This window comes from Streptococcus oralis (genome assembly GCF_016028255.1).
In the GTDB taxonomy this organism is placed as follows: Bacteria; Bacillota; Bacilli; order Lactobacillales; family Streptococcaceae; genus Streptococcus; species Streptococcus oralis_AC.
In genome coordinates this window covers 572918-630588 of record NZ_CP065707.1, presented here as the reverse complement: position 1 = coordinate 630588, position 57671 = coordinate 572918, and the positions used below count along the sequence as shown (strand labels likewise).

General features: G+C 39.9%; 52 protein-coding genes, 1 tRNA gene, 1 rRNA gene and 2 pseudogenes (2 of these 56 running past the window's edge). 10 read left to right on the top strand and 46 right to left on the bottom strand.

Annotated features, from left to right (window positions below; translation table 11 throughout):
• The 15 genes and pseudogenes from I6G42_RS03165 to I6G42_RS03095 form a co-directional block, all read right to left on the bottom strand.
• A 16S ribosomal RNA gene (locus I6G42_RS03165) occupies positions 1-1277 on the bottom strand; it reaches 272 nt to the left of the window's first position.
• Between the two features lie 231 nt (positions 1278-1508).
• A tRNA-Glu gene (locus I6G42_RS03160) sits at positions 1509-1580 on the bottom strand.
• A gap of 117 nt (positions 1581-1697) precedes the next feature.
• Positions 1698-2132 carry a cytidine deaminase family protein gene (locus tag I6G42_RS03155; RefSeq protein ID WP_038804192.1) on the bottom strand — a complete coding sequence of 145 codons (435 nt, stop codon included), beginning with the start codon at positions 2130-2132 and terminating at the stop codon, positions 1698-1700.
• 12 nt (positions 2133-2144) lie between these two features.
• Entirely contained in the window at positions 2145-3605 is a 1461-nt protein-coding gene (gene gltX, locus I6G42_RS03150; protein ID WP_038804193.1) for a glutamate--tRNA ligase, read from the bottom strand.
• Positions 3606-3733: 128 nt separating this feature from the next.
• Positions 3734-4210 (bottom strand): annotated as a pseudogene (pgi, locus tag I6G42_RS03145) (glucose-6-phosphate isomerase); the annotation flags it as partial.
• 196 nt (positions 4211-4406) lie between these two features.
• Complete coding sequence (locus I6G42_RS03140; protein WP_008808177.1) at positions 4407-4778, bottom strand: PTS glucitol/sorbitol transporter subunit IIA; 372 nt, start codon at positions 4776-4778, stop codon at positions 4407-4409.
• A 98-nt stretch (positions 4779-4876) separates the two neighbouring features.
• Positions 4877-5857: a PTS glucitol/sorbitol transporter subunit IIB gene (gene srlE / locus I6G42_RS03135; RefSeq protein ID WP_038804194.1), complete on the bottom strand. Its 981-nt coding sequence runs from the start codon at positions 5855-5857 to the stop codon at positions 4877-4879.
• A 13-nt stretch (positions 5858-5870) separates the two neighbouring features.
• Positions 5871-6416, bottom strand: a complete 546-nt coding sequence (gene srlA / locus I6G42_RS03130; protein WP_001015684.1) for a PTS glucitol/sorbitol transporter subunit IIC — start codon at positions 6414-6416, stop codon at positions 5871-5873.
• Positions 6413-6910, bottom strand: a complete 498-nt coding sequence (locus I6G42_RS03125) for a transcriptional regulator GutM (protein ID WP_033585448.1) — start codon at positions 6908-6910, stop codon at positions 6413-6415. Before I6G42_RS03125 ends, srlA begins: the two co-directional genes overlap by 4 nt.
• A complete protein-coding gene (locus I6G42_RS03120) occupies positions 6910-8736 on the bottom strand; it encodes a BglG family transcription antiterminator (RefSeq protein ID WP_080639548.1) in 1827 nt (608 codons plus the stop codon). Before I6G42_RS03120 ends, I6G42_RS03125 begins: the two co-directional genes overlap by 1 nt.
• 62 nt (positions 8737-8798) lie before the next feature.
• Complete coding sequence (locus I6G42_RS03115; protein ID WP_038804195.1) at positions 8799-9599, bottom strand: SDR family oxidoreductase; 801 nt, start codon at positions 9597-9599, stop codon at positions 8799-8801.
• A gap of 183 nt (positions 9600-9782) precedes the next feature.
• Complete coding sequence (locus I6G42_RS03110; RefSeq protein ID WP_000018239.1) at positions 9783-11132, bottom strand: glucose-6-phosphate isomerase; 1350 nt, start codon at positions 11130-11132, stop codon at positions 9783-9785.
• A gap of 171 nt (positions 11133-11303) precedes the next feature.
• A complete protein-coding gene (locus I6G42_RS03105; RefSeq protein WP_038804196.1) occupies positions 11304-11993 on the bottom strand; it encodes a gamma-glutamyl-gamma-aminobutyrate hydrolase family protein in 690 nt (229 codons plus the stop codon).
• 136 nt (positions 11994-12129) lie between these two features.
• The gene (locus I6G42_RS03100) at positions 12130-13896 is read right to left on the bottom strand and encodes an ABC transporter ATP-binding protein (RefSeq protein WP_038804198.1); all 1767 of its coding nucleotides are present in this window, start codon (positions 13894-13896) and stop codon (positions 12130-12132) included.
• A 1-nt stretch (position 13897) separates the two neighbouring features.
• Complete coding sequence (locus tag I6G42_RS03095) at positions 13898-15604, bottom strand: ABC transporter ATP-binding protein (protein WP_038804199.1); 1707 nt, start codon at positions 15602-15604, stop codon at positions 13898-13900.
• Between the two features lie 206 nt (positions 15605-15810).
• On the opposite strand from I6G42_RS03095, the gene I6G42_RS03090 reads away from it, so the two are divergent.
• Positions 15811-16827: an NAD(P)H-dependent glycerol-3-phosphate dehydrogenase gene (locus tag I6G42_RS03090; protein WP_038804200.1), complete on the top strand. Its 1017-nt coding sequence runs from the start codon at positions 15811-15813 to the stop codon at positions 16825-16827.
• Between the two features lie 21 nt (positions 16828-16848).
• On the top strand, positions 16849-17757 hold the full coding sequence (gene galU, locus I6G42_RS03085) for a UTP--glucose-1-phosphate uridylyltransferase GalU (RefSeq protein WP_038804201.1): 909 nt from the start codon (positions 16849-16851) through the stop codon (positions 17755-17757).
• Positions 17758-17808: 51 nt separating this feature from the next.
• Here galU and I6G42_RS03080 read toward each other — a convergent pair whose 3' ends face one another.
• From I6G42_RS03080 to pbp1b, 6 genes are all read right to left on the bottom strand, one after another.
• The gene (locus I6G42_RS03080; RefSeq protein WP_038804202.1) at positions 17809-18489 is read right to left on the bottom strand and encodes a rhomboid family intramembrane serine protease; all 681 of its coding nucleotides are present in this window, start codon (positions 18487-18489) and stop codon (positions 17809-17811) included.
• A complete protein-coding gene (locus I6G42_RS03075; RefSeq protein WP_038804203.1) occupies positions 18473-19012 on the bottom strand; it encodes a 5-formyltetrahydrofolate cyclo-ligase in 540 nt (179 codons plus the stop codon). The genes I6G42_RS03080 and I6G42_RS03075 overlap by 17 nt, the downstream gene beginning before the upstream one ends.
• A gap of 11 nt (positions 19013-19023) precedes the next feature.
• Entirely contained in the window at positions 19024-20154 is a 1131-nt protein-coding gene (locus tag I6G42_RS03070) for an N-acetyldiaminopimelate deacetylase (RefSeq protein WP_038804204.1), read from the bottom strand.
• A gap of 67 nt (positions 20155-20221) precedes the next feature.
• The gene (gene dapD / locus I6G42_RS03065; RefSeq protein ID WP_038804205.1) at positions 20222-20920 is read right to left on the bottom strand and encodes a 2,3,4,5-tetrahydropyridine-2,6-dicarboxylate N-acetyltransferase; all 699 of its coding nucleotides are present in this window, start codon (positions 20918-20920) and stop codon (positions 20222-20224) included.
• 85 nt (positions 20921-21005) lie between these two features.
• Positions 21006-21914, bottom strand: coding sequence for a DMT family transporter (locus I6G42_RS03060; RefSeq protein WP_038804207.1), 909 nt, complete (start codon positions 21912-21914; stop codon positions 21006-21008).
• 80 nt (positions 21915-21994) lie between these two features.
• The gene (gene pbp1b / locus I6G42_RS03055) at positions 21995-24457 is read right to left on the bottom strand and encodes a penicillin-binding protein PBP1B (protein ID WP_038804208.1); all 2463 of its coding nucleotides are present in this window, start codon (positions 24455-24457) and stop codon (positions 21995-21997) included.
• Positions 24458-24597: 140 nt separating this feature from the next.
• On the opposite strand from pbp1b, the gene tyrS reads away from it, so the two are divergent.
• Positions 24598-25854: a tyrosine--tRNA ligase gene (tyrS, locus tag I6G42_RS03050; protein WP_038804209.1), complete on the top strand. Its 1257-nt coding sequence runs from the start codon at positions 24598-24600 to the stop codon at positions 25852-25854.
• Positions 25855-25931: 77 nt separating this feature from the next.
• On the opposite strand, the gene I6G42_RS03045 is transcribed toward tyrS, so the two are convergent.
• Positions 25932-27992 carry a heavy metal translocating P-type ATPase gene (locus tag I6G42_RS03045; RefSeq protein ID WP_038804210.1) on the bottom strand — a complete coding sequence of 687 codons (2061 nt, stop codon included), beginning with the start codon at positions 27990-27992 and terminating at the stop codon, positions 25932-25934.
• A gap of 1 nt (position 27993) precedes the next feature.
• Positions 27994-28272 carry a DUF6110 family protein gene (locus I6G42_RS03040; protein WP_000910908.1) on the bottom strand — a complete coding sequence of 93 codons (279 nt, stop codon included), beginning with the start codon at positions 28270-28272 and terminating at the stop codon, positions 27994-27996.
• Positions 28273-28423: 151 nt separating this feature from the next.
• On the opposite strand from I6G42_RS03040, the pseudogene I6G42_RS03035 reads away from it, so the two are divergent.
• Positions 28424-29272 (top strand): annotated as a pseudogene (locus tag I6G42_RS03035) (putative RNA methyltransferase).
• Positions 29273-29334: 62 nt separating this feature from the next.
• Here I6G42_RS03035 and glgP read toward each other — a convergent pair.
• A complete protein-coding gene (gene glgP / locus I6G42_RS03030; protein ID WP_038804211.1) occupies positions 29335-31593 on the bottom strand; it encodes a glycogen/starch/alpha-glucan family phosphorylase in 2259 nt (752 codons plus the stop codon).
• A 24-nt stretch (positions 31594-31617) separates the two neighbouring features.
• On the bottom strand, positions 31618-33135 hold the full coding sequence (malQ, locus tag I6G42_RS03025) for a 4-alpha-glucanotransferase (RefSeq protein WP_038804212.1): 1518 nt from the start codon (positions 33133-33135) through the stop codon (positions 31618-31620).
• A gap of 472 nt (positions 33136-33607) precedes the next feature.
• Between malQ and I6G42_RS03020 the strand changes: the two genes are divergently transcribed.
• The 6 genes from I6G42_RS03020 (at position 33608) to I6G42_RS02995 (ending at position 40483) form a co-directional block, all read left to right on the top strand.
• A complete protein-coding gene (locus tag I6G42_RS03020; protein ID WP_000095453.1) occupies positions 33608-34876 on the top strand; it encodes an extracellular solute-binding protein in 1269 nt (422 codons plus the stop codon).
• 124 nt (positions 34877-35000) lie between these two features.
• Positions 35001-36293, top strand: coding sequence for a sugar ABC transporter permease (locus I6G42_RS03015; RefSeq protein ID WP_000414941.1), 1293 nt, complete (start codon positions 35001-35003; stop codon positions 36291-36293).
• Position 36294: 1 nt separating this feature from the next.
• Positions 36295-37137: a sugar ABC transporter permease gene (locus I6G42_RS03010; RefSeq protein ID WP_001065653.1), complete on the top strand. Its 843-nt coding sequence runs from the start codon at positions 36295-36297 to the stop codon at positions 37135-37137.
• A gap of 256 nt (positions 37138-37393) precedes the next feature.
• Positions 37394-38194, top strand: a complete 801-nt coding sequence (locus I6G42_RS03005; RefSeq protein WP_038804213.1) for a DUF1189 domain-containing protein — start codon at positions 37394-37396, stop codon at positions 38192-38194.
• Between the two features lie 9 nt (positions 38195-38203).
• On the top strand, positions 38204-39190 hold the full coding sequence (locus I6G42_RS03000; protein WP_038804214.1) for a LacI family DNA-binding transcriptional regulator: 987 nt from the start codon (positions 38204-38206) through the stop codon (positions 39188-39190).
• Between the two features lie 69 nt (positions 39191-39259).
• Positions 39260-40483 (top strand): IS3 family transposase, encoded by a 1224-nt coding sequence (locus I6G42_RS02995; protein WP_080641268.1) that lies wholly within the window; start codon positions 39260-39262, stop codon positions 40481-40483.
• 52 nt (positions 40484-40535) lie between these two features.
• Here the strand turns inward: I6G42_RS02995 and esaA are convergent, their stop codons facing one another.
• The 21 genes from esaA to essC form a co-directional block, all read right to left on the bottom strand.
• Positions 40536-43223 carry a type VII secretion protein EsaA gene (esaA, locus tag I6G42_RS02990; protein WP_038804215.1) on the bottom strand — a complete coding sequence of 896 codons (2688 nt, stop codon included), beginning with the start codon at positions 43221-43223 and terminating at the stop codon, positions 40536-40538.
• A 273-nt stretch (positions 43224-43496) separates the two neighbouring features.
• Complete coding sequence (locus I6G42_RS02985) at positions 43497-43973, bottom strand: DUF5085 family protein (RefSeq protein ID WP_038804216.1); 477 nt, start codon at positions 43971-43973, stop codon at positions 43497-43499.
• Position 43974: 1 nt separating this feature from the next.
• The gene (locus tag I6G42_RS02980; protein WP_038804217.1) at positions 43975-44403 is read right to left on the bottom strand and encodes a hypothetical protein; all 429 of its coding nucleotides are present in this window, start codon (positions 44401-44403) and stop codon (positions 43975-43977) included.
• The gene (locus I6G42_RS02975; RefSeq protein WP_038804218.1) at positions 44396-45124 is read right to left on the bottom strand and encodes a hypothetical protein; all 729 of its coding nucleotides are present in this window, start codon (positions 45122-45124) and stop codon (positions 44396-44398) included. Before I6G42_RS02975 ends, I6G42_RS02980 begins: the two co-directional genes overlap by 8 nt.
• The gene (locus I6G42_RS02970) at positions 45121-46515 is read right to left on the bottom strand and encodes an LXG domain-containing protein (RefSeq protein WP_232234406.1); all 1395 of its coding nucleotides are present in this window, start codon (positions 46513-46515) and stop codon (positions 45121-45123) included. The genes I6G42_RS02975 and I6G42_RS02970 overlap by 4 nt, the downstream gene beginning before the upstream one ends.
• Positions 46516-46667: 152 nt before the next feature.
• Positions 46668-47123, bottom strand: a complete 456-nt coding sequence (locus I6G42_RS02965) for a DUF5085 family protein (RefSeq protein ID WP_038804219.1) — start codon at positions 47121-47123, stop codon at positions 46668-46670.
• Entirely contained in the window at positions 47123-47572 is a 450-nt protein-coding gene (locus I6G42_RS02960; protein WP_038804220.1) for a hypothetical protein, read from the bottom strand. The genes I6G42_RS02965 and I6G42_RS02960 overlap by 1 nt, the downstream gene beginning before the upstream one ends.
• A complete protein-coding gene (locus I6G42_RS02955; RefSeq protein ID WP_038804221.1) occupies positions 47569-48561 on the bottom strand; it encodes a hypothetical protein in 993 nt (330 codons plus the stop codon). Before I6G42_RS02955 ends, I6G42_RS02960 begins: the two co-directional genes overlap by 4 nt.
• 1 nt (position 48562) lies before the next feature.
• Positions 48563-50077, bottom strand: coding sequence for a T7SS effector LXG polymorphic toxin (locus tag I6G42_RS10035; RefSeq protein WP_050562287.1), 1515 nt, complete (start codon positions 50075-50077; stop codon positions 48563-48565).
• A 72-nt stretch (positions 50078-50149) separates the two neighbouring features.
• The gene (locus I6G42_RS02945; protein ID WP_152417903.1) at positions 50150-50389 is read right to left on the bottom strand and encodes a DUF4176 domain-containing protein; all 240 of its coding nucleotides are present in this window, start codon (positions 50387-50389) and stop codon (positions 50150-50152) included.
• 66 nt (positions 50390-50455) lie between these two features.
• Positions 50456-50725, bottom strand: a complete 270-nt coding sequence (locus tag I6G42_RS02940) for a DUF4176 domain-containing protein (protein ID WP_001039458.1) — start codon at positions 50723-50725, stop codon at positions 50456-50458.
• Positions 50718-51479 carry a hypothetical protein gene (locus I6G42_RS02935; RefSeq protein WP_038804222.1) on the bottom strand — a complete coding sequence of 254 codons (762 nt, stop codon included), beginning with the start codon at positions 51477-51479 and terminating at the stop codon, positions 50718-50720. The genes I6G42_RS02940 and I6G42_RS02935 overlap by 8 nt, the downstream gene beginning before the upstream one ends.
• 3 nt (positions 51480-51482) lie before the next feature.
• Positions 51483-52826, bottom strand: coding sequence for a T7SS effector LXG polymorphic toxin (locus I6G42_RS10030; protein WP_227698166.1), 1344 nt, complete (start codon positions 52824-52826; stop codon positions 51483-51485).
• Positions 52816-53379 carry a DUF4176 domain-containing protein gene (locus I6G42_RS02920; protein ID WP_223329199.1) on the bottom strand — a complete coding sequence of 188 codons (564 nt, stop codon included), beginning with the start codon at positions 53377-53379 and terminating at the stop codon, positions 52816-52818. The genes I6G42_RS10030 and I6G42_RS02920 overlap by 11 nt, the downstream gene beginning before the upstream one ends.
• A 128-nt stretch (positions 53380-53507) precedes the next feature.
• Positions 53508-53819, bottom strand: a complete 312-nt coding sequence (locus tag I6G42_RS02915; RefSeq protein WP_038804224.1) for a DUF4176 domain-containing protein — start codon at positions 53817-53819, stop codon at positions 53508-53510.
• Positions 53819-54661 carry a hypothetical protein gene (locus tag I6G42_RS02910; RefSeq protein WP_038804225.1) on the bottom strand — a complete coding sequence of 281 codons (843 nt, stop codon included), beginning with the start codon at positions 54659-54661 and terminating at the stop codon, positions 53819-53821. Before I6G42_RS02910 ends, I6G42_RS02915 begins: the two co-directional genes overlap by 1 nt.
• The gene (locus I6G42_RS02905; protein WP_050562288.1) at positions 54639-56123 is read right to left on the bottom strand and encodes a hypothetical protein; all 1485 of its coding nucleotides are present in this window, start codon (positions 56121-56123) and stop codon (positions 54639-54641) included. The genes I6G42_RS02910 and I6G42_RS02905 overlap by 23 nt, the downstream gene beginning before the upstream one ends.
• Positions 56120-56770 (bottom strand): DUF4176 domain-containing protein, encoded by a 651-nt coding sequence (locus tag I6G42_RS02900; RefSeq protein WP_038804226.1) that lies wholly within the window; start codon positions 56768-56770, stop codon positions 56120-56122. The genes I6G42_RS02905 and I6G42_RS02900 overlap by 4 nt, the downstream gene beginning before the upstream one ends.
• A 1-nt stretch (position 56771) precedes the next feature.
• Entirely contained in the window at positions 56772-57044 is a 273-nt protein-coding gene (locus tag I6G42_RS02895; protein WP_038804227.1) for a hypothetical protein, read from the bottom strand.
• Positions 57045-57055: 11 nt separating this feature from the next.
• On the bottom strand, positions 57056-57463 hold the full coding sequence (locus I6G42_RS02890) for a YwqH-like family protein (protein WP_038804228.1): 408 nt from the start codon (positions 57461-57463) through the stop codon (positions 57056-57058).
• A 42-nt stretch (positions 57464-57505) separates the two neighbouring features.
• Positions 57506-57671 carry the 3' portion of a type VII secretion protein EssC gene (gene essC, locus I6G42_RS02885; RefSeq protein WP_038804229.1) on the bottom strand. 4280 nt of this gene lie beyond the right edge of the window, so 166 of the gene's 4446 nt are visible here — the last part of the coding sequence; the start codon falls outside the window, past its right edge — the gene reads right to left on this strand; its stop codon occupies positions 57506-57508.

Sequence of the window (57671 nt, the reverse complement as noted above, 5' to 3'; positions counted from 1 at the left end):
CGTCACCGGCTTGCGACTCGTTGTACCAGCCATTGTAGCACGTGTGTAGCCCAGGTCATAAGGGGCATGATGATTTGACGTCATCCCCACCTTCCTCCGGTTTATTACCGGCAGTCTCGCTAGAGTGCCCAACTAAATGATGGCAACTAACAATAGGGGTTGCGCTCGTTGCGGGACTTAACCCAACATCTCACGACACGAGCTGACGACAACCATGCACCACCTGTCACCTCTGTCCCGAAGGAAAACTCTATCTCTAGAGCGATCAGAGGGATGTCAAGACCTGGTAAGGTTCTTCGCGTTGCTTCGAATTAAACCACATGCTCCACCGCTTGTGCGGGCCCCCGTCAATTCCTTTGAGTTTCAACCTTGCGGTCGTACTCCCCAGGCGGAGTGCTTAATGCGTTAGCTGCGGCACTAAACCCCGGAAAGGGTCTAACACCTAGCACTCATCGTTTACGGCGTGGACTACCAGGGTATCTAATCCTGTTTGCTCCCCACGCTTTCGAGCCTCAGCGTCAGTTACAAGCCAGAGAGCCGCTTTCGCCACCGGTGTTCCTCCATATATCTACGCATTTCACCGCTACACATGGAATTCCACTCTCCCCTCTTGCACTCAAGTTAAACAGTTTCCAAAGCGTACTATGGTTAAGCCACAGCCTTTAACTTCAGACTTATCTAACCGCCTGCGCTCGCTTTACGCCCAATAAATCCGGACAACGCTCGGGACCTACGTATTACCGCGGCTGCTGGCACGTAGTTAGCCGTCCCTTTCTGGTAAGATACCGTCACAGTGTGAACTTTCCACTCTCACACTCGTTCTTCTCTTACAACAGAGCTTTACGATCCGAAAACCTTCTTCACTCACGCGGCGTTGCTCGGTCAGACTTCCGTCCATTGCCGAAGATTCCCTACTGCTGCCTCCCGTAGGAGTCTGGGCCGTGTCTCAGTCCCAGTGTGGCCGATCACCCTCTCAGGTCGGCTATGTATCGTCGCCTTGGTGAGCCGTTACCCCACCAACTAGCTAATACAACGCAGGTCCATCTGGTAGTGATGCATTTGCACCTTTCAATGCATTATCATGCGATAATCCATTTTATGCGGTATTAGCTATCGTTTCCAATAGTTATCCCCCGCTACCAGGCAGGTTACCTACGCGTTACTCACCCGTTCGCAACTCATCCAAGAAGAGCAAGCTCCTCTCTTCAGCGTTCTACTTGCATGTATTAGGCACGCCGCCAGCGTTCGTCCTGAGCCAGGATCAAACTCTCATTAAAAGTTTGAGTTCTCACTCATTTCTGTCACTGACAGATTTATTGTTTTTTCATTGTTCAGTACTATAACCTTAGTTATAGTGCCCTGCACATTGGTTCGTCTTGTTCAGTTTTCAAAGGTCTTTGTCACTCAATCTCTCTCAAGCGACAACTATATTAGTATATCACAGCTGCTAACCTATGTCAACACTTTTTTGAAACTTTTTTCCAAGTTTTTTTAACCGCAATACACCATAGTCCGTACGGGATTCGAACCCGTGTTACCGCCGTGAAAAGGCGGTGTCTTAACCCCTTGACCAACGGACCTTGAGCTTTTCAACTCTTTCTATTATACCTACTTTTCCTACTTTGTCAAGAACTTTTTTACCTCTTTACCAAAATTCTGAAAAGATAAGGGAAAAGAGCCAGTTAAACTGACTCCTTCTATTTATCTTGCCAATTAGTCGCACGTTCCTCTCCCCACCAGTATGGGATCAACTCGGCAACTTTAATTGTTTTTCTTGTTTCGTAGTCCATCATGAACTCTGCTTCTTTATTTTCAGCATTCAATTCTAAGAGAAATTCTCTGCAAGCGCCACAGGGCATACCTGATCCTTCGCCGTAGGGAGGTTTGTCTCGAAGGGCGAGGATTTTCTTAACTTTAGTTTGTCCTGAAAATTGATACATATTGAAGAGAGCTGCTCGTTCTGCACAGAGATGAAAAACGCCACAAGTGCCCTCCATACAAAATCCTGTGAAGATCTGACCATCTTCTGCTTCTACTGCAGCAACAACATGGTTAGCATAAACAAAGTCAGAAACTTCATGGGGATTGAATAAGGTTCGTGCTTCTTCATACATTTTTTCCCATGTATCCATCGGAAGTCCTTTTTATTTAGAAATCTCTTTGAGCATATTATCAATATGCTGGATAGATTTCTCACGACCTAATAGGTAAATCGTATCTGGAAGTTCTGGTCCATGCATTTCACCTGATACTGCAATACGAATCGGCATGAAGAGGTTTTTCCCTTTAATACCTGTTTCTTTTTGAACTGCTTTGATTTGTGGGAAGATGTTTTCTGTTACAAATTCTTCATCTGTCATTGCTTCTAGCTTCGCTTTGAAGGCTTCTAGAACAACAGGAACGGTTTCTCCTGCCATGACCTCGCGCTCAGCGTCTGTCAACTCTGGGAAATCTGAGAAGAAAAGATCTGTCAATGGAACGATTTCATCCACTGACTTCATTTGTGGTTTGTAGAGTTCTACCATTTTTTCAGACTTGTCAGTCAAACGCCCTGCTTCTTCTAAGTATGGTTTAGCCATTTCAAAGATTGTCGCAAGATCAGCTCTCTTGATGTAGTCGTTGCTCATCCAGTCTAGTTTCTTCTGATCAAAGGCAGCTGGTGACTTGCTGAGACGGTTTTCATCAAAGAGTTTAATCAATTCCTCACGAGAGAAAATTTCATCTTCGCCACCTGGATTCCAACCAAGAAGGGCGATAAAGTTAAAGATAGCTTCTGGAAGGTACCCTTTCTTACGATAGTCTTCGATAAACTGAAGGGTGTTGGTGTCGCGTTTAGACAATTTTTTACCCGTTTCAGAGTTGATAATCAAAGTCATGTGACCGAATTCTGGGGCTTCCCAACCAAGAGCCTCATAAACCATAAGCTGTTTGGGTGTGTTAGCAATATGGTCATCACCGCGGATAACGTGAGAGATTTGCATATCGTGATCATCGATAACAACGGCAAAGTTGTAAGTTGGGTAGCCATCTTTCTTTTGGATAACCCAGTCACCACCGATGTTGCCACCTTCAAACTCGATATCACCTTTGACTATATCGTGCCATTTGTAGATACCAGACTCATTGACAGCCAAACGGACAGTTGGGATGATACCAGCTGCTTCACGTTCTGCAATGTAAGCTGCTTTTTCCTCTTCACTCATACCAAGATATTCATTGATGTAGCGTGGTGTTTCGCCAGCTGCTTCTTGGCGTTCTCGCTCAGCTGCCAACTCTTCTTCTGTAACGTAAGATTTGTAGGCTTTTCCTTCGGCTAGCAATTGGTCGATGTATTTTTGATAGAGTTCCAAACGCTCTGATTGGCGATAGTTTTCATGAGTTTCTGGACTTTCATCCCAATCCATGCCTAACCAGCGAAGATTTTCAAGCTGTGAGCGTTCTCCATCCTCAACATGGCGTTTACGGTCTGTATCTTCGATACGAATGATAAAAGTTCCACCATGATGGCGTGCGTAAAGGTAGTTAAACAATGCTGTACGGGCATTTCCGATGTGTAGTAGTCCTGTTGGACTTGGTGCGTAGCGTACGCGGATATCTTTTGACATAGTTTCTCCTATAAAGTCTCTAGGCGTCTGCCTTTTTACTTTCTATATTATATCACAAGTCTCGCCTGAGTCCAATGTCTACGAATAAAGAGAGTAAAAAAGAGTGGACAAGCCACTCTTTTCTTCTATTATAGACGTGCGTTAAGCTCTTTGCTCAATTCTTCAAATCCTGGTTTTCCAAGAAGGGCAAACATGTTGCGTTTGTAGGCTTCAACACCTGGTTGGTCAAACGGGTTGATGGCATTCAAGTAACCTGAAAGGGCAATTGCTAATTCGAAGAAGTAGATAGTGTAACCAAGAGTGAAGGCATCTTGCTCTGGAAGGGTGACGTACATGTTTGGTACATCACCGTCTGTGTGGGCAAGAAGAACACCGTCAGTTGCTTTTTTGTTTACAAAGTCAACGTCTTTTCCTTGAAGGTAACCAAGTCCGTCAAGGTCTTCTTCCAAAGTAGGAATGATCACGTTCTTACGTGGTTTATCCACACGGACAACTGTTTCAAACATGATACGAGTTCCTTCTTGGATAAATTGACCCAATGAGTGCAAGTCTGTTGAGAAGTTAGCTGAAGTTGGGTAAATACCTTTTTGGTCTTTTCCTTCTGTTCAGGCACCCCTTGTGGATCCATCTGCTGGGAATTCCCTTGCACTGACTGGCTAGTTTGATTGACTTGCCAATCAACCACTGCGTCATCTATTTTTTCTAATTTAGACCCAGAAGCCTGGACTTTTTGTCCAAGCTCTGAATCAATTTTTTAGACTTTTATTTTTCTAAATTGCTTGATTTTAAATTTTGTTATGGTCAAGCAGTTTCGAAAATCTGAATGGTAGAGTCCTTTTCAATTACTACTGCTTGGTCTGCTGCAACATGGAGAGTGCCCGGCAGGCTGCCCTCTTTTGAACCATCAAAAGAAATCGTGATATGGCCCAGTCCAGTTAAATTTTTTTCTACTACATTTCCTACGGCAGTAATCGAATATTCCTGACTATCTACCACCAGCTTTCCACCTTCTAGTATTGCACCTAGAAGATTTTTGTTATCGATTTTAAAACAATACTCTGCTAAGTCTTCCGGAGCTTCTTCTCCAAACAAAATGAGCATATTGGCATCTTGAATCATATTCTGAGCTTCAGGCCCCACTTGAATTACTTTAGCTTCAAAAATTTTCTTCATCTAATTCCTATTCATCCTTTCTCAAATCTGTCATAAACTTATGCTTATAGATAAGTTTAACATAATAGTTGCTATGTTTACGTGCATCTATCAAAAGTTTACTGATAAAGGCCAATACTAGCTATCCAAGCTACTAGCACCCGCGGAACACCATTGAGAAAGCGTGAATAAAGCACAGAAGGGACACCAACCTCAACTGTTTCAGCCTTGGCTTCAGATAGACCGAGTGCTACAGGAATGAAATCACAACCGTTTTGAGTGTTGATAGCAAATATAGCTGGCAGAGCCATTTGGGGCGGAATAGTCCCTTTGCCGATTTCAACTCCAATTAAGGTTCCAATAATCTGACTGATAACAGCTCCGGGGCCTAACAAAGGAGATAGGAATGGCAAGGAACAGATAAAGCCAATCAAAATGAGTCCCCAGATGTTCCCAGCTAGGGGAACCATTAATTTTGCCAGCCAATTTCCAACACCTGAACCTTGAATAACCCCAATCAGCAAGGAAACAAAGGCCATGAAAGGAATGATCGTGTTGAGCATTGTTTGGATGGCTTCACGAGCAGCCTGGTTGAAAGTCGCAACGACCTTCCCAGCGCCCATCCCAATTCTTGCTACAATACTTGTTTCAGCTTTTTGCTCTGTAATTTTTTTACTAGTATCGTAAGTTGGCTTTTCTGTTACCACAGTTGTCGCTTTTTCGTCTTCATTAGCAGCAGAAATTTGATTAAGGCCAACTGCTGACACATAGATTTCCTCGGTTATATATTGAGCTAGAGGCCCACTTTTCCCTGTAGCGACAATATTTATTGTAGGGATCCCCTTTTTAGGATAAATACCACAGCGAAGAGTACCGCCACAATCCACGATTGCTAAAGCAATTTCCTCATCTGGGATAGAAGTTTTAAACCCATTAACAGCTTCCATACCGGTCAAATCAGCAATTTTATCTACAATATCTGGCTTTTCTCCTCCGCCAGTGATATAGATGAATTTATGCTTAGCTTCACTAGGTGTAATGACCAAAGGTCCTCCGAAACCGCCATTTCCTTTAACAACTTTTATACTCTTATATGACATAATTTCACTCTTTCTATAAATCAAATGTTTTACTCAAGGTAACACCTTGCTGTTTTGCTACATAAGCAGTTGTAAAATCGGTCACCCAACCGCCTACAAAGTTCATGACAAGCCCAACAAGCATGTAACGAATGGCTAAGTCCATTTGACTTAAACCTAAAGTTTGAATTCCTGTTGCAATTCCCATCCATACAAACAATTCCCCAGGATTGATATGCGGAAATACACCATTTGAAGTGTGGCAGAACTGCATCTGAGCTGCTACAAAACTAGGTTTATAATATTCTGGTAAGAAACGTCCCATACTGATTGCCATCGGATTCCCCAGCATAAAGGCAGAAATGAAAGGTAAAATCATATACCGGCTAACAGGATTTTTGGCAGAAATCTTAGCCAGGGAATTGACCTTCTCTTCTCCCAAGAAAGCGATAAGGGTATTCATTGCAATCAATAGCATTAAGACAAGCGGTACAATATTTGTCATCCAGCTAATAAAGGTTTCTCCACCTAATTGGAAGAGTTTCATAAAACTCTCTGCAAAATTTGTAATGTGATTCATAAGGAACTCCCTTTCTTATTTTTTTTAAATAACTGTTTAATAGATAATTGTAAGTAATTCGCATAAAAGCCGAATCCCAGAAAAGAATCAGATGAACTTGTCTCTTTCTCAATACCTGCCTCATTCCAAAGATAGACTTTTCTAGCATCTTCTATGGCTGATTGCATCAACTTATTTTCTTTTCTCACAAGAGGATTATACTTGTCAAAATAATGGATGTCTTCTCCAACATAATCGTCCATATTTTGAAAACGTGCTAAGATTGTGACTCCTTGCATTTTGCTAGCTTTAAGAACCCGACCGTTTTCATCAACCGCGAACATGACAATCGTACCGGATTTGATTCTTCCGGACTTCCTGCCAATCGCTACGCGCCCCAGTTTTCGGAGCATCGTATAGGTCTTATTGAAGTCTTTGAGTTGCTGCCAGCCGAGGAACATTTGAAATATATAAGCTGCCATGACAAATACAGCGAAAATTATTAGCGAATTCATTAAAATACTCCTTTGCTCTTAGAAAATGATAGAAACTCTGTCTCTGTTTCTACAGCCCTCAATGCTTCTTTTAGAGAAGGCTCTCCTGCAATTCGAAAAATGTCGTCATACAATTCCAGCAATTCACTCTCCATTTTGCTTTCAATTTCTGAGGGAATGGCGACTAGAAAGATAAATTCAATCCAATCATCTCCTTTTTGATAAGGCTCTTCTAGCTTTCCAAACATTAAAATAGTCTTTGCATAACCCTGGTTAATTGTATGGGGGAAGGCAATTCCTCCACCAAAAATGGTTGATTGTTTTTTATCCCTATCAATTATCCGATTTCTAAAACCTTCATCAATCATCTGAAGTTTCTCTAACTCTGCAACCATATTTAGCAAGTATTGCTGATAGGTTTTTTGGGGAGTCAAACGAAGAAAACGTAAGCTGACTGTTTCTAGATTTTTTTGATGAAAAGCATTGGCCCTCTGCCATTCTTCCTGCAGCCATTGATCATCAAAAAGATGATTAACTTGAATGACTGGAGATTTAGAATCTTTATATTTTAGAGGAACTGTCGTAAAAATCGCGAAATAGTCCTGATTCAAATCCAGATTAAAATCCTCTTCAGAATACTGAGTAATGTCTACATCATTTCCAAGAATTCGTCTGAGTTGCTGAATAATCATCGCAGCAGTTCCTCTTCCTGTTGTGCAAACTACAGCTATCTGCTTGCGAGAACCATTTACAACAGAGTTTTGCTTTCTTAAAATCATTTCAAAATACAAAGCCAGATATCCGATTTCAGATAATTCCAATTCAGAACCAAAAATTGCAGATAGTTCTTCTCCAGCAATTTTCGCCATTTCAAAAGCAAAAGGATATTGAGTTTGAACCTCGCCATGGAATATATCATTAGCTTGCACATGGAAAATCAGTCGATTGATTAAGGAGCCTAGATGAGACTTGATTTCTTCAAATAATTCTTCATCATCAAAGTTAACCAACATTGTTTCTTTGACTTTCTTGACAATCCCTTGAAAAATGTTTGCAAGCTGTTCAGATTGATAAGACGGCTTGCTTAAAGTGTCAATAAAACGGATATTAAACGGAAAACACAAAAAGTCTATCTCAAACTGACTGAGGGAAATCTTATAAGTCATCTCAATATGATAGATTAATTTTTCAACCAAAGGTGTCTCTGTTAAATCATTCCTATAGTAAGGAATAGGGCAACTCAACACCCTAGATGCATGAATACGCTCCACCATAATTGAAATTGTCTTTCGAAGGAGTTCCTTTGTTTCTTTCGGGATTTTATACTCCTGGAGTAGCGTCTCCAGAAAAGAAGATGTTGCCTCGGTGAGTGTCTTTCCTTCAAAGTAAGGGGCCACTTGGTGAATATAGAGCAAGCGCAAATTCAGCTCGGACCCCAAGACCTCCAGCCCACGGTTGGGCTTTCCTGAAATAGTGATAGAGTAACTCTCTGCCAAAGATTTTACTTGTTTTAAATCCTTATTAAGGGTACTTCTACTAACACCTGCTTCCTCAGCCAAGTCGTCAATAAGAAGAGGGGAGGTTGACTCAATTAAACGTTTTAGTAAATAGGCAATTCTTTTACTGGAAGAATTGAAGTCACTCTCCCGTTTTAAACTACCAGATAAAATCCTTTCCAACTCAGTATAGTCATACACCTCTAACATTAACTGATCATCTTGTGAGATAATCTGGATACTCGGAGCCAAAACATCATTTAATTGTTGGATACTCTTTTGCAAGGTTTGCATACTAATATCCAGCTCTGAGCGCATATCTACCAAGGAATAAGTTGGCTGTGAGACCATTTTTTCTAAAATATTATACCATCGATTTACTATGGTCAACTCTCTTCCTCACCTTCATTTTTTTAACCGCGAGTTTTCCCTCCGGCAATATTTGTAGTGACTCCAGTTATATAGCTAGAACGGTCTGAAATATAGAATGCTACAAGGTCAGCTACTTCCCGTAGTTTACCACTTCGTCCCAAAGGAGTTGTTGAAGTTGAAGCATAACCAGCTCGAATATCTTCTACCGTCTTTCCACGGGTATAAGCAAGAGCTTCCTCATAAGAAAGAGTTCGAAGTCCCGTAGCTTCCATAATTCCTGGAGCAATTCCAACCACACGTACACCATGCTTACCCAGCTCTTTTGCCCATGAACGAGTGTAACTATAGACTGCTGCTTTTGTGGCAGCATAGGCACTTTGTCCTTCAGAACCTTCCAAGCCTGCTTCTGAAGCCATGTTCACAATTACACCTTTTCCATTTTTCACTAAAATACGTCCCACTGCCTGACTAACCAGATACAAACCTTTTTGATTAATCATCGTTACTTTTTCAAACGTTTCATCGTCTAACTCGTAAGGACCTTTAGGATTTTCTGCATCAATTAATAATCTGGGAACATTAATCCCTGCATTATTGACTACCGCATCAATATTGCCAAATCTTTCAACTATTTTGGCAACACCCTCTTCTACTTCAGAGCGAGAAGTTACATCAACTTTTACAAATAATAGATTCGGGTGACGCAAATCGTTGTCGCTAAGATCAAAATTCGCTACATTGACTCCTAATTCCAGCAATTCTTCAACGATTGCCTTACCGATCCCAGATGACGCGCCAGTCACAAGAACTGTTTTGCCTTTTATGTTTAACCAATCATTCATTTTGATACCTCTCAAATTTTATTTACAAGGCAATTATACAGCGCTTTCATAAAAGAATTAAGACACTCTTTTTTACACTTTTAAAAAAAATAATAAACTAATTAAGAGGCTTGTACTAAAAATCCACAAGAAATGAACTTGTGGATCTTTTTATATTCTAAATGAACTCAAAGCATATGAGAATCAAAGGCGTGCATTCAACTCAGCACCCAGCTCTTCAAAGCCTGGTTTCCCAAGAAGAGCAAACATGTTTTTCTTATAAGCTTCAACTCCAGGCTGGTCAAATGGATTGATACCATTCAGGTAGCCAGAAAGAGCAATAGCCAACTCAAAGAAGTAAATAGTGTAGCCCAAAGTGAACTCATCTTGCTCAGGCAGTGTCACAAACATATTTGGAACTCCACCATCAGTGTGTGCTAACAGCACTCCATCTGTAGCTTTTTTATTGACAAAGTCAACATCTTTTCCTTGCAAGTAGCCAAGACCGTCCAAGTCTTCTGCCAATTCAGGAATCAGCACATTTTTGCGAGGTTTATCTACACGGATAACTGTTTCAAAGAGGATACGGGTACCTTCCTGGATAAATTGTCCCAGAGAGTGCAAGTCTGTTGAGAAGTTAGCTGAAGTTGGATAAATCCCTTTTTGGTCTTTCCCTTCTGACTCACCAGCCAGTTGCTTCCACCACTCAGAGAAGTATTGCAGAGATGGTTCATAGTTAGCTAGAACTTCTGTCAGATAACCTTTACGGTACAAGATATTGCGTACAACTGCATATTGATATGCTTCATTTTCAGCCAACTTATCAGAAGCATAAGCCTTGCGAGCAGCATTTGCTCCTTCCATTAACTTGCTGATATCAGCTCCTGCAGCTGCGATTGGCAAGAGCCCCACTGCTGTCAATACTGTAAAACGACCACCTACACTATCAGGCACTACAAAAGTATCCCAGCCATTAGCATCTGCTTCAACTTTAACTGCACCTTTAGCGCGGTCTGTAGTTGCGTAGATACGTTGGTTAGCTTCTTCTTGACCGTACTTCTTAACCAAGAGTTCTTTGAAGACACGGAAAGCAATAGCCGGTTCAGTTGTTGTACCTGATTTAGAAATCACGTTTACTGAGAAATCTTTGTCTGATACATAGTCTACCAAATCAGCCAAATAGCTTGAAGAGATAGAGTTTCCAGCATAGAGGATCTGAGGTGCCTTGCGTTCTTCCTTTCTTTGCAAGTTTACAAATGAATTATTCAAGAAATCAATAGCTGCACGAGCTCCTAAATAGGAACCACCAATACCGATTACGATCAATACCTCACTATCAGATTGGATTTTAGCAGCAGCCTTTTGAATACGAGCAAATTCATCTTTGTCATATTCTTCAGGTAAGTTCAACCAGCCAGTCATTTCTGCCCCAGGACCTGTACCATTTCTCAGAGCAGAATCTGCTGCAGTCACTTGAGGCTGCATATAATCTAGTTCATGTGGTGCAACAAATTTATCTAATACTTTTGAATAATCAAATTTAATATGTGACATAATATTCCTCCAAAATTTCTTCTCTTCTATCATAACCCTTACCTTAGATTTTTTCAAGTTTTTATACTGAATTTTTCCAAATTTTATCATAATTTAAACATTTGCGTAAAAAATGTTACAATATTAAAATTTGAACGAAATAAGACAAAAAAACGACTAGGTTTCCAGTCGTTACAATTCATTCAATAAATACTCAAATAATTCTAAGTTGCCATCCTCTTTATTGACCAAAAATTCTGGATGCCACTGCAAACCAATAATACGGTGTTCATCGATAGATTCGATTGCTTCAATCGTTTGGTCACGTGGATCTACTGCAGTTACGCGGAAATTAGGTGCCAAGTCTTTAATACTTTGACGATGAACTGAGTTTACTTGACTTTCTTTACCAAATAACTTAGCCACCACGCTTCCTTCTACTGTCTCAATAGTATGAGATGTTCCAAAAGGCAAGCCTTGCCAGTGACCCTCAATTTCTTGGTGGAGGGTGCCGCCAAAAGCAACGTTTACCAACTGAACGCCACGACAGATTGCCATAATTGGTTTATTCTGACGAAGCGCTTCTTTCAAGAGGGCTAGTTCAAACTCATCGCGTACAAGGTTGTAATCATCGCTCTCAATAGTCTTTTTCTCTCCATAAAACTGAGGATGGACATTTTGCCCACCTGTCAAGATGAGTTTGTCAATCATTTCCACATAATCGCGCACAATGGACTCATCTCCTACAGGAATTACTAAAGGGAGACCACCGACTTGACGAATGCTCTCTGCAAATTTACAGGATACAGATGAGTGAATGTTTTTCCCTTCTGCATCTACAGGACATAGATTTGCAGCAACTCCTACAACCGTTCTAGCCATGATGTGTCTCCTTTCGATTTTCTTGCGACAGTCTTATCTTATCACTCCAACCCTTTCCTGTCTAATATGTTTTTTTAAAGACCGTGATAAGTATTTTTTATGGATAAGAAAAAGCTGCCCAATAAGGACAACTTTTCTATTCGAAGACAAATTGATTGTGATACAGTTCTGAGTAGAAACCGCCGAGCTTGAGCAACTCGTGATGATTTCCACGTTCAATAACCTCTCCATCTTTGAGGACAATAATCTGATCGGCATTGAGGATGGTCTTGAGACGATGGGCAATGACAAAACTGGTTCGACCTGCTACAACTGCCTCCATGGCATGTTGAATTTTGCTTTCTGTTACGGTGTCCACATTGGAAGTCGCTTCATCTAAAATTAGGACTTGGGGATCTGTCATCAAGGTTCGAGCGATGGAAATCAATTGTTTCTGCCCAGTCGAAAAGATATTTTGCTCATCATCAATAAGGGTATCATACTTGTCAGGCAAGCTTTCGATGTAGTCATGAATATGAGTTGCCTTGGCAGCTGCTTCGACCATTTCCTGACTGGCATCTGGCACACCAAAGCGGATATTGTCTCGGATTGTTCCGCTAAACAAGACCGAATCCTGCAAGACAATACCGACCTTACTCCGCAGGCTGTCCAAGTCGTAGTCACGGATATCTTTGCCATCAAAGGAAATGCTACCTGCATCCACATCGTAGAAGCGATTGATAAGGTTCATGATGGTCGTCTTCCCTGAACCAGTCGGACCGACAACTGCTACCATCTGCCCCTTAGGAGCTGAAATGCTAACATCTTTTAAAATCGGCTTATCTGGCACATAAGAGAAATCAATGTGACTGATTTCAACACCTTCTCGTAATTCCGTAAAGGCCGGTGCATTTTGCGGGCGAATCTCTTCTTCTGCATCGAACATTTCTTGGATACGATCCGCTCCAGTAAAGGCCAACTGGAGGCTCCCCCAACTCGCAGCCACCTGGATAATCGGCTGGTAGTACTGCTGAGAAAATTGAGTAAACATGACAATCAAACCTAGGGCCGTCGTTGTTTCGATACTTGGATCGTTCAGCAAGACCGCAGAACCTGCAAAAATGACGATGGCTGTGTTGACCAAACTCATCCCATTCATAACAGGAAAGAGGATGCCTGAGAACATTCTCCCTTTAAAGGTTGCCTTGCGCACACGCTCATTTCGCTCCACAAAGCCTGCTACGATGTCGTCTTGAATCCCTTGTACGATAAAAGTTTTCTGTCCAGAAATACTCTCATCCATGTAAGCATTGAGTTTCCCAACCTCTTTTTGCTGGAGATTAGTGTACTTGCGGGCCATTTTCACGATGAAGACCAACATGAGAAAGGCCACCGGAGTGCTGGCTACTGTTATCAGGGCTAGCGTCACATTTCTCGAAAACATGACAAAAATTAAACCGATGTAAAGAGCAATATTGCTCATAACCTGAACTAGACTTTCATTGAAGGCTTGAAGGATATTGTCTAAGTCACTAGTGAAGCGAGAGAGGATGTCACCATCCTGGTGGCGGTCAAAGAAAGAAACCGTCAAACGTGAAAGTTTGCCAAAAAGACCCTTACGCATTTCATTTGTCGACTCGGCAATCACACGGGTCATCAAGGCCATGTAAATCAAACTGGACACTACCAAAACCAGCACAACCAGTGCTAGATTCAGCATCAGAGCTGACAAACTTTGCCAGGCTAGTTCGGAAGTTCCATCTTGATAAGCTAGAACTAGATTAGCGAGCTCCGTCACTGCTTGACCCGAAAAAACAGGAAAGAGAGCTTGGGCAATCGTCGCAATTGCAACCATCAGAATCACAATGACAAAGGAGAGCTTGTAAACTTTAAAATAATTCCAGAAAAATCGAACGGTTTTCATTTTATTCCTCCTTTCCCTTTTGTGTTTCGTAGATCTCACGGTAGACAGCATTGCTAGCTACCAAGTCTGCATGCCTTCCTTCTCCAATCAAGCGCCCTTGGTCCAAGACCAAAATCTTGTCTGCATGGACGACTGAGCTGATTTTTTGAGCGATGATAATGGTTGTTGTCCCTTTCAGGTCTTTGTTCAAAGCTTCCTGCACGAGTCTCTCTGACTTGGCATCCAAGGCCGAAGTCGAATCGTCAAAAATCAGGATACGGGGATTGCTGACAATCCCACGGGCAATGGACATCCGTTGCTTTTGTCCACCAGAAAAGTTGGTACCACGTTCTTCGACCTGACTCTCAAATTTGTTTTCCATACGTCCAATAAATTCACTGGCTTGGGCGATACGTGCCGCACGTTCCAGTTCGGACACGCTGGCATTGCCTTTTCCTTGACGGAGATTATCTGCAATGGTCCCACTAAAGAGAATAGCACGTTGCAAGACGATGGAAACTGTTTTACGCAAGGTTCCCTCGCTGACGTCTCGAATATCCTTGCCACCAATCTTGATAGATCCCTCCTGTGGATCAAAAAGTCGTGGAATTAACTGGGCAAGGGTGGACTTACCTGCCCCAGTCGCTCCAACCACACCGACCATCTGACCTGGCGCAACTTCAAAACTTACATTCTTAAGCATGGGCTCTTCATCAGCAGGATAAGTGAAGGTCACATTTTCAAAAGAGAGACTTCCTTCTAGATCCTCATCTGGAAGATCCTTAAAAGTCATCGCTGGCTCGGTATCTAGAACCTCACGGATACGCATCATCGAAATCATAGCCCGACTGACAGAATTCCCTAAAAATCCAACCATGACGATTGTAAAGATAATCTGACTGAGATAGTTAACAAAGGAAGCAATAGAACCAACGACTGACGGATCCGACTGAGCCATTCCCGCAACCAACCAGATGGAGAGGAAAACCGCTCCGTACCCAATGAGCATCATAAAAGGTTCCACTACTGAAAAGGCATAACCAATATAAATATTTTGTCCCAGAAGCTCATCTGAGACCTCAGTAAACTTGTCAAATTGCTCTTTTTCCTGCACAAAGGATTTGACCACACGCACACCACGTAGATTTTCCTTGGCGATGGCATTAATTCGTTCAAGAAGGGTTTGAAACTTGGCAAAGCGTGGCCCCATCATTCCCATCATGATACCTGTAAGCGCAAAAATCAGCACTACCATAAGGACAATTACCCACCAAAGCGAAGGCAGGGTGTGAACCGCTAAGATAAAGGAACCAATAAAAAGCAAAGGAAGACGGAAAAGGATTTGGAAAACCATCATCACCATGTTCTGAATTTGGTTGATATCATTGGTCATGCGGACAACCAGATTCCCAGCATTAAACCGCTCAATGTTGGCATAAGAAAAGGTTTGGATCTTACGAAAAGCATCTTCACGAAGGTCCGAAGATACTCCCTGAGCGATATAGGCTGCAAGAATAACATTGACACCACCTGCAACCAGACCCACGAGGGCTACTCCTATCAACCATGCCCCAATACTATAAATAGCCTCATGTTGGCCAGCCAGTAGAGCATCTAAAACCTCCTGCAAATAGCGAGGTTGCAAGAGCGAGCTCGCAACCATCAAGCCTGTCATCACAAAGGATGCCAAGGCTTGCCATTTATAGGCTTTAATTTTTTCAATCAGCATACTTCCTCCTAATCAGATAGACAAAAGGGAGTGACGAAATTCGCCAGCTCCTCTCATTCTTTCATGTTGATGCTATTCTAGCAAAAAAGAGGAATCTTGTCAAAGGCGTTTTCTTATTACAAATTAGTGCGCTTTCACTCGCAAGTAATGCATGAAAAGGCTTTTTATGGTAAAATGAAAAGAAGAACTCTTAAAAGGAGGAGAAGATGAAGAAACAAACCATCGCTGTCTTGGGTCCTGGTTCTTGGGGGACTGCCCTTTCGCAGGTCCTAAACGACAATGGACACGAGGTTCGCATTTGGGGAAATATTCCCGACCAGATCGATGAAATCAATAGCCAACATACAAACAAACGCTACTTTAAAGACATCCTACTCGACGAAAACATCAAGGCATACCATGACTTGAAAGAAACACTAAAGGATGTGGATGCTGTTTTATTTGTAGTCCCAACAAAAGTAACGAGACTGGTTGCCCAACAAGTAGCACAGGTACTTGATCACAAGGTTGTCATCATGCATGCCTCCAAAGGCTTGGAACCAGATAGTCACAAACGCCTATCAACCATTCTTGAAGAGGAAATTCCAGCTGACCTCCGTAGTGACATCATCGTTGTTTCAGGTCCTAGCCACGCTGAGGAAACGATTGTACGCGATATCACCTTGATCACCGCAGCCTCTAAAGACCTTGAAACTGCTCAGTACGTACAAAATCTCTTTAGCAATCACTACTTCCGCCTCTATACCAATACGGATGTTATCGGGGTTGAAACCGCTGGTGCTCTTAAAAACATCATCGCAGTTGGTGCTGGAGCATTACATGGTCTAGGATTTGGCGACAATGCCAAGGCAGCCATCATCGCCCGTGGCTTGGCAGAAATCACCCGTCTAGGTGTCGCTCTTGGAGCTAATCCTCTGACTTATAGCGGTCTTTCTGGAGTTGGTGATTTGATCGTAACAGGGACATCTGTCCACTCTCGTAACTGGAGGGCAGGTGACGCTCTCGGTCGTGGAGAATCCCTCGCAGACATCGAAGCCAACATGGGCATGGTCATTGAAGGAATTTCAACGACTCGAGCAGCTTACGAACTGGCTCAGGAATTGGGTGTCTACATGCCAATCACACAAGCCATTTATCGAGTTATCTATGAAGGTGTCAATATCAAAGAAGCAATCAATGACATCATGAACAACGAATTTAAAGCAGAAAACGAATGGTCTTAGACCCTTATAGAAAGGAACATTATGAAACAAAAAGTCAGAAAAGCAGTCATCCCTGCAGCTGGATTGGGAACTCGTTTCCTCCCTGCAACCAAGGCCTTAGCCAAGGAAATGTTGCCAATCGTAGATAAACCAACCATCCAATTTATCGTTGAAGAAGCCCTCAAATCTGGAATCGAAGATATCTTGGTTGTTACTGGTAAGTCAAAACGTTCCATTGAGGACCACTTCGACTCAAACTTCGAATTGGAATACAACCTCAAAGAAAAAGGGAAAACAGATCTTTTGAAGCTAGTTGATGAAACAACTGGCATGCGTCTGCATTTTATCCGCCAAACTCATCCACGCGGTCTCGGAGATGCTGTTTTGCAAGCCAAGGCTTTCGTCGGAAATGAACCTTTTGTCGTGATGCTTGGGGATGACTTGATGGATATCACTAATGAAAAGGCTGTTCCGCTCACCAAACAACTCATGGATGACTATGAACGTACCCACGCGTCTACTATCGCTGTCATGCCTGTCCCTCACGATGAAGTATCTGCCTATGGGGTTATTGCACCGCAAGGCGAAGGGAAAAACGGCCTTTACAGTGTTGAAACCTTTGTTGAAAAACCTGCTCCAGAGGACGCTCCTAGCGACCTTGCTATTATTGGACGCTACCTCCTCACACCTGAAATTTTCCAAATCCTCGAAAACCAAGCTCCAGGTTCAGGAAATGAAATTCAGCTGACAGATGCGATCGACACCCTCAATAAAACACAACGTGTATTTGCTCGTGAGTTCAAGGGTTCCCGCTACGATGTCGGAGACAAGTTTGGCTTTATGAAAACATCCATCGACTACGCTCTGAGACACCCACAAGTCAAAGACGACTTGAAAGACTACCTCATCCAACTCGGAAAAGAGTTAGCTGGAGAGAAATTAAAAAAATAATCTATAACAAAAGAAGAACTAGGGTGGTTGACTATCCTAGTTCTTTTTTATTTACACATAGCTCATTCCCTTATAGAAAAGGAAAACGGCTAGTGCGATAAAAAGTACAGTTGCTCCTATTCGCTGGCTGGTGCTATACATTCTTTTTTCCCATTTGACTGGAAAGATGACTGCTAGAAAGGCCCCTCCTACTGCGCCACCGATATGCCCTGCTAGGCTGATTCCTGGAATCAGAATACTTCCAATGATATTTATCACGAAAAGCGTCAGGTAGGATTGCCCTAACTGCTGGATATAGGGGCTGCGAGTCGCATAGCGCAAAACGATAATCGCAGCAAATAATCCATAGAGAGAAGTGGAGGCACCTGCTGCTAGAACTTTCGGTGTGAAAGCAAAAACAAAGAGATTGCCCATCATTCCTGATAAGAGATAAAGAAGGAAAAATTGCTTAGAGCCGAAAATCTCCTCCACCTGTTGTCCAAGAAAGTAGAGTGAAATCATATTGACAATGAAATGTTCCCAACCGATATGCACAAATATAGCCGAAAAAAGGCGCCAGAACTGCTCTGGGAACAGGCGAATGATCGGTCCATACATAGCTCCAAACTGAAACAGAGTTTTGACTTGATCAAAGTTGATACCCGTAGTAATCAGCATCAGTAGAAATACAAAGCCAGTCACTAGGAGAAAAAAACTAGTCACAGAGTAGCGTTTATCAAAGATTTCCTTCATAGATTAGCACCTCCTGAACGGGAATATCATGGTCTTCAGAGTTGAAATTCTGGATTTGACAAGGATAGATTGTACTCATGGTCTGACCAGCAAAATTCTCCAGATAGCGGTCGTAATAGCCTCCGCCATATCCAATCCGATAGCCCTCTGTTGTAAAAGCCAAGCCCGGAACATGAATTAAATCAATCTGAGACGGATCCACCACTTCCAAGTCCCCTTGGGGCTCCAGTAAACCAAAGGAAGTTTTTTTCAACTGCTGCGGATCGTAGACCACAAACTCCATACGCCCCTTGGAATAGGTTTTGGGTATCAAAACCTTTTTGCCGTCCTTCAGCGCCTGGTCAATCAGTTCCTGCGTTTGAAATTCATGAGTGAAAGAGAGATAGGTTGCGATGGCTTTGGCTTCTTGGTAAAAGGGGTGATGTAAGAAACGCTCAGTTAAAACTCGATCCATAGCCTGTTTTTGCTTCTGAGATAAAGCCTTCATTTCGTGCAAGACTTTCTTGCGTAGTTCTGCTTTCATAGATAATTCCTCTACTCCGCCGCCTTCTTTTTCAGGAAACTAGATACTGCTTCCACCCCAATAGCTAAGACCTCTTCTTTGGGACTCATCTGAGGGTGGTGAAGGGCGTAAGGACTATCGATACCTAGCCAGAACATAACGCCATCTACCTTCGAAAGGAGATAACCAAAGTCCTCACCAGTCATAGCTGGCTCGATATCAATCAACTCAATTCCGTCTTTTTCTTCAAAGAAGTCCATCAGTTCACGCGCCAAGGCTGGATTGTTCTCAACAGGTAGGTAGCCTCCTTGCTTGAGTTCTACTTCGACTTCCATATCAAAGGCTGCTGCAACCCCTTCTGCGACTGTCTTGACTCTTTTTTGTACTAGGAGGCTCATGTCCTGAGTCAAGGCGCGAATGGTTCCATGTAAAAAGGCTGTGTCTGTAATGACATTGTTGGTTGTTCCAGCTTGGAAAAGGCCAAAGGTCACCACTGCTCCTTCGATTGGATTAACATTGCGGCTGACAACTGACTGCACCTGGGTCACAAAGTAACTAGCAACCACCAAGGCGTCATTGGCTTCATGCGGAAAGGCTGCGTGCCCGCCTTTTCCTTTGAAACGAATCTTAACTTCGCAAGTCCCAGCAAAAAGCGTGTGGGTATTGGTCGCAATCTGGCCGACTTTCAGATCCGGACGAACATGGAGACCATAAAACTGGTCTGGTAGCCAGTCCCCAAAAGCACCATCTTCATACATGAGCATACCACCAGCTTCATTTTCTTCAGCAGGCTGAAATAGGAAGAGCAAATTATTCTTGGGTTGCTCCTCAAGGGCGTGTTCTAGGCAGCCCAAGGCAATGGTCATGTGGAAATCATGGCCACAAGCATGCATGCGACCTTGGTGTTGAGAAGCAAAAGGCTGGCCTGTTTGTTCGACGATAGGCAGACCATCAATGTCTGTTCGCCAACCAATGGTTCGTTCCGGCTGACTTCCCTGCAGGTAGACCAAAATCCCTGTTCGCCAAGTACGAACTTGGACAAAATCCTTGCCCTCTGTCAATTTCTCAATCACATCCAGCAAATAAGCCTGAGTCTTGAATTCCTCCAAGCCAATCTCTGGAATCTGGTGCAAATCTCGTCTAGTCTGAATCAAATCTAACATCTATCTGTCCTCCTATATAGCAGAAAGAGGCTGGAAAAAGGGTTCCGCCTCTTTTTTACTTTTACCATTACAAGGTACGAAGCGCATCCTCTAGCGCTGTTTTTTGTTGGGTTTGGGCATCAATCTCTTTGATGATACGAGCCGGAACACCTGCTACTACAACGTTTTCTGGGACATCTTGAGTCACGATAGCTCCTGCAGCGACAACTGAACCACTACCGATTTGGACTCCTTCGATGACCACTGCATTGGCTCCGATGAGAACATTGTCTCCAACACGGACTGGATCGGCACTAGCTGGCTCAATCACACCTGCCAAAACTGCACCTGCACCAACGTGGCTGTTTTTCCCAACGATGGCGCGGCCACCAAGGATAGCACCCATATCAATCATGGTTCCAGCACCGATTTCAGCACCGATATTGATAACAGCTCCCATCATGATAACAGCATTGTCACCAATTTCCACCTGGTCACGGATAATAGCACCCGGCTCGATACGAGCGTTGATAGCACGTTTGTCTAGCAAGGGAACTGCAGAATTACGAGCATCTTGTTCGACAACATAGTCTTGATTTTCTACCAAACCTTCGAGAAGCGGAGCGACGTCCTTCCAGTCTCCAAATAGAACATTGCCTAGTTTGACAACAGAGCTAGGTAGAGCAGATGCGAGTTCTCCCTCAAAGGTTACTTTAACACTGGTTTTCTTTTCCGCATTGGCGATAAATTGGATGATTTCTTGGGCATTCATTTTTGTGGCAGTCATAGGCGCCTCCTGGTTCGTTATAATGATACCTATTCTACCAAAAAAGGCTTCAAATTTGAAGTCTTAAGCACTCGAACAGAACATTTTACCTTTCCTTCGTTTCCTCAATTGATAAGAAAACCATTGGAACGATAATCAAAATCATAGCCAAAGCTAGAAAACCATCCAAAACCATACCTAGAAATAGCACACTTAACAATGCGGAAGATAAAGGTTCACTGGCACTCACAACTGACACAACTAACGGTGAGACGAGTAGCACAGCCTTCATCGAAAGGAAAAAAGCAAAAGCCGTTCCAAACACAGCAATAGTAAAACAAATCAAAAGGCTCGTCACATCAAGTTGAAAGGTAATCTGATGAACAGGATAAAGAAAATTGCTAAAAACACCTGCTAGCAACATCCCCCAACCAACGGTTGGCACAAAACCATAGTCACGTGCAAAACGCTGAGGTAGGATAACGTTGAACATAACCCCTACAGCACTGAGTAGCCCCGTCACTAAAGCCAGAGGTGTCATTGATAGCTTGGATAAATCCCCTTTTGTAGCCATCAAAAAAACACCTAGCATGGCAATCAAAACATAGAGAATGGCTGTGATAGAAGCCTTCTTTTGATAAATGATACGATTATAAAACAAGATAAAAACTGGACTGATAAATTGCAAAATCGTTGCTGTCGTCGCATTCGAATATTCAACACAGAGATAGAAGAAAAACTGTACAGAAAAAATCCCCAGAATAGCGTAAGCGAAAAAAGGCAGATAGTTTTTCTTATTTCGCCAAATGTCCAATAATTGAAAGCGCAACTGAAAGGCAGATAAAATCAAGACCAAGCTACCTGCAAAAAGCAAGCGCATGGAAGTGATCCAGCCAGACGACACCTGATAATGGGTGAAAAAATATTCTCCCAGAATACCACAAATTCCCCAAATCAGACCTGACAACAGTGAATACAAGGTTCCCTTAAAAATCTTCTTTTGATACTTATTCATTCTCCTATTGTAACACGAAATGAAAAAAGAAAAAAGTAGCACGAAACATAATATTAAATGAAACTTGCTACTTTTTTATTCTATCGATTTGATTGATTTGAGCGAGTTGATGAGCTTGTTCCCGAACTACCACTTGAACTTGGGAGAGTTGGGGTAGGGAGAGTGGGTAAACTTCCTAAAATGCTCTTCCAAGCATTTTGATAATCGGCATCGCTCCCTCCGATGGCAAAGCGGTAAGTGGTTACTGGCGCCCCTTCTTTAGTAGCCCAATAGCTCGTTACTGTAGAACCTGAAACGGTGACTTCTTTGCCATTGATTGTGACCTTGCCAGGTTTTTCTCCTGTCGATTTGAGGACTTGAGACTTGGTCACACTTGGGTCTAGACTAAAGCGCTCATTCCCCCATATGCCAGGTTCGGCTTGCTGGATAGCATTGACCAAGTGGGCCATATAGTTGGCATTGCGGTAATGGCCTGCTCCTTTGGCTAGCGGTCGGTTGTCGTCGTGACCTAACCAGCCACCCAAAGTCAAGCGAGGTGTAGAAAGCATGAGCCACATATTTTCATCTTCATTAGTCGTTCCAGTTTTTCCGATCCAGTCAGCACGAGCCAGACTTGGATTGATAGAAGCCAAGTCGGTCTGGAAGCTCGAAGTAATTCGAGATGAGATCACCTCGCGAAGCAGACTCTGCATGATGGTCGCTGTCGCTTTTGAATAAACTTGAACAGGTTGAGTTTTATATTCATAAATCACTTGTCCAGTCGTCGATTCAATCTTGGAAATCATATGTTTCTTATGGTAGACCCCATTATTAGCCAAGGTCTGATAACCATTGGTATGCTGAGCAACTGTAACATCAATCCCCCCACCCATCGGTAAACTTTCGATACCATATTCTGGGATTTCATAACCCATTTTTTCCATATAGCCTTTGACATCGACCCCCTTCTCTCGAAGCGAACGATAAGTCCAGTAGGCTGGGATATTCCATGAATAGTTGAGGGCTTCTCCTAAGGTCATCATCCCTGTACCAGGACTATTGACATACATGATGGGATTGCCGTTTGAAAAGTTTGTCGGGTAGTTAGACAAGATGCTTGCACTTCCCATCAAACCTTGGTCAATCGCGATACCATAGGCCAGTATAGGCTTAGTGGTTGAAGCTGGAGAACGCTTGGTATCGATAGCGTGATTGTTCTGATTTTCTTGGTAATTACGGCCACCAACAAATCCAAAGATAGCTCCCGTTTGGTTGTCCATGAGGACATTCCCCACCTCAGGCTGGCCTGTCGAATCATCTAGCAGATAGCCATAGGTCGCAACCGCATTTTGCATTGCGGTATGAACATTTTTATTGATAGTTGTCGTAATCTTATACCCACCATTCTCAATTTCCTTAGTGGCTAGATCACGATAAGCTTTTTGGATGGACTCATTCTTTAACTCTTGAGCAGAGACATGATCTCTCTCAACTAGATAATCATACATCCGATCTGTAGCTTCTGCCAAGGTTGCAAAGTAAAGATAGTCGCGTGAGCTTCCGTTGACACTACCTGATGGTAGAAAGTCTTGCTTAAAGTCATAATCCTTGTACTTGTCGTAATCTTCTTGGCTCAGAGCACCTGTCCGGTACATATTATAGAGGACGTCCTTGGCACGCTTGATTCCCAAAGCCATATCCTCATCACTCTTCATACTTCCGTCAGATTCATAAGGGGAATAACTAATCGGACTCTGTGGCAAGCCTGCGATAAAAGCCGCTTGAGGGACCGTTAAGTCCGAAGCTTTGACTCCAAAGATTCCTTCTGCAGCCTGCTGCGCACCTGCAATATTTTGACCTTTGTGATTGCGACCGAAAGGAGCAATATTCAGATAGGTTGTCAGAATTTCGTCCTTGCTCATGACGCGCTCCAAGGCAAGAGCATCTACGATTTCTGTCGCCTTACGAGCCAAGGTCGGAGCATCCCCTACCACCTGTTGCTTGATGACCTGCTGGGTCAAGGTCGAACCACCACTGGACGACCCTAGACCGACAAAGGTTCCCAAGGTCGCACGAATAACTGCCTTAGGTACAACTCCCTTGTGTTCATTGAAATGCTCATCCTCTGTCGCAATAATGGCTTTCTTAAGATTATCTGATATAGCATCCGAAGCAACTGAAGTGCGCAACAAATCGCCCTCAATCGAAGCAATGGTAGTCCCGTCAGAATAGGCGATTTCTGAGATAGAGGCAATATCCTTTACTTGTTTAACCAACTCTTCTGCTTGAGGAACCTGAGCCTTGTCAAATAGAGCGACTCCATAACCCATAGCCACACCAGCACCAAGAAGACTTCCGATAAAGCCTAGGATAAAGAGAGTGTTGAAGGTCACTTTAAAAGCACTCAAAATCTTAGCCAAAATAGACCCAACCCTTCTGACTTTGTCAGAAGAAGCCACTTTCTTATCAGTCTTTTTACTTGCTTGTTTTTTCTTCCATTTGGCAGTTAGTTGCTGGAAAAAATGCAGCAACTTTGTTTTTAATTCACTGTTTCTTTTTTTCATGAATGTCCTCACTTTCTCTATTATATCATAAAAGGTAAACTTTCAATAAAATAGCCACTTTCTTCCCTATTCTACTAGGCTATTGCCCAAGTTTGTGATACAATAGGTAGAAACAATATTTTAAAAAGGAGAAAAGACACATGCACATTTTTGATGAGCTAAAAGAGCGTGGTTTGATCTTTCAAACGACTGATGAAGAAGCTTTGCGCAAAGCCCTAGAAGAAGGTCAAGTTTCTTATTATACTGGCTACGATCCAACTGCTGACAGCCTTCACCTAGGCCACCTTGTCGCAATCTTGACAAGTCGTCGTTTGCAACTAGCAGGTCACAAACCTTACGCGCTCGTTGGCGGTGCTACAGGTCTCATCGGAGATCCGTCCTTCAAAGATGCTGAGCGTAGTCTCCAAACAAAAGACACAGTAGAGGGCTGGGTCAAGTCTATCCAAGGACAACTTTCTCGTTTTCTTGATTTTGAAAATGGGGAAAATAAAGCTGTCATGGTCAACAACTACGACTGGTTTGGCAGCATCAGCTTCATTGACTTCCTCCGTGATATCGGAAAATACTTCACTGTCAACTACATGATGAGCAAGGAGTCTGTGAAAAAACGGATCGAGACAGGGATTTCTTACACAGAATTTGCCTACCAAATCATGCAAGGGTACGACTTCTTTGTCCTTAACCAAGAGCACAACGTAACGCTACAAATCGGTGGTTCTGACCAGTGGGGAAATATGACCGCAGGTACCGAATTGCTTCGCCGTAAGGCTGATAAGACTGGTCACGTTATCACAGTTCCTCTCATCACTGATGCGACTGGTAAGAAATTTGGTAAATCTGAAGGAAACGCAGTCTGGCTCAATCCCGAAAAGACTTCCCCATACGAAATGTACCAATTCTGGATGAACGTCATGGATGCTGACGCTGTTCGCTTCTTGAAGATCTTTACCTTCTTGTCACTGGACGAGATTGAAGAGATCCGCAAGCAGTTTGAAGCGGCGCCACACGAACGCTTGGCTCAGAAAGTCTTGGCTCGTGAAGTCGTTACACTTGTTCACGGCGAAGAAGCCTATAAGGAAGCCCTCAATATCACAGAGCAACTCTTTGCTGGAAATATCAAAAACCTTTCTGTCAAAGAACTCAAACAAGGACTTCGTGGAGTGCCAAACTACCAAGTACAAGCAGACGAAAACCACAATATCGTGGAATTGCTCGTATCTTCTGGTGTGGTTAATTCCAAACGTCAAGCCCGCGAAGATGTTCAAAATGGAGCTATCTACATCAACGGCGACCGTATCCAAGACCTTGACTATGTCTTGAGTGACGCAGATAAGTTAGAAAACGAACTAACTGTTATCCGCCGCGGAAAGAAGAAATACTTTGTATTGACTTACTAAATTGTTAAACATTTACCTATAAACAAAGGAGTTACCCTCGAGAAAGGTAACTCCTTTTTGCTGTGAATAGTCCCCACCTATCCCTTAATAGACAGGCTACGCAGGACTATGCGTAAGGTTGTTAGATTATGTAGGATAGAGAGGTTTGAAGGACTGAGCCAATTAAACAAGCCAAAGCCAATCAAACTACTATTTACGACAACGGTATCTTGAATATTCTTCTTGATAAGTGTTTGCAAAGATGATGATAGCAAATCCAACTCTTGGAAGAAATCCAAGCGATTATCTAACAATAAGATATCACTCATTTGCTTAGAAATATCTGCACTCTCATTCATCACCACACCGATATCTGATAGGGTTAGAGCAGCTGAGTCATTCAATCCATCCCCAACCATCAAAATAGTGTGACCTGCTCTCTGCAGTTTCTCTACTAACTCGAACTTCCCATCAGGTTTCAAGTCTGTATAGACTTGATCAAAGGGCAAATCTTTTACTAATTCCTCTGTCCTAACCAGGGTATCCCCTGTTGCCAGAATCAATTTTTTCCCTTGTGCCCTAAGTTTCTCCAAGGCTGCTTTTGCTTCTTTTCTCAAAGGAGTATGGATGCAGAACATTCCAATCAATTCATTCTGATATGCTAAGAATAAGAGATTGTAGTGGCTCTTATACTCTTCAATTAAAGCATTTTGTTCCGAACTGATATGAATCTGCTCATCCTGCATCAAGACATAATTCCCAATAACAACTGGTTGGCCATCGATATGGGACTTAATTCCCTTGCTTGCAATATATTGGAGTTTCCCATGCATTTCCTCATGTTCAATTCCCTCTATCTCAGCTTGCTTGACAATGGCATTAGCAATAGGATGATAAATGTGTTCCTCAAGACAGGCACTGATTCTGAGAATATCTTCCTCGCTATAATCCCCAAAAGGTAACACCTTTTCAACTATAGGATAGCTAGTTGTGATTGTTCCTGTCTTATCAAACAAGAAAGTATCAACTTCCAGATATTTCTCTAGAACATCTCCATCTTTAATTACCATCTCACGATTCAATCCCTCCTTGATAGCTGTCAAATAAGCTATAGGAGTAGAGATTTTCAAAGCGCAGGAGAAATCGACCAATAGGAATGAAATAGCCTTAGAAAAAGAGCCCGTTAATAGGTAAGTCAGACCAGCCCCCAAGAAATTATATTTGACGACCTTGTCCGCCATCTTGATGAAATAGCGTTGTTTCGTTTTCTTATTTTCTTCAGATTTCTTCATCAACTCAATCAGCTGTAAAATACGGCTATTCATCTGATTATCGGTTACACGAATGCGTAGCTCCCCAGTCTCCAAGACTGTGTTTGCACAAACCAAATCAGACTCTCTTTTTTCAACTGGAAAACTCTCTCCCGTCAAGGAACTTTCGTTGACCATACCTAAACCTGAAACTACTTGTCCATCAAACAGAATTTCATTTCCTTGAGATAGGACCAAGACATCTCCTATTTGAACATCGGAACTCTTGATACTAACGACCGTATCACCCTGTACCAAGAATACATCGCTTTCTTTTGCAAGAAGGCTTTGTTCTAAATCTGTTGCAGTTTTTTTCAAGGACCACTGATCTAAATGATTCCCCAAATCAAGCATAAACATGATGTTGCTGGCAGTCTTGGATTGATTCATGAACAAAGACAATAAAATCGCCGAACAGTCCAAGACCTCCATCGTTAGTTCCTTACGCGCTAGGGTCTGATAGGCTTCTCTAACATAACCCAAAGCCTGGTAACAGGTCCAGATATATCGAATAGGATAAGGTACAAAACTACGAAAAAGCACACGCTTAATCGCTGCACCTGAAACGATAGAATAGGCACTCTCTTCTCTACGAACAGGAAGAGTCATCAACTCAGAAACTTTCCCTTTATCAATTCTTTTTAAAAAGGCTTCTGCATTGTCTAATACAGAGAAGCCTTCTTTTATACGTAGGGTAAAGTGCTGTTGATCCATGTAAAACTGGATAGACTCAATTCCCTTCTCATCTCTCGCCAAGGAACGAAGATAGTCTTGAATATCCAAGGTGAGTGAAAAAGAAGATGATAGTCGGATATGTTGATATCCTCTATATAGCACTTTAAAAGACATATTATTCTCCTATAAGGCTATCTAATTGCTCTTCTTTTTTCTCTTGCTCATACAAATATTTAGCATCTTGCAAAACATCGTCTCCATGTTGCTTCACAACAGAAACAGATGCATCTAGCTCATCTTTAAACTTGTAAGCCTTAGCCAAAGCTTTAGAATAACCTTTTTTAGCTTCCTTACTTGCTAAGATTTTCAAACCAAGGGTACCAAATGCGACACCACCCAAAAATAATGAAGATTTTTTCGCAACTTTTGCAACGGTTAGTACTTCTTTTAACATACTTATTTCCTCCTTATCATTATTATATAGCAATTTAGATATAAAAGCAATTTCATTTTATAAATTGAAGAATTAGTTTTATTTCTACTGAATCTCCCATCTACTTACTCCTGAAGTTGCTTTCACTTGTCTCTTTTGATACACTTAAACTATGAATACAAACCTCAAACCCAAACTTCAGCGTTTTGCTTCTGCGACTGCCTTTTCCTGCCCTATCTGCCAAGAAAATCTGTCCTTGGTAGAGTCTAGTCTCAAGTGTAGCAACCGCCATTCTTTTGATCTGGCAAAATTCGGCTATGTCAATCTGGCACCGCAAATCAAGCAATCTGCCAACTACGACAAGGAAAATTTTCAAAACCGTCATCAAATCCTAGAAGCCGGCTTTTATCAAAACATTTTAGAAGCCATCTCAAATTTACTTTCAAACTCAGAAAGTGCCAAAACAGTCTTAGATATCGGCTGTGGCGAAGGTTTCTACTCTCGCAAACTCCAAGAAAGTCACCCTGAAAAAACCTTCTATGCCTTTGACATTTCAAAAGATTCAGTCCAAATCGCTGCCAAGAGCGAACCCAACTGAGCAGTCAATTGGTTCGTTGGTGACCTAGCTCGTCTTCCTATAAAAGACGGCAGCATGGACATCCTGCTTGATATCTTTTCGCCTGCCAACTATGGAGAATTCCGCCGCGTTTTATCCAAAGACGGTATCTTGATAAAGGTTATCCCAACTGAAAATCACCTCAAAGAAATCCGTCAAATGGTGCAGGACCAGCTGACAAAGAAGGACTATTCTAATCAAGATATCAAAGAACATTTCCAGGAACACTTCAGCATCCAATCTAGCCAAATAGCTTCCCTAACAAAGCCTATCACGGCTGAGCAACGCCAAGCTCTGCTTACTATGACACCCTTACTCTTTCACGTTGACCATACTAAGATTGACTGGAGTCAGTTGACAGAAATTACCATTGAAGCAGAGATTCTGGTTGGGAAAGCACTGTAAATAAAACTTTCAGATAAGACAAAACCCGCACCTTCAAGGTACGGGTTTAAATTATGTAATTATTAGTTCAAGTGCCAGATATCTTCGTTGTACTGAGCGATTGTACGGTCAGATGAGAAGAATCCTGCTTTGGCAATGTTGACGATGACTTTGTCCAACCATGCGTCACGGTCTTCGTAGTCAGCAAGCATTTGCTCTTTGACTTTGATGTAGTCTTCCAAGTCTAGGAGAGTCATGAACCAGTCTTTGTTGATCAATTCGTTGTAAAGACGTTCCAAGCGCTCTTTCTTACCTACTGCAAGAACAGCATCGCTCACGATGAAGTCAACCAACGGTTTGATAGCTTCACGAGCATAGAATTCGCTTGATTTGTATGCTGCTTTTGCGTAAAGGTCGATAACAGTTTCTGAATCTTCACCGAAGATGTAGATGTTTTCGTCGCCAACCAATTCAGCGATTTCCACGTTAGCTCCGTCCATAGTACCAAGAGTCAAAGCTCCGTTCAACATGAATTTCATGTTACCAGTACCTGAAGCTTCTTTAGAAGCAAGTGAGATTTGTTCTGAGATGTCACATGCTGGGATCAAGAAGCTTGCTGCAGTAACGTTGTAGTTTTCAACCATTACAACTTGCAAGTGTGGAGCTACTGCTGGATCGTTAGCAATCACTTCTGACAAGCAAAGGATCAAGTGAATGATGTCTTGAGCGATTGTGTAGGCAGGAGCTGCTTTACCACCAAAGAAGACTGTAATTGGACGAGCAGGGATGTTACCAGCCTTGATATCAAGGTATTTGTGGATGACATACAAAGCGTTCATTTGTTGGCGTTTGTACTCGTGAAGACGTTTGATTTGGATATCAAAGATAGAGTTTGTATTGATTTCCACACCTTGGTGCTCTTTCAAGTGACGAGCCAATTTACGTTTGTTGTGAGCTTTGATGCTTTCCAATTTTTCTTTGACAGCAGCCTTGTCTTCGTATGACAAGAGTTTTTCAAGTTCATCTGCTTCATGGTGCCAACCATGTCCAAGAATCTCATCCAAGTAGTGAGACAAGCTTGGGTTAGCATGCATGAGCCAACGACGGAATGTGATACCGTTTGTTTTGTTGTTGAATTTTTCTGGGTAGATGTCGTAGAAAGCTTTCAACTCTGAGTTCTTCAAGATTTCAGTGTGAAGAGCTGCAACCCCGTTTACGCTGTATCCGTAGTGGATATCCATGTGAGCCATGTGAACACGTTCGCTCTCATCGATGATTTGAACAGCTGGGTCTTTGTATTCTGCCTTCACACGACGGTCCAATTCTTCGATGATTGGTACCAAGTGAGGAACCACTTCTTGCAAGAATTCAAGAGGCCATTTTTCAAGGGCTTCAGCAAGGATTGTGTGGTTAGTGTAGGCAGTCATGCTACGAACGATAGAGATTGCTTCATCAAGTTCGATACCACGCGCAGTCAAAAGACGGATCAATTCAGGAATCACCATTGATGGGTGAGTATCATTGATTTGTACAACTGCATAGTCCGCAAGGTCATGCAAGTTGCTTCCTTTTTCGATTGCTTCGTCGATGATCAATTGTGCACCGTTTGAAACCATGAAGTATTGTTGGAAGATACGGAGCAATTCACCTTGCTTGTCGCTATCGTCTGGGTAAAGGAAGAGAGTCAAGTTGCGAGCGATATCTGTCTTGTCAAAGTTGATACCATCTTCGATGATAGAAGAATCAACTGAATCCAAGTCAAACAAACGCAAGCGGTTTTTAGTAGCTGTCTTGTAGCCAGGTACATCGATATCGTAAAGAGTAGATGTCAATGTGAAGTGTGCAAATGGCACTTGGTAGCTACGGCTTGAGCGTACCAACCAGTTTTGCTCTGTCAACCAAGCATTAGGAATTGTTTCTTGTTGGTTATTTTTAAGAACTTGTTGGAAAAGACCGAAGTGGTAGTTCAAACCAACACCATCACCATTCAAACCAAGTGTAGCGATTGAGTCGATAAAGCAGGCTGCCAAACGTCCCAAACCACCGTTACCAAGTGATGGTTCCAATTCTACTTCTTCGATTTCGATCAACTCTTTACCTGCAGCTGCAAGTTCTTTTTTCACATCGTCGTAAAGGCCAAGGTTAATCAAGTTGTTTGACAAGAGTTTACCAATCAAGAACTCAGCTGAGATATAGTAAACTTTTTTCTTACCAGTGTTCACTGGTTTTTGGCTGCTAGCAAGTTTGCTGTAGTTAAGAAGAGCAAGGTAAAGCTCTTCATTGCTACATTCTGCAATGGTTTTATTGTAACGCTTTTGTACAAATTCGTCTAATGGTAACATGTTTATGTGTCTCCTGATATTGTCTTATTTCTTTAATTCTACCAAATTTTTATTGATTCGGCGATAAATTGTAGTCAAGTCAAGCAAAGTTTCTTCAACAGCTGGTGTCAATTGATCTGCTGTCATACGCCATGACCAGTTTCCGCCAAGAGTAGATGGGAAGTTCATACGAGCTGACTCATCTAGTTCTAGCAAGTCTTGCATGGTTGCAATAGCCATGAAGCTAACAGATGAAAAGACTGTGCGAAGCATTGCGTGTGGCACTGTTTCGTACTCTTTACGGTTCGTGTAACGAGCCATGTATTCACGAGTTGGATCGTCGATCTCATTACGGTACCAACCAAGGACTGTATTGTTATCGTGTGTTCCTGTGTACATAACAGAGTTGGCAGGTGCCAAGTGTGGGCTATCGATACTTTCGTCTTCTGGGTTGAAGGCAAATTGAAGAATCTTCATTCCTGGGAAGCCAGTACGTTCACGCAACTCGATGACTTCATCTGTCATGAAACCAAGGTCTTCTGCGATGATGTTTAGCTCACCAAGTTCTTCCTTAACAGCTGCGAAAAGCTTGTAGCCTGGACCTTTCACCCATTTACCAGGTGCTGCTGTATCGGAACCAGCAGGAATTTCCCAGTAAGATTCGAAACCACGGAAGTGGTCGATACGAACGATATCATAGATTTTGAAGCTTTCGCGCAAGCGTTCAATCCACCATTTGTAACCGTCTTTGTCCATTGCTTCCCAGTCATAGATTGGGTTCCCCCAAAGCTGACCAGTGGCAGAAAACTCATCTGGTGGGCATCCTGCGATGCAAGTTGCTTTACCAGTGGCATCTGTCTTGAAGAGATGTGGATTTGCCCACATGTCGCTTGAATCTTCTGCGACGTAAATTGGCATGTCTCCAACGATTTCAATGTGGTTGTCGTTAGCGTAGGCTTTCAATTTCAACCATTGTTGGAAGAAGAAGTATTGAGTCACACGGTGGTAAACCAACTTGTCTGCCAATTTCTCACGGTAGCTTTCAAGTGCTGAAGCTTTACGGGCACGAGCGTCTGCATCTGGCCATTCTGTCCAAGCAAGATTGTCAAAATGCTCTTTGATAGCCATATATTCTGCGAAGAGTTCGAGCCATGATTGGTTGTCTTGAGCAAACTTCTCAAAATCTTTGACATCACCCACTTCCAAGAAGCGTTTAACGGCTTTTTCTAAAAGTGGACGACGTGCGTAATAAATCTTCGCATAGTCAACTTCAGATGCATCGCTACCAAAGTCAACACCTTTAAGATCACTGGCTTCGAGCAAGCCTTGCTCTACCAAGATATCAAGGTCGATAAAATGCGTATTTCCAGCAAAGGCTGAGAATGATTGGTATGGAGAATCTCCATAGCTTGTTGTCCCAAGAGGGAGGATTTGCCAGTAACGTTGCTTCGTACGAACCAAGAAATCGACGAAATCATAGGCAGTCTGACCAAATGATCCAATCCCATAAGCTCCTGGCAGAGAAGAGATGTGCATCAACACACCACTTTGACGTTTTTTCATAATAGCACCTCATGTGTTTGTTATAAAACGTTGCGCAATCAAGGCGCAAACGTTTGCGTCAAGTTAAGTATAGCGCATTTCAAAGACAAATGCAAGCGTTTTTAAAAATTTTTTTGAATTATTTTTATCTAACTAAAACTTATTCCCACTGATATTTTATGAAATAAGCGAAAAAATTTTAAAGATTTTCTGATTTAAGATAATTCATTCCCAATATCTGCTCTATTTTCTGAAAAACCGAGCCGAATTTACGCAATCGTTTTCCTAATATATTTTCAATTCAAAAAAACAAACATTTTAAGTTCTTTCCTATATATAGGCTTTAACAAATGTTTGAAACCTTAAAATTTTTTTAAAAAACTTTTTAAAAAAGCTTGCAACCGTTTTCTATTTGTGCTATACTAGGCTCATAAAAGAAAACGTTTGCGTTTTCTAAATAAATTATACTGTTATTCTTTAGGAGGAATACACTATGTCATCTAAATTCATGAAGAGCGCTGCTGTGCTCGGAACTGCTACTCTCGCTAGCTTGCTCTTGGTAGCTTGCGGAAGCAAATCTGCTGACAAAGCTGCTGATACTAGCTCTTCAGAAGCAAAAGAACTTACTTTCTACGTTGAAGACCAATATAAAGCCTTCGCTGAATCTGCTGCAAAAGCTTACGAAAAAGAATCTGGCGTAAAAGTTACTATCAAAACAGGTGACCAAATGGGTGGTCTTGATAACCTTTCACTTGACAACCAATCTGGTAAAGCCCCTGATGTTATGATGGCTCCATACGACCGTGTAGGTAGCCTTGGTACTGACGGACAACTTTCAGAAGTAACTCTTAGCGACGGTGCGAAAACAGACGATAAAACAAAATCACTTGTAACTGTTGGTGGTAAAGTCTATGGTGCTCCAGCTGTCATCGAATCACTCGTTTTGTACTATAACAAAGATTTGCTTAAAGAAGCTCCTAAAACATTTGCTGATTTGGAAAACCTTGCTAAAGACAGCAAATACGCTTTCGCTGGTGAAGATGGCAAAACTACTGCCTTCCTAGCTGACTGGACAAACTTCTACTACGCATACGGACTTCTTGCTGGTAATGGCGGTTATGTATTTGGCCAAAACGGTAAAGATCCTAAAGATATCGGACTTGCAAACGACGGAGCAATCAAAGGTATCGAATATGCTAAATCTTGGTACGAAAAATGGCCTAAAGGTATGCAAGATACTGAAGGAGCTCCAAACTTAATCCAAACTCAATTCCAAGAAGGTAAAACTGCTGCTATCATCGATGGTCCTTGGAAAGCTCAAGCATTCAAAGATGCTAAAGTAAACTACGGTGTTGCGACTATCCCAACTCTTCCAAACGGTAAAAACTATGAAACATTTGGTGGTGGTAAAGCTTGGGTTATCCCAGCAAGCACTAAGAACCTTGAAGGCGCTCAAAAATTTGTAGACTTCCTAGTTTCAACTGAACAACAAAAAGCGTTCTACGATGTAACAAACGAAATCCCAGCTAATACTGAAGCTCGTACTTATGCTGAAGGCAAAAAAGATGAGTTGACCACAGCCGTGATTGAACAGTTCAAGAATGCTCAACCAATGCCAAACATCTCTCAAATGTCAGCTGTTTGGGACCCAGCTAAAACAATGCTCTTTGAAGCTGTAAGTGGTAAGAAAGATGCGAAAACAGCTGCTAACGATGCTGTAACATTGATTAAGGACACAATCAAACAAAAATTTGGTGAATAATTGATTTGTTCAAGGGGGGTGGAAGCAAAATCCCCCTTTGAATTTATAGATACGCTTATTATCATACGCACGTATCTTACGATTGAATCCGAGTTTTATCTCGCATCCTATGAAAGGAGTAATCATGGAAAAACAACAGCCTCGCAAAGCAGCCTTGCTGTCAATCATTCCTGGTTTAGGACAAATCTATAACAAACAAAAAGCTAAAGGATTTATTTTTCTTGGTGTTACTGTTCTATTTGTTCTGTATTTTCTAACACTTGCAAGCCCTGAATTGAGCAATTTGATCACACTTGGTGACAAACCTGGTCGTGATAATTCACTTTTTATGCTGATTCGTGGTGCTTTCCATTCTATCTTTGTTGTCGTTTACTTACTCTTTTATATCTTTAATATCAAAGATGCACATACGACTGCTAAACGTATCAATAACGGTATTCCTGTAGCTCGTACATTCAAGGACATGATTAAAGGAATTTATGAGAATGGATTCCCATACCTTTTAATCATCCCATCATATGTAGCGATGACATTTGCAATTATCTTCCCTGTTATCGTAACCTTGATGATTGCCTTTACCAACTATGACTTCCAACACTTGCCACCAAACAAATTGTTGGACTGGGTTGGTTTGACCAATTTTACGAACATCTGGAGCTTGAGCACCTTCCGTTCAGCCTTTGGTTCTGTTCTTTCTTGGACCATTATTTGGGCCTTGGCTGCTTCTACCTTGCAGATTGTCATTGGTATCTTTACAGCAATCATTGCCAACCAACCATTTATCAAAGGAAAACGTATCTTCGGTGTTATTTTCCTTCTTCCTTGGGCTGTTCCAGCCTTCATCACTATCTTGACATTCTCAAACATGTTTAATGATAGTGTTGGTGCTATCAACACGCAAGTCTTGCCTCTTTTGTCTAAGGTCCTTCCTTTCCTAGATGGAGCTCTTATCCCTTGGAAAACAAATCCAACTTGGACTAAGGTTGCCTTGATTATGATGCAAGGTTGGCTAGGATTCCCATACATCTACGTTTTGACCTTGGGTATCTTGCAGTCTATTCCTAACGACCTCTACGAAGCGGCTTACATCGATGGTGCCAATGCTTGGCAAAAATTCCGCAACATCACTTTCCCTATGATCTTGGCTGTTGCAGCACCAACATTGATTAGCCAATACACCTTCAACTTTAACAACTTCTCTATCATGTACCTCTTCAATGGTGGAGGTCCTGGTACTGTCGGGGGCGGAGCCGGTTCAACTGATATCTTGATTTCATGGATTTACCGTTTGACAACAGGTACATCTCCTCAATACTCTATGGCGGCAGCTGTTACCTTGATTATCTCAATCATTGTCATCTCTATCTCTATGATCGCATTCAAGAAACTACACGCATTTGATATGGAGGACGTCTAAGATGAATAACTCAATCAAACTCAAACGTAGACTGACTCAAACCCTCACTTACCTCTACTTGATTGGCCTATCAATCGTGATTATCTATCCGCTTTTGATTACCATCATGTCAGCCTTTAAAACAGGTAACGTCGCAGCCTTTAAACTCGATACCAACATCGACTTTAATTTTGATAACTTTAAAGGACTCTTTACGGAAACTTTGTACGGTACTTGGTACCTTAATACTTTGATTATTGCCTTTATCACAATGGCTGTTCAAACAAGTATCATCGTACTTGCAGGTTACGCTTACAGTCGTTACAACTTCTTGGCTCGTAAGCAAAGTTTGGTCTTCTTCTTGATTATCCAAATGGTGCCAACCATGGCCGCTTTGACAGCCTTCTTCGTTATGGCGCTTATGTTGAACGCCCTTAACCATAGCTGGTTCCTCATCTTCCTCTATGTTGGTGGAGGTATCCCGATGAATGCTTGGCTGATGAAAGGCTACTTCGATACTGTGCCAATGTCTCTTGACGAATCTGCGAAACTAGATGGTGCAGGACACTTCCGTCGCTTCTGGCAAATTGTTCTCCCTCTTGTTCGCCCAATGGTGGCTGTACAAGCTCTCTGGGCCTTCATGGGACCTTTCGGGGACTACATCCTCTCTAGTTTCTTGCTTCGTGAGAAAGAATACTTTACTGTTGCCGTTGGTCTCCAAACCTTCGTTAGCAATGTGAAAAACATGAAGATTGCCTACTTCTCAGCAGGTGCTATCCTCATCGCCCTTCCAATCTGTATTCTCTTCTTCTTCCTACAAAAGAACTTTGTTTCAGGACTTACAAGTGGTGGCGACAAGGGATAATTTATCCCCGCCACCCTTTTTCATTTTATACTCTTCGAAAATCTCTTCAAACCACGTCAGCTTTATCTCCAACCTCAAAGCTGTGCTTTGAGCAACCTGCGGCTAGCTTACTAGTTTGCTCTTTGATTTTCATTGAGTATTAGCGATTGTTACTGTAAATAATATTCTTGCAACAAGCAATTTATCTCCTAGACTTGAAATAAAGCACATTTCTCTATATAATACTCATATAGAAAACACTTTTAGAAAGATGCCTATGCTTCCATATCCATTCTCGTATTTCTCTAGTATCTGGGGATTTCGTAAGCCCCTATCAAAACGTTTCGGCCTCAACTGGTTTCAGCTTCTCTTTACTAGCATTTTCCTCATCAGTTTGTCTATGGTTCCAATTGCCATTCAAAACAGTTCGCAGGAAACGTATCCACTGGATACTTTTATCGATAATGTCTACACTCCACTGACAGATGAAGCGATCATGGACTTGTCAGAGAATGCACAAATCGTTGATGGAAAACTGAACTACTCGGGCACTAAGAATCAGCAGCCTTCTCTTTTGATTGGTCCAAGCCAAAGCAAAGAATTGCCAAAGGACTTACAACTTCATTTTGATACGGAAGAACTCATCATCAGCAAGGAAAGTAAAGAGCTGACTCGTATTCACTACCACGCGATTCAAACGGAGAGTTTCCAGAGTAAGGAAGATCTTACCCAGGCCATTTCTAAAGACTGGTATCAACAAAACCGGGTCTATATCAGTCTCTTTCTCGTTCTTGGTGCAAGCTTCCTCTTTGGATTGAATTTCTTCATTGTCTCTCTTGGAGCTAGCTTTCTCCTTTATATCACCAAAAAATCACGCCTCTTTTCATTTAGGAGCTTTAAAGAGTGCTACCATTTTATCTTGAACTGTTTAGGATTACCCACTCTGATTACGCTTATTTTGGGACTTTTTGGCCAAAATATGGCGACCCTTATCACTGTACAAAACATTCTTTTTGTTCTTTATCTGGTCACCATTTTTTACAAGACACACTTCCGTGATCCAGATTATCATAAATAGGAGATTTTTATGCCCGTTACGATTAAAGACGTGGCCAAGGCAGCAGGTGTCTCACCTTCAACTGTTACCCGCGTTATTCAAAACAAATCAACGATTAGTGATGAAACCAAAAAACGAGTTCGCAAGGCGATGAAGGAGCTCAACTACCACCCCAATCTCAATGCTCGTAGCTTGGTAAGTAGCTATACTCAAGTTATCGGCCTAGTGCTCCCTGACGACTCGGATGCCTTTTACCAAAATCCTTTCTTCCCATCTGTTCTACGAGGGATCGCCCAAGTGGCATCTGAGAACCACTATGCTATCCAGATTGCAACGGGGAAAGATGCAAAAGAGCGGCTCAAAGCTATTTCCCAGATGGTCTATGGTAAGCGTGTAGATGGTTTGATTTTCCTCTATGCCCAAGAAGAGGATCCTTTGGTTAAGCTAGTAGCAGATGAGCAATTTCCTTTCCTTATCTTAGGTAAATCTCTATCTCCCTTCATTCCGCTTGTTGATAATGACAATGTCCAGGCTGGTTTTAATGCGACAGAATATTTCATCAAAAAAGGATGCAAGCGAATTGCCTTCATCGGAGGAACCAAAAAACTTTTCGTAACACAAGATCGTCTAATGGGTTATGAGTTAGCTCTTAAACAATACCAACTTCCTATTGATCCAAATCTGACCTACTTTGCGACCGAATTTCTTGAAGATAATGGTTATCGCTTTAGTAAACTTCTCTTCGAGCATGATCCAAATATTGATGCTATTATTACTATTGATAGCCTTCTTGCTGCAGGGGTCTGTGATTACATCGCAAAACACCAACTGGATGTCCCTGTCCTCAGCTTTGACTCGGTCAACCCTAAACTGAACTTGGCAGCCTATGTGGATATCAATAGCTTAGAACTCGGGCGCGTTTCCTTTGAAACCATTCTCCAGATTATTAACGATGCCAAAAACAATAAACAGATTTGTTACCGCCAGTTGATTGGACACAAAATTATCGAAAAATAAAGACCAGCTCCAGTGAACTGCACCCCAAAAGTTAGACAGAAAAAATCTAACTTTTGGGGTGTTTTTATTATGAAATTGAGTTATGAAGATAAAGTTCAGATCTATGAACTTAGAAAACAAGGATATAGCTTAGAGAAGCTTTCAAATAAATTTGGGATAAACAATTCTAATCTTAGATACATGATTAAATTGATTGATCGTTACTATTCTCCTGAATTAAAACAAGAAATGATTAATAAAGTCTTACATGAAGGCTGGACTAAAGATAGAGTTTCTCTTGAATACGGTCTCCCAAGTCGTACGATACTTCTTAACTGGCTAGCGAAATACAAGAAAAACGCGTATACTATTGTTGAGAAAACAAGAGGGAGAGTACCTAAAATGGGACGTAAACGGAAGAAAACTTGGGAAGAAATGACAGAACTAGAGCGACTCCAAGAGGAGAATGAACGCTTACGGACTGAGGTGGATTACCTAAAAAAGTTAAAAGAGTTAGAGGAAAGGGACGAAGCCTTAGAGCGAGAAAAGCAGAGACAGCTGGATCAACCAGATAAGGATAAAGAGCTAAAGGATGAAATTCAAGCCATTTATAATGACTATAAAGGAAATTATGGCTATCGTAGAATTACTCTTGAACTAAGAAATCGTGGTTATTCGGTCAATCATAAAAAGGTCCAACGTCTGATGAAAGTACTTGGTTTAGCGGCTCGAATTCGTCGGAAACGGAAGTATTCTTCCTACCAAGGAGAGATTGGCAAGAAAGCAGAGAATCTCATTCAACGCCAATTTGAAGCAGCCAAACCAATGGAAAAGTGCTATACAGATGTGACAGAGTTTGCTATTCCAAATAGCACACAGAAATTGTATTTATCGCCTGTTTTAGATGGCTTTAATAGCGAAATTATCGCCTATAATCTTTCTTGTTCTCCTAATTTAGAACAAGTGAAAGCTATGCTGGAGCAGGCCTTTACAGAGAAATACTATGAGAATACGAGTCTCCATAGTGATCAAGGATGGCAATACCAACACGATTCTTATCACAGGTTTTTAGAGAGTAAGGGAATCCAAACATCTATGTCACGTAAAGGTGACAGCCCAGACAACGGTATGATGGAATCTTTCTTTGGCATTTTGAAATCGGAAATGTTTTATGGTTATGAGAAGGCGTTTCAGTCGCTTAAGCAATTGGAACAAGCTATTGTGGACTATATTGATTACTACAACAACAAACGAATTAAGGTCAAACTAAAAGGACTTAGCCCTATGCAATACAGAACTAAATCCTTCGCTTAAATTATTTGTCTAACTTTTTGGGGTCAGTACATTTTGAGAGTTATTATCTACATTATTTGCCTTTTTCTTTTGTCAACCAATATGTGATTCCTGCTGATGAAATTGCTGATAAAATAATCGCTAAAATAACCCATACTCTGTTATTATCCACTGAAATTGGCGCTTCATATGTTTCTTTTTTAGTTTCAATTGGATTAGATAAAAAATTCATCACATTTTGATTGGTCGTTCCACCATCACGAATATTCTTCATAACAGTTTTAAAGGACTCTGCGTAGTCTCTATTCCCTTGAATAACTTCTGCTTCATTAGATATCAGATCATTCGTAGTTGAAATAGTCTTATCAACATTATCTTTAATAGTCTGAACTTGACCAACAAATTGAGTAAATTGATCCTTCATAGTCCCAACTGCTTCGTGATTTTGACTAGTTTCTTTTGAACCAGTAGAGGTAGTAGACACTAATGATTCAATTGAACTATATAAGCGTTTTGATGATTCACTATCATTTATTAATATTCCACTATTAGCATCTGAAGCTGTCTCCGTCACTTCCAATTGTTTCGCTTTTGTTTCCTTCCACTTATCGTACTCAGTTGATAAGGTCTTAATCGAACTGTTATACCAATCAGCTAAGTTTGTAATTTGATTTTTGAAATAATCATTCGGTAACTCAGCTTCAGCCAATTCAGGCAATGCCTCGCTTGATTTTTCTAATGACTCCAAAGAATTTTGAATTTGTTCCAACAAAGCTATACCTGATTCTTTAAATTTAGTAACTTGATCTTCTGACAACTGAGTTGCTATATCATCACGACTGATGTTGCCGTACATATGGTAAACAGAATCTGGTGATAAGGCAGAAAAATTAATAGAGGAACTACTTGGACTTCCATAAATTGCTTGAATCATACCAGTTGTACGATCAATTTTGCTTAATTTATCAAAAATATGTTTTAAATCTTTTTTCACTAAAACATCTGACTCTTCTTTATCACTACGATAAATAGTTTTCTTGATAGGAATTGTAGTTTCACCAATGTGTACTTCAAATGAAATTTCATTTTTCCCATAATGTGGTTCTAAAGTATATTCAACCGTCATAGTATAAAGCTTATCATCTGTTATAGTTTGCTCTCCTCCAACTAAGGTAGCATCTCCTGTAACATAAACTTTAGCTTTAGGAGATAAATATTTTGTCCCTTCAGAACTAGTAGAAACTCCGCTAGCCTCAACTACCGTTGATGATTCAGGCGAACTACTTGATGGTTTTGTCACAGATGCCTCGACAGTTTTAGACTCAGATTGGGGTAATCTAACTGTCAATTCCATCGTTTCTGTTACTTTATCGAGCTTATCATTTTCAATCGATAAAAATTCAAAAACAGGTAATCCACTTATAGAAGTAGCCTTCTTATCAAATTTAGTATAATTCTTAAGTAAATCTATTTTTTCATTATATTCTTTAACTTGATCAGCTGTTAGAACATTGAGTTTCTCCAATTTACTAAATAAAGTTTGGTAATCAGTTGGTTCAATACTAATATCTGTTAGATTTGAACGAATTAAAGTTTGATAAGTTTCAGGCAAATGATTTTCAGTAATCAAACTTTTATTAATCTGATCTACAAGTGTTGCTTTAGCATCTGAAGTAAGGTCCGATTTTAAATCAACATCTTCTTTACCAAAGTAAAAGAGTGATATTTTCTTTTTCTCTGCTTCTAATTCTGTCTTGAGATGTCCAAATTCGGATTTTCTATCTTTTATTTTACCTTGATAATCAACAATAACCTTATGATAATCAACTACTAAATCTTCTAGTTTAGCTTGTTCAGATTTTTCCTCAGCTGTACTATTTCCAAATTGATACAATGATTTAAGCATCGAATTATTTAAACCATCTATAATTTTAGAATTTTCTTCATGCTGTTCTTTCAATGTGTTATTGGTTGTTAAGACATTCTTCTCAAATATACCCTTTTGAAAATCAAAATAAGTTTTAACTTCCGTAAGTTGTTTGTCTAAGCCTATCCCTGTATTATTTAAAAGACTAACAACAGAATCAGAAAAAGCCTTTTGAGAATCTTCATAAGACGAATTCATTTTCTGTAGATTTGAAGCCAAGTCCAAAGTGCTTAACATAGACTGACTTGCTTCGTTTGACGGGCCATAGATATATTGAGAAATTTTTGTATGCGTGCCAGATTGTTCATTTACAATATTATCAACATTTCTTTTAGCATCATCTAGGTTGTTGATAACACTCGAAAAATACATTTTTATAACATTTTGGTTAATAGTATTAAGGTACTCGCCTACTCGTAACTCAACATTCTTAGATTTAACTGGATCTAAATTTGATTTCGTTTTATATGTTATCTTTGCTCTATCAGGATTAAAACTTTCCAGTTGAGCTATTTTTTCTGAAAACTGTTGTTCGATATAAACAATTACATCAACCGACCCATTTTCAAATCGATTTTCAGCAACATTACGAGTCATGACAGTCCATTGATTTGTATTCTCTTTTGATAATAAATTTGTGAAATCATTTCCTAGATTATAGGCGTTGCCATTTAATACGCCTCCAGCATCTTCATTTACCAGAGCAATATTCAATTTACGATCGTTAACCTTATTTGTTACAGAAATCTCTTGATTCTTTAAATAAATAAATGTTGCTCCTGAACCAACCAACAAAGTTACAAAAACACTACTACCTATAATTATTTTTTTCATAGCTAACCTCTCTCATTTATCCCTTTATTATACCACGAATACTAGAGTCAGGCAAGGAGGGCTTATAATCTTTATTCTATTAATAAAACTTACCAATTCGTAACTTGCTTATGCACCGACCTATATACTAAATTTTAGGTGTTTCATTTTTTCACCATATAGAAAATCCTAGAATGAAATTCTAGGATTTGTATGTCATTTTTTGAAGTCTTCTATGGTGAAGTGGTCATAGCTGATTTTTGAGACTTCCTTCTTTTTGGGTTCTACCAACTTTTAATCTTTTTTAGCTCGTATCCCTACCATGATATCTGTATATAAAACATCATTTATCTTACTTGAAATATAAAATACAGGTGTAGATTCTTCTAAGTCATTATCAAGCAATAATTTGGTTAAGCCGTATATAGCCTTATCAAAGTCAACAGCTTCCTCTCCAGTAACTCTTACTCCTGCCATTCGAGGAACCAAAAAATAACTGTTATAGGCTGTCCCTTCCATTATCTCTTCTTTTCCTAGATAATCCTCATGAACGGGAAGATAGACTGTGATGTTGTAAGTTCCATCTTCCAATTCTCCGATATGGGGGCATGAGTAAAATGGATTGCTTTTAGGTGTATATCCAGCCGCTACAGCTGTTTGAATCATGTCTTGAAAGGCTACTTCAATCTCATCACCGACAATATTATAGTTCACACTCAAGACATTACTCATCATTAAGGATTGATTCATACCATATGTAATTTCTGCCATTTTACTTCTCCACTGGGATAATCAAATCCACAAACAAATCATCATAAACAGGTATCAACACTAGGTATAACTTATCTTGCAATTCCCAACCATGATCACGAATATAAGCTTTCATCTCCTCAATTGTTTCATCCAAGCTACCATCAAATAGAACCCGCTTGCTAATTCCTTCTATATCTAGAGATGCCTGATAATCCAGTTGACTTGTTGGCTCTGCTTCAGATATAACTGGAATATAGACTCCCACATCTTGTTTTTCTTCGTTAAATTGAGTTGGAGTCATTTCAAAAATGGTCGGACCATCTTTATAAATACCATCAGTATAGGGAAGGAGTTCTGTATGAACAAATAACTCCAATAGTTCGTCCGCTTGAATCTGGACCTGGTCTGTCATCAAATGGCTCATATGTAGCTGTATTTCTTTAATCATCTTTAGTTACCTTTCTACTAAATCTATCTCTGTCAAATTCTCTGTTTGAAATCATATCTGGGTTTACTTTTATATGCTTGATTGAAGTCTCTTCCTCAACATCATGACGGTGTTGGTAGGCATAGATAATTATAAACCATGTTTGATATAAAGCAGAGCCAAAAATCATTAACAATAAGGATACTCCCCACCCCATTAAAAAATCATATCCAATGATAGCTAGAAAAATAAAGCAAAGAGATAAAAGTATTATCGGTCCCACTACAAAATTAAGCATAATTTTTCCAGCCTTCTCCGAGATGATTTCTTCAGAGTCCAAGTCAACCAAACAGCTCATGACGATAATAATTACAAGCGCGTAGATAAGGGGGAGAGATAACTTTAGAACAATAAAGTTATGGTCCCCACTCAAACTACTAAATCCAATAATGGTATAAACATGACCAGTCAAATACATAAGATAGGTTCCAAAACTGGTTAAAATCCCTCGCTTAAGATCTAGTAAAAATACTAGATTTAAAACCCAAACAACAATCCCTGTAATAAGCAACCCTTGATATAAGTCCTCATTTTTTAGAATCTCTAACCCTCCTGCCATAAACATAAAAAATGCCAAAGGATATAAAATAAAAATCCCATTTAATACGCCCCAAAGAGGAACTGGTCCCTTTATTCTACTTCTTTGAAACTCAAAATATTTTTTGATTCTTTCAATAATCATTTAAACCATCCTCTCATGCCTTTGATCAGGCTATTGGCACCTTTTTTAAGGTTATCTGTAATTTTAAAGCGTTTATCCAGCTCACTAAGACCCCATCCAACAAAAGCTGCTGTTCCTATTGCCACAGCTCCTGTTAACCACGCAGGAGCTGTAGCAATGCCTACCGCACCTGCTACAAACCCTGCAAATGCTGCTCCTGCGCTCGCTGCGGCAGTTGCCGCAACAGTTGTTCCAGCTGCCTTGGCCGCATCTATCACAAAACCTGTTGTCACACTGGCCTTAACTTCATTTCCTCTTAAACCTTGACGTTTGGCCTCTTGTTTATTATCGTGGATTTTCGAAAAAGTATCAACCACATCTAAGGCAACACCAACAACTGCTGCTCCTTTTAAAAACTTACCAAACTTAGTAGCTGATTTAACATTTTTTAGTCCTTCTTTAGCAGACTCAACTAAGCCTTTTCCTCCACCAGCTTTACTAGATTTCCAGACATTTTTTAAAGCGCCTTTAAAAGTCACTTCTTTGATGAATTCTTCTTTTAACAAACTATTTGTTGTTTTTACTAGGCTTCCTCCAACTTTAAAGATTTTGTGGACCATCTTAGTATTTTCATCAAAAGTAGCTAGAACATTCCTTAATCCCTCATTATAACGTGTATTACCAAGCTTCGCAAATAAAGACTCAAACGCTTTAGTAGGCTTACCACTACTATAAAGAGCTATAGCATAGGATTTATTCTGATTAAGTTTCTTATTAAGCTTCAAAAATTCATCTAATTTATTCCAAAATAAAGTCGTATCCTTGTAAACAATTACATTTCCGAATCTATCTTTCTTAAAACGATAAGCAGCATATAAAGCTGGCAAAATAGATTTTAAATGTTTTTTATAGTCCTTACTATTTTTATATAAATCACTTGTTGTGACGTTTTTATAAACATTAAATAATGAATCTATTAAGTCTTTATTTTCAGCTATCGTCCCACTATACTTAGACTCGGCAAGCTGTTTTGCGAGAGCATTTTGGTACTTCACAGCTTTGGAGTTGCTATGGATAGCTGTGTGAATCTCTGAAACTGAGTTTTTAAACTGAGGTCGATTATAATAATTTCTCGATACGCGGTTCTCATACGGAAGAGGAGCATAACCTGATAGGGTAGCGATTTCACTATTTTGCATATCTATAAGGTCAAAAGTATCTGTCTTTAAAAGAACACTATTAAAAGCTTCCATGTTCTTTATGGTATCATCTAAACTCTTGACTGCTTGATTGTAGCTTGTATTTACACTATCCAAACTAGGATTCGTTAACGTTAGGATATCACTTATCCCTGAATAGATATTTTTCGTCTTACTGGAACTGCTCTTTAGTCCCTCAATCGGATCTTTCATCCGTTGCTTGATGCGTTCTAGGTATTCTGTCTTAATAATGGCACTGTTGTCAGTCTCTGACACCGTGTCTTGAAAGAGCTTCACAAGTCCATCATAGCGACCGACAATGCTATCTAGGGCATTGACATAGTTATCAACCTTCAGTTACATTACTAAATATTTTCGGAATAACCTACCAATAATTCTAAATATTCTAATCCGTTTTTGGGAACCACGTGATAAAAAGGGGTTACCATCTCCAATTCATTTTCTTCCAATGCTATTATTAATTTTGCATATTCTATTTCTGTCGAAGTCTTAAGGTCTCCTTTAATAATCGTTTTTAATAAATTGCTAATTTCAAAATAAGTTGAAAAATTATAACCTTTTAAACTAAATAAATCGTTGGATATAGGCATAAATAACTCAATTTCTATTACTTCATTTAACGGAACGTTATTCAAACTGTAAAAGAACGGGCCTTTTAATTGATAGCCCGCTTCTACAATTCCTTTTATAAACTGCTCCAAATGCTCTTCCATCTCACTGTAATGAAATGATAGTCTCTGTCTAACCACATTTTGAAAAGCAATTTTATTAACTTTGACAACATTTTCTGGTAGTTTCATCAATCTTTTTCAACCTCACAATACATGTCAATTACATAGTCTCCATAAAGATCCAATACGACATGAATAATATTTACTAATTTAAATCCTAACTTTGAAATTTCTTTTTCGATTTCTTCATATGGGATTGGCTCTTCTTGATTATAATGACGATAATAAAAATCGGTTGTAAAATTTAATGATTCCTGAAAGAAAATACCCGAAGTATTTTCTCCCTTTATCTCAAGTTTATTCCCAACTGTTGTAAATACAAGAACATCTTGTTCAGCTTTTTTGGGATTATAAGCATAAAACATTGGTCCATCTGCATAAAATCCGTTTTGTATCATTTGTATTTTAAATTCCTTCGAATCTGAGATCAAACGATCAAAGAAAGTGGCTGAGGGAGTTAATTCCAATCTAAAACCAATTAAATTTGTAAGACTTAATTCTCTTTTTTTAAAATTCATTTTTTCTTTCCTTTTTTGAATCCAGTTTTTAATCTTTTCATCATAGATAGAATAAAGCTCCCCAAAATATCCAGTCCTATTGAGATTATAAATATTCTCCCAAACCAAATAAGCCAAAGGGGGGTGTATGAACTAGGACTAAAATAGCCTATATTATACATAATACCTAGAAATATTGAACAAAACAAAATCTCAAGGAAAATTCTAATCTTTGCTTTCTTCAAACTGAAATCCTTAAATAAATTTCGAAAAGTCTCTTTTTTCTTAGGTACATCTTCCCAATACTCCTTGCTTTGAGTTTTTAGATATAAAAGATAGGCGACTTCTGTGATCAGTTGGGAGAAGCCATAGCTAAAAAGTACAGCTGTTAGAATTCCTAAAACTAGCGCAAACTTACCAGAAAGAACACCGCCTAGCATGGAAACTGTAAAAATAATGAGAAGAGAATTATTATTGTGGGCACTAGATTTCGCAAAATAATTACCCATTGTTCTATTGGTAGAAAAACCTTTTTTTAACTCTCTTTTTAGCCAAAAATAGTGATAAACAAAACCAACAACTGTACAGATTAACAAAAAAGGAATGGTGTATAATGAACGTTCGTTATATTCTTGCAAATTAGTCCCTGAATAAACAAGAATAATATAAGATATAAGTATCAAAGATAAAAAAATACCTATATAAGATAAAAGTAATAATATGGTTGATAAAATCTGTCTACGATAAATAAATGTCATTCCTAGCGGAATAAAAGTTGCCACGACAAGATAAATAACATAAATCAAAACAAAATCAAAAAAATAATTTTCCAAAGGATTTATTCCGTAGCCTTTAACAAAATAAAAATATTGGAAAAGCAGAAACAATGCCGAAGCGAAAGCTCCTGTGAACGAAATAACCATCATACTTGCAGATGCGCGAGTATTCGCTAAGCTTTTAAAATATGCTTTATTTAATTCTTCAACTTCTTTCACTGTTTTTTCTTCCATATTAACCTCCAAACATAGAACTTACTACATTACCTATACTATTTCCTATACTATCTCCTATACCCTTCCCAAAATCTTTTATCGCATCAACTGCACTCTTACCAACAAATGGTAACTTAACATGATTTAGAGCATAATTGATAGCAATCCCTGCACCCGCTCCTATTACTGTTCCTAAAGGAGGTAAGAAGGCCGAACCAATGGCAGCACCCAATCCAGCAGCTGCAGCACCGGAGCCAATATCAACGGCTGAATCAATCGTAAAGTCCCGCGCTTCTTTGGCCGAGATACCATCAGACATATCCACATTCTCCCTAAAATTATTATAGATATTTATAGCTGTTAAAATTCCTCCAGCTAATTTAAATGCCTTACCAACTTTCCCTACTTCTTTCCACCCTTTAAAATCATTTAGTGGATTAACAGACTCTTTGAAACCGCTCCATCCTGCTTTACCCATTTCTTTCATACGAGCAACACCTTGCAAATTACCTGAATAGTGGTAATTTTCTAGATCAATTCCTGAAGCATTTTGGAAATTGCGACCATGCCTGTATAAATTGTTAGTAGAAGATTTGAAAATAAACTTATTGCCCCATCTCATTCTTCCTTGGCTATCCATTGTTATTTTGATACCATTAAGAAAAATATTTGCTCCTCGATAGGTAATGACAGCTTCCCCCATTGATTTAATATAATCTAAAACATCTTCTGCTTCAGGAGGAGTTAAACCAAAAGTTTCACTAATTTTCGATACAGAAATTTCTTTTTGCTGTTCTGAGACTACCTTCCCACTATACTTAGACTCGGCAAGCTGTTTTGCGAGAGCATTTTGGTACTTCACAGCTTTGGAATTGCTATGGATAGCTGTGTGTATCTCTGAAACTGAATTTTTAAACTGAGTTCGATTATAATAATTTCTCGATACGCGGTTCTCATACGGAAGAGGGGCATAGCCTGATAGGGTAGCGATTTCACTATTTTGCATATCAATAAGGTCAAAAGTATCTGTCTTTAAAAGAACACTATTAAAAGCTTCCATGTTCTTTATGGTATCATCTAAACTCTTGACTGCTTGACTATAGCTCGTGTTCACATTATCCAAACTAGGATTCGTTAACGTTAGGATATCGCTTATCCCTGCATAGATATTTTTCGTCTTACTGGAACTGCTCTTTAGTCCCTCGATCGGATCTTTCATCCGTTGCTTGATGCGTTCTAGGTATTCTGTCTTAATAATGGCACTGTTGTCAGTCTCTGACACCATGTCTTGAAAGAGCTTCACAAGTCCATCATAGCGACCGACAATGCTATCTAGGGCATTGACATAGTTATCAACCAGTGGTATTTGATAGTTGGTCACCTTCTGGTTAATGGCATCCTTCACTGCCCCTTTAAGACTATCGGTTGAAACTACCTCTGATAGACGACTTCTCGAAACAGATAGCTGCTCCTTGATACTATTTACCGAAATAACTAACAACTCTTTTTGAACTCGAACTTCGGATACATCCATTCTACTTAATCTTCATTATAACATTTTCTCACCATATAGAAAATCCTAGAATAGAATCCTAGGATTTGTATGTCATTTTTTGAAGTCTTCTATGGTGAAATAGTCATAGGTGATTTTTGAAACTTCCTCATCATAACGACTCAAAAAGTCTTGAAATCGACGATCAATATAGCCAAAGAATAGAACCTCCTCTATATCCTCTTTGTTAAAGAAGATAATGTTTTGATTAATAAGCCCTAGTGGAAGACTGACCGCTCCAAAATCAAAAAAAACCTTGCTTGCCGTCCTTTTCAGTTTATCAAAACACCTCATACTACTCCTTCATTATTTATTTTTTTAGTAACGAAAGTTTTCACAAGCTGTTAATAAAAACCAGACCTATTTATCGCTAGAAATGAACTCTTCTAATCTTGTGATAAACTCTTTCTCAAACTCTGTTACGTGAGCTTTAAATAACACCTGATCAATTTTCTCAGCATCAAACAAATACATTGACTGAGAATCTTCAAACCCTTGAGGGTTTAGGACCCCAGAATAATCAAAAACTTTCCCTTCACTATTCTGTTGATAACGCCCGACAATCATAATAGGTTGAGTCCCATTCTTTAATAAAACAGTTGTTCCCAGTGGCAACCAATTTTTATTCATCTCTATTTCTCCAATTCTTTATTATATTATAAATAAAATGTATCAGTAGTACTACTAAAAATAAGAATAAAGGTCGTAATGATACCAAGCTTACACCTATAACAAGGAAGGCTGATAAAAAATAAATAATAGACGCCTCTATCTTGGAAGGTCTTCTAGCCTCTGGAAGCATATCTAAATGTTCCTGCGTTATAGATGAGCGATCAGTGAATTGATAAAAGAAACGATATCTTGCAGATAAAGAATCAATATCTAAAAAGTCATATCCCCTAATATAATCAACTACAAACAACATCAGTAAATTATCAATTTCGTCAATATTTTCAGTATAGAGAGAAAAATTTCTCTTTCCAGCAATGGCAATATTACTTGCAGCATAAACGGCAATCGGAATGCCATCTTTTGTGACAGGTAGAATATCTCCTTTACTACCTGAACTTACACACGTCATTTCATAGTTATTTAAATTGGATTGAAAAACTCCATGCCAGTATGCTTGTTCCCATAAGTGACCAAATCTTTCTTCTTCAGAATAAATCAAATCCTTATTTAACCCTCTAGCGACTATTCTTTTCTTTGGAGAAATGAATTCTGATTCTTTCAAGACAAGAATTTCTAAATCTGTTGCATATAGACGGTATCCTGCCTCTTCTTGAACGATTTCAATCCTTTCAGTCCAATGTTCTTCATCAGGTAGTTTTGACTGAAGAATTAATCCCTCTGAGTTTCCCCGTAATTGTAATTGTATTTCCATGTTTTACCACCCTATTGATAAGCCCAAGCCAAATGGTCCTAGTTTCATTTTTGCCTCTGCTTTTTCAGTTGTTACTCCCACTTTTGCCCTAGCAGAAACACCCACTCCGGCAGAAGCACTTACATCAATCGTAAGACCAAATATTTTAAATCCAGCTTTAGCTTCTCCTTCTACAATATAAGCATCAGCTCCCACCTCTAATTGGACTCCTCCCTTTAGTTTTCCTTCCCTATTAGTAAAAAAACCAATTTCTCCGCTTGCATCTGCCGAAGCTGTATATGCAGAGCCAGAGAGTTTTGCATGGATATCGTTACTATCATCTCCCCAGCGAGCATGCCCTTCCGCCTCAGCGCCAGTAATTTTAGCTTTAGCTTTAGCTCCAATGCCATATTTTTGAGAATTTTTTTTATTTTTTGAGACATCTTTCTTACCTTCTTTAGCAGAAGCTAATGATTTGATTACACCAGCAGAAACATCTGCCTTAAGTACCGAAACTTCTCCGCCTAAATTCGTATCACCTGCAGTAGTTTTCCCAGCATAAGCTTCAAATCCCATATCTAAATCAGAAAAATCATCATCAACCACAACTCCCGGTGGAAGCTTCTTAACTTTTTCTCCGCTATACTTAGACTCAGCTAATCGTTTGGCTAAATCATTCTGTAACTCGACTTTCTTTCCTCCACTATGCACGGCCTTAGTATATTCTGCAACATCGTTTTTAAAACTTGTACTACGATAATAAGTTCTTGCCGCGTATTCGGTAAATGGAGTACTTGAATGAAGGGCGAGAAACTTTAATTGCTTATTTTGAACATTTATCAAATCTGTAAAGCTACTATCTCCAACAAGTTGATTAAAAGTTTCCATATTCTTTATGGTATCATCTAAACTCTTGACTGCTTGATTATAGCTCGTATTCACACTATCCAAGCTTGGATTCGTTAACGTTAGGATATCACTTATCCCTGCATAGATATTTTTCGTCTTACTGGAACTGCTCTTCAATCCCTCGATCGGATCTTTCATCCGTTGCTTGATGCGTTCTAGGTATTCTGTCTTAATAATGGCACTGTTGTCGGTCTCTGACACCGTGTCTTGGAAGAGCTTCACAAGTCCATCATAGCGACTGACAATGCTATCTAGGGCATTGACATAGTTATCAACCAGTGGTATCTGATAGTTGGTCACCTTCTGGTTAATGGCATCCTTCACTGCTCCTTTGAGGCTATCGGTTGAAACGACCTCTGATAGACGGCTTCTCGAAACAGACAGCTGTTCCTTGATACTATTTACCGAAATAACTAACAACTCTTTTTGAACTCGAACTTCGGATACATCAATCTTCATTCACTTCCTCCTCTGCGTAAACACTGGAAATCAATCCTGCGTCTAGATAGTCCTTACGCAGAGCTTCTTGGCAGTAGTGTTCATCCACGGTATCCGAATACCCTTCTGATACTACTCTCTTAATCAAGAGATTGCTTAAAAACAAGGGTGAAGTGTCAAAGCGTAATCCAAATGGATAGCCATGACCGATGTAGTCCACATAATGGCCATTTGCCAAATCAACTCGACGACCTGAAAGAACTACAAAAAAGTCCATCTGCTCGCTTTCAAATGACTCAACCAAGTCCTTAGGAAGAAGTTCACGATCAAGTTCGACAACACTACCTAAAGGATAGATACGACTTAAACAGAGATCCACATAGGAAGCATACTGGATAAAAAGCGAACGAGGTAAGGTGACTTCTTCTTGGAGACGCCGAATTCGCACGAGTTCTTTTTCATAGAAAAACTCCAACGGCGCACCTATCATTGGATGATAATGATAACTAGGTTCGTCATTCATAAAAGCTATATAACAGGCTCTAAAAACATCTGGATGTCCTGATAAGGTCATCGCTACCGCTGTCAATACTTCCTGATACTTTTCAGATAGATTACATCAGTGACCAGTCTACTTAATCTTCATTATAACATTTTCTCATCATATAGAAAATCCTAGAATGGAATCCTAGGATTTGTATGTCATTTTTTGAAGTCTTCTATGGTGAAGTGGTCATAGGTGATTTTTGAAACTTCCTCATCATAACGACTCAAAAAGTCTTGAAATCTACGATCGATGTAGCCAAAGAATAGAACCTCATCTATATCCTCCTTGTTAAAGAAGATAATGTTTTGATTAATGAGTCCTAGTGGAAGACTGACAGCTCCAAAATCAAAATAACCTTGCTTACCGTCCTTTTCAGTAACTGGACAATGATTAACAATCATGACAGGCTCCACACCTTCTCTCATTCGAACAACACTTCCAATCGGTAAAGCCGTACGTTCTGACATCAGTTTTCTCCTTCTAAATATTTCTGAGCTTCCTGAACATAAAAGAGTTCTGGATTTTCATGGGCGATGCTTTCAAACAAACTACGAGTACGAGCTTCATCTCCTTTTAATTGGGCGTTGAGAGCTCCATAATAAGAAAACATGATTCGAGCTAATTTATTTTCGGGTTCAGTGGTATCGAAATAGTCATTTGATATTTTATTTAAAACAAGATCCTCTATAGCTTTTACTATGTTTATTGCATTCGTCTGCCTAGTAACCTGAGAATTTGTTCGAGCTTTTAATGTAGCTAACATATCAATTTGGTTCGAAATTTCTTCTGTTTTATCAGCATGGATTAGAGAAAGAATCTTAAAGTAAGCTGTGGACAATTGGATCTCAAATTTCTTATTAAAATTTTTATCCTCAAAATTTATTCGTTCCAAATTATCAAGTGTTTCTTCAAACTTTCCTTGGTAATATGACGCTTGGGCAATAGCTAGTAAACAATTTGCATTATTAAACAGTTGTTGAGACTTGACTGAGTGTTCAGCCACATAACGATAATAACTTATGTGCTTGTCGAAATTAATATCCGTCAAAAAGATATTATCTACAGCTAATTTAACCAGTTTATTATTTAATGAAAGCAGTGTCTCAAACCCAAAACATACTACCGTATAAGTAATGAATTTCATAAAATTCATTTCCCCACCTTTAAATAATTCAACAACCATGCCTATAAATGCTAGACAAACTATAGGAAATAAGCAAATGTATACTATTTTTGTCAAATTATATAATTTTGGAATTTCAAATCCAGATATTTTCAACGAATAGTTATTTAATATTTCTTTCATCATTATCCTCCATTGTAGAACTTAAATATAAAAAGGCGCTCGCTATTACTGGAGCCGCTATCGAGGCTCCAAATCCAAATGTAGATGCACTAACTGTAACACCATAAATTAAAGCACCCATAACAAAAACTGTAGCAACTACTACTTTCCCCGCTTTTAATATCTGTTCTCCATGATCCACACTTCTCACCCCTGTTTCAGTGGTCGTCTTAACTGTCGCATAGTCTTGTTTGACCTGGTTATGTTCTTTAACATAGGAAACACGATAACCATTCTCTGACTTAGTTCCAACCTCAAGAGAGCGATTCTTATAGCCAAAGCCAATAGAAAGGTTGGGTGCGAGTCTCCCGTAGCTTGAACTAATCTTGTCTGCTAGACTGAACTCACCCGTTATAGAATAGTCCTTTAGCCCTATCTTCGTCTTATAATTGGCTTTTTCATCTAGGAAATCTGTACTCAAACCTCCAACGCTATACTCTCCTTCTTGACTTAACTTACCATCTTTATATTTAGTGTTAAAAGTGATGGCACTTTCCCCTTTAAAGTGCCCTTTTATCTGGATTTTACTCTTGAGATAGTGCTGACCATCGTCATATACTGTTATCTCCTTCTCAAACGTAACTTCATTCCCTTTCAAGAAATCAATCAGTTCCTGAGGTTTCTTACCGCCATTCCCATGGGAAGCAAGAGAGATCGTTCTACCCAAGGTCTGTAGTTCCTGCTCACTCATCTGGCTCAAGTCAAAGGCTGTTTCTGGATTATAATGTCGAATATAACGGATTAGTTCTTCGTGCAGAGTTTTAGAATTCTCAATCTGTTGATCCCGTAACTTCGTGTCCTGAAAAATCGCAAGGGCTTCCACATTATGATAAGGGTCTGTCATGCCAACAGCTTTGCGAGACCGACTCAAACCACTTGCAATCGTGGAGAGGGTAGTGGTTACACCGCTCCCCAACAGTTCACCATTAAATGATTCCATCCGACTTTCAGTTGTACGAAGAGATTGCAGGGCTTCTTCCTTATGGCTTTTGATATCTGCGGAAGAAGGATTGCTGATGCCAACTATACCTCCAATTGCAGAGTAAGCTATTGTAAGGTCTGGATGGGCAATCAAGTTCAAAATCTCTTGAGTCGGTTGTTCCACAGCTCTTTTTAAACCGGAAAATTCTGACGTATCAATGACAGCAGCAGGACTATGCTCATCAACCAACTCCTGAAAGCGTAACATCAGCCGATCCCACTCATTATATAAACCATTGGCTAAATCACGGTAACTAAATAATAAAGGCAGGTTATAATTACTCAGCTCTGCATTAATCGCATCTTTGGTGGCAGAACGAAAACTTTCCGTGCCAATCAACTCTCGAGTACCTTGAAGCGCTGCTAAAATCTTATCTTCAAATCCACTTTTTGAACGATAAAGTCCCTCGCGCGCTATCAATAATTCAGAATACTTATATTTCATTGGCTAGCCTCCATTTGATAATTGTGAAAAGTATAAGAATCCAGATCCTTTGCAAGTAGTTGGCGACGTAGGTTTAAGACATGTTGTTCCTGAATATCATTCTTCTCTAGCCCCCTAAAAAGGACGGATGCAATCATGTCATCGGATATAACTAAGGTTTCTTGATTTGGAATCAAACCTTTTGGCCAAAAATATCCTGTGTAATCTAGATAAAATTTGTTTTCAATTGATACCCGTTGCCCTGTAATTAATACATAGATAGGCATTTCTTCAATAAAATCCTCAAGAGCATCTTTGGGTAACTTTTCTCTATTTATTTGAATAACACTACCTAATGGCAGAATTTCTGTATAAATTTTATCAATTAATCCAAGTAAACGCACAAACTCAGATGTGGAAAAAAGCTGAGTTTCTCCAAGACGAGTGATAATAACCTCTCCCTTATTGAAGCGAAAATCAATACTCGCTCCAATTGTTGGATTGTACTCATAACTCATATCACTCTGAGACAAATTTAAAACTAATGTTCTAAATAAATCCGGTCTATAAATAATAGCTTTGGCGATTTGATCGATGAGTGAATTTGGCTTAAAACCAAGATAGGACTCTGTAAAATACTGCGCCCATAACATCTCTTGTGAAATCATCTTATCCTCCTCTAAAACCTGCAGCCCCAGCAGCATCATCAGACACTTTATTCGCTACAGCCCTAGACATGTTTCGTGTCTGATCTATTGAATTGCTTTTAAATGTTTTTATCGAACTGTTTAACTCATCTATCATCGTATTAATTTTAAGGAAAGGTTGTAAGTCATTCTCGCTCAAGGTAGGTTTTGAAAGATCGGACAAAGCATCAATTGATGAAGAATATGAAACAACATCAACAGACCAAATATTATAATCTAATTTTATTTCTCCCATAACTCTCCCCCTTAATCTTCATTTTGACTTTGAAGATAAATATAAGTATTTAGTGATTGGCTAGCGTAATTCATACCAATTGCTAAATTAGAAGCTTCAGCCGTATAGGTTGAGATTTTTTGGTCAATCAAATCAATATTATTCTGGGTATTCTCCAACCATTGGGAAATCGATCCTTTTAGCGTCTCTATTTTATTATTAAAGTCATCTCTTCTATTTCCAGCAAAATTAGAAGTAGCTTTTGCCTTTATCAAATCGTATTGAGACAATTGTTCTGAAATTGCGCTTTTCTTACTCTGTATTTTACTCTTATTCTGTTTTAGAATACTTATTTTATTTAATATATCTGCTCTTTCACTAGACATTGTTGAAATCTGTTGTCGTAAAGAGTAAATCTCATAACTGTAATCACGAGACATAGCTATATCTCCTTTGTTTTTTATCAACTTATGTTAAAGATTCTATCCATTATCTGTAACCAATCGTAAACGATAACCTATTCTACCCACAAAAAAGTTTGTCTCATCCTCTGCTACAACTGGCTCACTGAAGCTCGTTTGTACTTTTGAAATATTTTGATCTTTGAACCTTGTTCCAACACATCCAGCAGGAACATTGCTCTTTAAG

Bases quoted from the DNA above. Each gene is read 5' to 3' on its own strand.
- I6G42_RS02965 (WP_038804219.1), bottom strand. From the start codon at position 47,123: ATGAAACTACCAGAAAATGTTGTCAAAGTTAATAAAATTGCTTTTCAA.
- I6G42_RS02900 (WP_038804226.1), bottom strand. From the start codon at position 56,770: ATGATTTCACAAGAGATGTTATGGGCGCAGTATTTTACAGAGTCCTAT.
- I6G42_RS02920 (WP_223329199.1), bottom strand. From the start codon at position 53,379: ATGACCTTATCAGGACATCCAGATGTTTTTAGAGCCTGTTATATAGCT.
- I6G42_RS03070 (WP_038804204.1), bottom strand. From the start codon at position 20,154: ATGTTAGATTTGATTCAGACTAGACGAGATTTGCACCAGATTCCAGAG.
- I6G42_RS03090 (WP_038804200.1), top strand. From the start codon at position 15,811: ATGAAGAAACAAACCATCGCTGTCTTGGGTCCTGGTTCTTGGGGGACT.
- I6G42_RS03060 (WP_038804207.1), bottom strand. From the start codon at position 21,914: ATGAATAAGTATCAAAAGAAGATTTTTAAGGGAACCTTGTATTCACTG.
- malQ (WP_038804212.1), bottom strand. From the start codon at position 33,135: ATGAAAAAACGTCAAAGTGGTGTGTTGATGCACATCTCTTCTCTGCCA.
- I6G42_RS02985 (WP_038804216.1), bottom strand. From the start codon at position 43,973: ATGGCAGAAATTACATATGGTATGAATCAATCCTTAATGATGAGTAAT.
- esaA (WP_038804215.1), bottom strand. From the start codon at position 43,223: ATGAAAAAAATAATTATAGGTAGTAGTGTTTTTGTAACTTTGTTGGTT.
- I6G42_RS02980 (WP_038804217.1), bottom strand. From the start codon at position 44,403: ATGATTAAAGAAATACAGCTACATATGAGCCATTTGATGACAGACCAG.
- I6G42_RS10030 (WP_227698166.1), bottom strand. From the start codon at position 52,826: ATGAAGATTGATGTATCCGAAGTTCGAGTTCAAAAAGAGTTGTTAGTT.
- I6G42_RS03010 (WP_001065653.1), top strand. From the start codon at position 36,295: ATGAATAACTCAATCAAACTCAAACGTAGACTGACTCAAACCCTCACT.
- I6G42_RS02960 (WP_038804220.1), bottom strand. From the start codon at position 47,572: ATGAATTTTAAAAAAAGAGAATTAAGTCTTACAAATTTAATTGGTTTT.
- I6G42_RS03115 (WP_038804195.1), bottom strand. From the start codon at position 9,599: ATGAATGATTGGTTAAACATAAAAGGCAAAACAGTTCTTGTGACTGGC.
- I6G42_RS03125 (WP_033585448.1), bottom strand. From the start codon at position 6,910: ATGAATTCGCTAATAATTTTCGCTGTATTTGTCATGGCAGCTTATATA.
- I6G42_RS03015 (WP_000414941.1), top strand. From the start codon at position 35,001: ATGGAAAAACAACAGCCTCGCAAAGCAGCCTTGCTGTCAATCATTCCT.
- I6G42_RS02955 (WP_038804221.1), bottom strand. From the start codon at position 48,561: ATGGAAGAAAAAACAGTGAAAGAAGTTGAAGAATTAAATAAAGCATAT.
- I6G42_RS03080 (WP_038804202.1), bottom strand. From the start codon at position 18,489: ATGAAGGAAATCTTTGATAAACGCTACTCTGTGACTAGTTTTTTTCTC.
- I6G42_RS03155 (WP_038804192.1), bottom strand. From the start codon at position 2,132: ATGGATACATGGGAAAAAATGTATGAAGAAGCACGAACCTTATTCAAT.
- I6G42_RS03005 (WP_038804213.1), top strand. From the start codon at position 37,394: ATGCTTCCATATCCATTCTCGTATTTCTCTAGTATCTGGGGATTTCGT.
- I6G42_RS02945 (WP_152417903.1), bottom strand. From the start codon at position 50,389: ATGAGGTGTTTTGATAAACTGAAAAGGACGGCAAGCAAGGTTTTTTTT.
- I6G42_RS02970 (WP_232234406.1), bottom strand. From the start codon at position 46,515: ATGAAAGATCCGATTGAGGGACTAAAGAGCAGTTCCAGTAAGACGAAA.
- I6G42_RS10035 (WP_050562287.1), bottom strand. From the start codon at position 50,077: ATGGATGTATCCGAAGTTCGAGTTCAAAAAGAGTTGTTAGTTATTTCG.
- galU (WP_038804201.1), top strand. From the start codon at position 16,849: ATGAAACAAAAAGTCAGAAAAGCAGTCATCCCTGCAGCTGGATTGGGA.
- I6G42_RS03045 (WP_038804210.1), bottom strand. From the start codon at position 27,992: ATGTCTTTTAAAGTGCTATATAGAGGATATCAACATATCCGACTATCA.
- I6G42_RS02975 (WP_038804218.1), bottom strand. From the start codon at position 45,124: ATGATTATTGAAAGAATCAAAAAATATTTTGAGTTTCAAAGAAGTAGA.
- I6G42_RS02905 (WP_050562288.1), bottom strand. From the start codon at position 56,123: ATGAAATATAAGTATTCTGAATTATTGATAGCGCGCGAGGGACTTTAT.
- glgP (WP_038804211.1), bottom strand. From the start codon at position 31,593: ATGTTACCATTAGACGAATTTGTACAAAAGCGTTACAATAAAACCATT.
- srlE (WP_038804194.1), bottom strand. From the start codon at position 5,857: ATGTCATATAAGAGTATAAAAGTTGTTAAAGGAAATGGCGGTTTCGGA.
- I6G42_RS02895 (WP_038804227.1), bottom strand. From the start codon at position 57,044: ATGGGAGAAATAAAATTAGATTATAATATTTGGTCTGTTGATGTTGTT.
- I6G42_RS02935 (WP_038804222.1), bottom strand. From the start codon at position 51,479: ATGGAAATACAATTACAATTACGGGGAAACTCAGAGGGATTAATTCTT.
- I6G42_RS03000 (WP_038804214.1), top strand. From the start codon at position 38,204: ATGCCCGTTACGATTAAAGACGTGGCCAAGGCAGCAGGTGTCTCACCT.
- I6G42_RS02940 (WP_001039458.1), bottom strand. From the start codon at position 50,725: ATGAATAAAAATTGGTTGCCACTGGGAACAACTGTTTTATTAAAGAAT.
- tyrS (WP_038804209.1), top strand. From the start codon at position 24,598: ATGCACATTTTTGATGAGCTAAAAGAGCGTGGTTTGATCTTTCAAACG.
- I6G42_RS03120 (WP_080639548.1), bottom strand. From the start codon at position 8,736: ATGGTCTCACAGCCAACTTATTCCTTGGTAGATATGCGCTCAGAGCTG.
- I6G42_RS03105 (WP_038804196.1), bottom strand. From the start codon at position 11,993: ATGGCTAGAACGGTTGTAGGAGTTGCTGCAAATCTATGTCCTGTAGAT.
- I6G42_RS03020 (WP_000095453.1), top strand. From the start codon at position 33,608: ATGTCATCTAAATTCATGAAGAGCGCTGCTGTGCTCGGAACTGCTACT.
- I6G42_RS03075 (WP_038804203.1), bottom strand. From the start codon at position 19,012: ATGAAAGCAGAACTACGCAAGAAAGTCTTGCACGAAATGAAGGCTTTA.
- dapD (WP_038804205.1), bottom strand. From the start codon at position 20,920: ATGACTGCCACAAAAATGAATGCCCAAGAAATCATCCAATTTATCGCC.
- I6G42_RS03095 (WP_038804199.1), bottom strand. From the start codon at position 15,604: ATGCTGATTGAAAAAATTAAAGCCTATAAATGGCAAGCCTTGGCATCC.
- pbp1b (WP_038804208.1), bottom strand. From the start codon at position 24,457: ATGAAAAAAAGAAACAGTGAATTAAAAACAAAGTTGCTGCATTTTTTC.
- I6G42_RS02890 (WP_038804228.1), bottom strand. From the start codon at position 57,463: ATGTCTCGTGATTACAGTTATGAGATTTACTCTTTACGACAACAGATT.
- I6G42_RS02910 (WP_038804225.1), bottom strand. From the start codon at position 54,661: ATGATGAAAGAAATATTAAATAACTATTCGTTGAAAATATCTGGATTT.
- gltX (WP_038804193.1), bottom strand. From the start codon at position 3,605: ATGTCAAAAGATATCCGCGTACGCTACGCACCAAGTCCAACAGGACTA.
- I6G42_RS03040 (WP_000910908.1), bottom strand. From the start codon at position 28,272: ATGTTAAAAGAAGTACTAACCGTTGCAAAAGTTGCGAAAAAATCTTCA.
- I6G42_RS02995 (WP_080641268.1), top strand. From the start codon at position 39,260: ATGAAATTGAGTTATGAAGATAAAGTTCAGATCTATGAACTTAGAAAA.
- I6G42_RS03140 (WP_008808177.1), bottom strand. From the start codon at position 4,778: ATGAAGAAAATTTTTGAAGCTAAAGTAATTCAAGTGGGGCCTGAAGCT.
- I6G42_RS02915 (WP_038804224.1), bottom strand. From the start codon at position 53,819: ATGTCAGAACGTACGGCTTTACCGATTGGAAGTGTTGTTCGAATGAGA.
- I6G42_RS03110 (WP_000018239.1), bottom strand. From the start codon at position 11,132: ATGTCACATATTAAATTTGATTATTCAAAAGTATTAGATAAATTTGTT.
- I6G42_RS03100 (WP_038804198.1), bottom strand. From the start codon at position 13,896: ATGAAAACCGTTCGATTTTTCTGGAATTATTTTAAAGTTTACAAGCTC.
- srlA (WP_001015684.1), bottom strand. From the start codon at position 6,416: ATGAATCACATTACAAATTTTGCAGAGAGTTTTATGAAACTCTTCCAA.